The sequence below is a fragment of the Pseudomonas sp. B21-035 genome, assembly GCF_024748945.1.
Taxonomy (GTDB): domain Bacteria; phylum Pseudomonadota; class Gammaproteobacteria; order Pseudomonadales; family Pseudomonadaceae; genus Aquipseudomonas.
Genome location: NZ_CP087179.1, coordinates 4,992,501 through 5,050,171 on the forward strand (window position 1 = coordinate 4,992,501; position 57,671 = coordinate 5,050,171).

Annotated in this window: 51 protein-coding genes and 2 tRNA genes (2 of these 53 cut by a window edge); 20 read left to right on the plus strand and 33 right to left on the minus strand. The window is 62.1% G+C overall.

The features are described 5' to 3' along the window. The 8 genes from msrP to mrcB all read right to left on the minus strand — a co-directional run. Positions 1-158: the beginning of a protein-methionine-sulfoxide reductase catalytic subunit MsrP gene (msrP, locus tag LOY22_RS22790; protein ID WP_258594941.1), read on the minus strand. It extends 856 nt beyond the left edge of the window; 158 of the gene's 1,014 nt are visible here — the first part of the coding sequence; its start codon is at positions 156-158; the stop codon falls past the left edge of the window. A 63-nt stretch (positions 159-221) separates the two neighbouring features. Continuing rightward, complete coding sequence (gene pssA, locus LOY22_RS22795) at positions 222-1,079, minus strand: CDP-diacylglycerol--serine O-phosphatidyltransferase (RefSeq protein WP_010223018.1); 858 nt, start codon at positions 1,077-1,079, stop codon at positions 222-224. Positions 1,080-1,225: 146 nt separating this feature from the next. Further along, a complete protein-coding gene (gene ilvC / locus LOY22_RS22800) occupies positions 1,226-2,242 on the minus strand; it encodes a ketol-acid reductoisomerase (RefSeq protein WP_045199667.1) in 1,017 nt (338 codons plus the stop codon). Between the two features lie 50 nt (positions 2,243-2,292). Beyond that, positions 2,293-2,784: an acetolactate synthase small subunit gene (gene ilvN, locus LOY22_RS22805; RefSeq protein ID WP_010223016.1), complete on the minus strand. Its 492-nt coding sequence runs from the start codon at positions 2,782-2,784 to the stop codon at positions 2,293-2,295. A 2-nt stretch (positions 2,785-2,786) separates the two neighbouring features. After that, positions 2,787-4,511, minus strand: coding sequence for an acetolactate synthase 3 large subunit (locus LOY22_RS22810; protein WP_258594943.1), 1,725 nt, complete (start codon positions 4,509-4,511; stop codon positions 2,787-2,789). 422 nt (positions 4,512-4,933) lie between these two features. Then, positions 4,934-5,263, minus strand: a complete 330-nt coding sequence (locus LOY22_RS22815; protein ID WP_045199670.1) for a YqcC family protein — start codon at positions 5,261-5,263, stop codon at positions 4,934-4,936. Next, positions 5,263-6,024 carry a hypothetical protein gene (locus tag LOY22_RS22820; protein ID WP_123565188.1) on the minus strand — a complete coding sequence of 254 codons (762 nt, stop codon included), beginning with the start codon at positions 6,022-6,024 and terminating at the stop codon, positions 5,263-5,265. Before LOY22_RS22820 ends, LOY22_RS22815 begins: the two co-directional genes overlap by 1 nt. 24 nt (positions 6,025-6,048) lie before the next feature. After that, a complete protein-coding gene (gene mrcB / locus LOY22_RS22825) occupies positions 6,049-8,370 on the minus strand; it encodes a penicillin-binding protein 1B (protein ID WP_258594946.1) in 2,322 nt (773 codons plus the stop codon). A 115-nt stretch (positions 8,371-8,485) separates the two neighbouring features. Between mrcB and LOY22_RS22830 the strand changes: the two genes are divergently transcribed. The 3 genes from LOY22_RS22830 to LOY22_RS22840 all read left to right on the plus strand — a co-directional run bounded on the left by LOY22_RS22830 (position 8,486) and on the right by LOY22_RS22840 (position 10,948). Further along, entirely contained in the window at positions 8,486-10,048 is a 1,563-nt protein-coding gene (locus LOY22_RS22830; protein WP_045199676.1) for a bifunctional aminoglycoside phosphotransferase/ATP-binding protein, read from the plus strand. A 104-nt stretch (positions 10,049-10,152) separates the two neighbouring features. Then, positions 10,153-10,497 (plus strand): pentapeptide repeat-containing protein, encoded by a 345-nt coding sequence (locus tag LOY22_RS22835; protein WP_045199678.1) that lies wholly within the window; start codon positions 10,153-10,155, stop codon positions 10,495-10,497. Positions 10,498-10,663: 166 nt separating this feature from the next. Next, complete coding sequence (locus tag LOY22_RS22840) at positions 10,664-10,948, plus strand: TfoX/Sxy family protein (protein ID WP_045199681.1); 285 nt, start codon at positions 10,664-10,666, stop codon at positions 10,946-10,948. A 169-nt stretch (positions 10,949-11,117) separates the two neighbouring features. Here LOY22_RS22840 and LOY22_RS22845 read toward each other — a convergent pair whose 3' ends face one another. Genes LOY22_RS22845 through LOY22_RS22860 form a run of 4 tightly spaced genes read right to left on the minus strand, consistent with a single transcriptional unit; the run spans position 11,118 to position 14,693 of the window. Then, positions 11,118-12,014: a ChaN family lipoprotein gene (locus LOY22_RS22845; protein WP_093379360.1), complete on the minus strand. Its 897-nt coding sequence runs from the start codon at positions 12,012-12,014 to the stop codon at positions 11,118-11,120. A gap of 11 nt (positions 12,015-12,025) precedes the next feature. Beyond that, entirely contained in the window at positions 12,026-12,793 is a 768-nt protein-coding gene (locus tag LOY22_RS22850) for a heme ABC transporter ATP-binding protein (protein ID WP_045199685.1), read from the minus strand. Next, positions 12,793-13,776, minus strand: coding sequence for an iron ABC transporter permease (locus tag LOY22_RS22855; RefSeq protein ID WP_176794317.1), 984 nt, complete (start codon positions 13,774-13,776; stop codon positions 12,793-12,795). Before LOY22_RS22855 ends, LOY22_RS22850 begins: the two co-directional genes overlap by 1 nt. 50 nt (positions 13,777-13,826) lie before the next feature. After that, positions 13,827-14,693, minus strand: a complete 867-nt coding sequence (locus LOY22_RS22860) for a hemin ABC transporter substrate-binding protein (RefSeq protein ID WP_258594950.1) — start codon at positions 14,691-14,693, stop codon at positions 13,827-13,829. A gap of 153 nt (positions 14,694-14,846) precedes the next feature. Here LOY22_RS22860 and LOY22_RS22865 point away from each other — a divergent pair, with 153 nt between their 5' ends. Beyond that, positions 14,847-15,164 (plus strand): Rieske 2Fe-2S domain-containing protein, encoded by a 318-nt coding sequence (locus LOY22_RS22865; protein WP_045199691.1) that lies wholly within the window; start codon positions 14,847-14,849, stop codon positions 15,162-15,164. On the opposite strand, the gene sfsA is transcribed toward LOY22_RS22865, so the two are convergent. After that, entirely contained in the window at positions 15,154-15,867 is a 714-nt protein-coding gene (gene sfsA / locus LOY22_RS22870; protein WP_045199693.1) for a DNA/RNA nuclease SfsA, read from the minus strand. The genes LOY22_RS22865 and sfsA overlap by 11 nt on opposite strands. Then, complete coding sequence (locus LOY22_RS22875) at positions 15,867-17,039, minus strand: pyridoxal phosphate-dependent aminotransferase (RefSeq protein WP_258594953.1); 1,173 nt, start codon at positions 17,037-17,039, stop codon at positions 15,867-15,869. Before LOY22_RS22875 ends, sfsA begins: the two co-directional genes overlap by 1 nt. A 245-nt stretch (positions 17,040-17,284) precedes the next feature. Between LOY22_RS22875 and dksA the strand changes: the two genes are divergently transcribed. From dksA to LOY22_RS22950, 15 genes are all read left to right on the plus strand, one after another. Continuing rightward, on the plus strand, positions 17,285-17,728 hold the full coding sequence (gene dksA / locus LOY22_RS22880) for an RNA polymerase-binding protein DksA (protein ID WP_045199697.1): 444 nt from the start codon (positions 17,285-17,287) through the stop codon (positions 17,726-17,728). A 61-nt stretch (positions 17,729-17,789) separates the two neighbouring features. Next, a complete protein-coding gene (gene gluQRS / locus LOY22_RS22885; RefSeq protein WP_258594956.1) occupies positions 17,790-18,677 on the plus strand; it encodes a tRNA glutamyl-Q(34) synthetase GluQRS in 888 nt (295 codons plus the stop codon). Between the two features lie 137 nt (positions 18,678-18,814). Then, the gene (locus tag LOY22_RS22890) at positions 18,815-18,991 is read left to right on the plus strand and encodes a hypothetical protein (RefSeq protein ID WP_003250005.1); all 177 of its coding nucleotides are present in this window, start codon (positions 18,815-18,817) and stop codon (positions 18,989-18,991) included. Continuing rightward, a complete protein-coding gene (locus LOY22_RS22895; protein WP_176794212.1) occupies positions 18,975-21,929 on the plus strand; it encodes a sensor histidine kinase in 2,955 nt (984 codons plus the stop codon). The genes LOY22_RS22890 and LOY22_RS22895 overlap by 17 nt, the downstream gene beginning before the upstream one ends. Before the next feature lie 22 nt (positions 21,930-21,951). Next, entirely contained in the window at positions 21,952-23,388 is a 1,437-nt protein-coding gene (locus tag LOY22_RS22900; protein ID WP_045199702.1) for a sigma-54 dependent transcriptional regulator, read from the plus strand. Positions 23,389-24,095: 707 nt separating this feature from the next. After that, positions 24,096-25,484 carry a polynucleotide adenylyltransferase PcnB gene (locus LOY22_RS22905; RefSeq protein ID WP_045199703.1) on the plus strand — a complete coding sequence of 463 codons (1,389 nt, stop codon included), beginning with the start codon at positions 24,096-24,098 and terminating at the stop codon, positions 25,482-25,484. Between the two features lie 3 nt (positions 25,485-25,487). Beyond that, complete coding sequence (folK, locus tag LOY22_RS22910; protein WP_093379337.1) at positions 25,488-25,964, plus strand: 2-amino-4-hydroxy-6-hydroxymethyldihydropteridine diphosphokinase; 477 nt, start codon at positions 25,488-25,490, stop codon at positions 25,962-25,964. A 252-nt stretch (positions 25,965-26,216) separates the two neighbouring features. After that, the gene (panB, locus tag LOY22_RS22915; RefSeq protein WP_045199705.1) at positions 26,217-27,017 is read left to right on the plus strand and encodes a 3-methyl-2-oxobutanoate hydroxymethyltransferase; all 801 of its coding nucleotides are present in this window, start codon (positions 26,217-26,219) and stop codon (positions 27,015-27,017) included. Further along, entirely contained in the window at positions 27,014-27,871 is an 858-nt protein-coding gene (gene panC / locus LOY22_RS22920; RefSeq protein WP_045199706.1) for a pantoate--beta-alanine ligase, read from the plus strand. The genes panB and panC overlap by 4 nt, the downstream gene beginning before the upstream one ends. A gap of 126 nt (positions 27,872-27,997) precedes the next feature. Next, positions 27,998-29,662 carry a glucose-6-phosphate isomerase gene (gene pgi, locus LOY22_RS22925; protein ID WP_045199707.1) on the plus strand — a complete coding sequence of 555 codons (1,665 nt, stop codon included), beginning with the start codon at positions 27,998-28,000 and terminating at the stop codon, positions 29,660-29,662. Between the two features lie 91 nt (positions 29,663-29,753). After that, positions 29,754-31,688, plus strand: a complete 1,935-nt coding sequence (acs, locus tag LOY22_RS22930) for an acetate--CoA ligase (RefSeq protein WP_093379323.1) — start codon at positions 29,754-29,756, stop codon at positions 31,686-31,688. Between the two features lie 39 nt (positions 31,689-31,727). Further along, positions 31,728-32,597 carry an oxygenase MpaB family protein gene (locus tag LOY22_RS22935; protein WP_258594960.1) on the plus strand — a complete coding sequence of 290 codons (870 nt, stop codon included), beginning with the start codon at positions 31,728-31,730 and terminating at the stop codon, positions 32,595-32,597. A gap of 112 nt (positions 32,598-32,709) precedes the next feature. Next, complete coding sequence (locus LOY22_RS22940) at positions 32,710-33,888, plus strand: acetyl-CoA C-acetyltransferase (RefSeq protein WP_093379319.1); 1,179 nt, start codon at positions 32,710-32,712, stop codon at positions 33,886-33,888. Positions 33,889-33,967: 79 nt separating this feature from the next. After that, complete coding sequence (locus tag LOY22_RS22945) at positions 33,968-34,984, plus strand: class I SAM-dependent rRNA methyltransferase (RefSeq protein WP_045199711.1); 1,017 nt, start codon at positions 33,968-33,970, stop codon at positions 34,982-34,984. A 91-nt stretch (positions 34,985-35,075) separates the two neighbouring features. Beyond that, a complete protein-coding gene (locus LOY22_RS22950; protein ID WP_258594962.1) occupies positions 35,076-38,012 on the plus strand; it encodes a DUF748 domain-containing protein in 2,937 nt (978 codons plus the stop codon). Between the two features lie 126 nt (positions 38,013-38,138). Here the strand turns inward: LOY22_RS22950 and LOY22_RS22955 are convergent, their stop codons facing one another. The 16 genes from LOY22_RS22955 to rlmE form a co-directional block, all read right to left on the minus strand. Next, the gene (locus LOY22_RS22955) at positions 38,139-38,489 is read right to left on the minus strand and encodes a BON domain-containing protein (protein ID WP_093379313.1); all 351 of its coding nucleotides are present in this window, start codon (positions 38,487-38,489) and stop codon (positions 38,139-38,141) included. Positions 38,490-38,747: 258 nt separating this feature from the next. Next, positions 38,748-40,853 (minus strand): polyribonucleotide nucleotidyltransferase, encoded by a 2,106-nt coding sequence (gene pnp, locus LOY22_RS22960; protein ID WP_093379310.1) that lies wholly within the window; start codon positions 40,851-40,853, stop codon positions 38,748-38,750. A 250-nt stretch (positions 40,854-41,103) separates the two neighbouring features. Continuing rightward, positions 41,104-41,373: a 30S ribosomal protein S15 gene (gene rpsO / locus LOY22_RS22965; protein WP_010222985.1), complete on the minus strand. Its 270-nt coding sequence runs from the start codon at positions 41,371-41,373 to the stop codon at positions 41,104-41,106. 153 nt (positions 41,374-41,526) lie between these two features. Further along, the gene (gene truB / locus LOY22_RS22970; RefSeq protein ID WP_093379306.1) at positions 41,527-42,444 is read right to left on the minus strand and encodes a tRNA pseudouridine(55) synthase TruB; all 918 of its coding nucleotides are present in this window, start codon (positions 42,442-42,444) and stop codon (positions 41,527-41,529) included. 3 nt (positions 42,445-42,447) lie between these two features. After that, positions 42,448-42,849: a 30S ribosome-binding factor RbfA gene (gene rbfA, locus LOY22_RS22975; protein ID WP_045199718.1), complete on the minus strand. Its 402-nt coding sequence runs from the start codon at positions 42,847-42,849 to the stop codon at positions 42,448-42,450. Positions 42,850-42,970: 121 nt separating this feature from the next. After that, positions 42,971-45,475 carry a translation initiation factor IF-2 gene (infB, locus tag LOY22_RS22980; RefSeq protein ID WP_045199720.1) on the minus strand — a complete coding sequence of 835 codons (2,505 nt, stop codon included), beginning with the start codon at positions 45,473-45,475 and terminating at the stop codon, positions 42,971-42,973. Positions 45,476-45,502: 27 nt separating this feature from the next. Further along, positions 45,503-46,984: a transcription termination factor NusA gene (nusA, locus tag LOY22_RS22985; protein WP_010222981.1), complete on the minus strand. Its 1,482-nt coding sequence runs from the start codon at positions 46,982-46,984 to the stop codon at positions 45,503-45,505. 59 nt (positions 46,985-47,043) lie between these two features. Next, positions 47,044-47,502: a ribosome maturation factor RimP gene (gene rimP / locus LOY22_RS22990; protein WP_045200046.1), complete on the minus strand. Its 459-nt coding sequence runs from the start codon at positions 47,500-47,502 to the stop codon at positions 47,044-47,046. Between the two features lie 129 nt (positions 47,503-47,631). Continuing rightward, positions 47,632-47,708, minus strand: a tRNA-Met gene (locus tag LOY22_RS22995). Between the two features lie 97 nt (positions 47,709-47,805). Next, positions 47,806-47,891, minus strand: a tRNA-Leu gene (locus LOY22_RS23000). Positions 47,892-47,910: 19 nt separating this feature from the next. Next, positions 47,911-48,297, minus strand: a complete 387-nt coding sequence (secG, locus tag LOY22_RS23005; protein WP_258594966.1) for a preprotein translocase subunit SecG — start codon at positions 48,295-48,297, stop codon at positions 47,911-47,913. A gap of 3 nt (positions 48,298-48,300) precedes the next feature. Further along, positions 48,301-49,056 carry a triose-phosphate isomerase gene (gene tpiA / locus LOY22_RS23010; protein ID WP_045199723.1) on the minus strand — a complete coding sequence of 252 codons (756 nt, stop codon included), beginning with the start codon at positions 49,054-49,056 and terminating at the stop codon, positions 48,301-48,303. 66 nt (positions 49,057-49,122) lie between these two features. Continuing rightward, complete coding sequence (glmM, locus tag LOY22_RS23015; protein ID WP_045199725.1) at positions 49,123-50,463, minus strand: phosphoglucosamine mutase; 1,341 nt, start codon at positions 50,461-50,463, stop codon at positions 49,123-49,125. Between the two features lie 16 nt (positions 50,464-50,479). Next, positions 50,480-51,331 (minus strand): dihydropteroate synthase, encoded by an 852-nt coding sequence (gene folP / locus LOY22_RS23020; RefSeq protein ID WP_045199728.1) that lies wholly within the window; start codon positions 51,329-51,331, stop codon positions 50,480-50,482. Positions 51,332-51,339: 8 nt separating this feature from the next. Beyond that, complete coding sequence (gene ftsH, locus LOY22_RS23025) at positions 51,340-53,238, minus strand: ATP-dependent zinc metalloprotease FtsH (RefSeq protein ID WP_038998658.1); 1,899 nt, start codon at positions 53,236-53,238, stop codon at positions 51,340-51,342. Positions 53,239-53,451: 213 nt separating this feature from the next. Next, positions 53,452-54,075 carry a 23S rRNA (uridine(2552)-2'-O)-methyltransferase RlmE gene (gene rlmE, locus LOY22_RS23030; protein ID WP_010222974.1) on the minus strand — a complete coding sequence of 208 codons (624 nt, stop codon included), beginning with the start codon at positions 54,073-54,075 and terminating at the stop codon, positions 53,452-53,454. Positions 54,076-54,175: 100 nt separating this feature from the next. Here rlmE and yhbY point away from each other — a divergent pair, with 100 nt between their 5' ends. Continuing rightward, entirely contained in the window at positions 54,176-54,484 is a 309-nt protein-coding gene (yhbY, locus tag LOY22_RS23035) for a ribosome assembly RNA-binding protein YhbY (protein WP_038606752.1), read from the plus strand. A 12-nt stretch (positions 54,485-54,496) separates the two neighbouring features. On the opposite strand, the gene LOY22_RS23040 is transcribed toward yhbY, so the two are convergent. The 3 genes in view from LOY22_RS23040 to carB are tightly spaced (at most 28 nt apart) and all read right to left on the minus strand, a layout consistent with a single transcriptional unit that may run on beyond the window. Beyond that, on the minus strand, positions 54,497-54,892 hold the full coding sequence (locus LOY22_RS23040) for a hypothetical protein (protein ID WP_045199737.1): 396 nt from the start codon (positions 54,890-54,892) through the stop codon (positions 54,497-54,499). A gap of 28 nt (positions 54,893-54,920) precedes the next feature. After that, positions 54,921-55,403: a transcription elongation factor GreA gene (gene greA, locus LOY22_RS23045; protein ID WP_176794211.1), complete on the minus strand. Its 483-nt coding sequence runs from the start codon at positions 55,401-55,403 to the stop codon at positions 54,921-54,923. Continuing rightward, a protein-coding gene (carB, locus tag LOY22_RS23050) for a carbamoyl-phosphate synthase large subunit (RefSeq protein ID WP_045199739.1) crosses the window boundary here: on the minus strand, positions 55,400-57,671 show its 3' portion. 950 nt of this gene lie beyond the right edge of the window; the window shows 2,272 of its 3,222 coding nt (coding positions 951-3,222); its start codon lies off the right edge, out of view; it ends in the stop codon at positions 55,400-55,402. Before carB ends, greA begins: the two co-directional genes overlap by 4 nt.

Below are 57,671 nucleotides of genomic sequence, written 5' to 3' on the forward strand. Positions count from 1 at the left end.
TAGCGCGATGGATCGGCAGCACTGGCCCAGCGTGGCAGCGCGGTTGCCGCCAGGGCAGCCAGCGACCCACCAAGCATGGCGCGGCGAGAGACATAGAGAGATTCGGGGGTGACGTCCGATTCTTTGCAATCGGAGGCTTTGGGCAGCTTGATGAGCATGATGGCTCCGTAGAACTGGAGGACTGATGCACCAGTAGACTACGGAGCCCTAGCGAAATTACATCACTCGATGTTTTTCCGCCGACGCATGCGCAACAGGTATTGCACAGGACCGGAGGCCGCATAGCCGAGGAACACCAGCAGCAGGATGCGCGGCGGGTCACTGAAGACTACCGCGAACACCAGCACCACGGCGAGGATCGCTACGAACGGCACGCGACCCTTGAGGTCCAGCTCCTTGAAGCTGTTGTACTTGATGTTGCTGACCATCAGCATACCGGCCGCCGCCACCAGCAGCGCCACCAGGAACGACAGCTTCGAGCCCTGGATGCCGTAGTCGCTGAAAGCCCAGACGGTACCGGCCACCACGCCGGCTGCCGCCGGGCTGGCCAGGCCGATGAAGTAACGCTTGTCGGCCTTGCCGACCTGGGTGTTGAAGCGCGCCAGACGCAGCGCGGCGCCAGCGACATAGATGAAGGCAACCATCCAGCCGACCTTGCCCATGTCACCCAAGGCCCAGCCGAAGGCCAGCAATGCCGGGGCGACACCGAAGGCAACCATGTCCGACAGCGAGTCGTACTCGGCACCGAAGGCGCTCTGGGTGTTGGTCATGCGTGCCACGCGGCCGTCCAGGCCATCAAGGACCATGGCGACAAAAATGGCGATGGCGGCGAAGGCGAAATACTTGCTCGCCTCGCGTGGATCACCCGCACTGAGGGCCGCCTGGGCACTCATAGAGTTGATGATCGAATAGAAACCGGCGAACAGGTTCGCAGTGGTGAACAGGTTGGGCAGCAGATAGATGCCGCGATGCCGAACCTTGCGTCCTTCGGCGTCATGCCCTTCTTCAACATGCTCATCGATCGGTAGCAGGCTTTCGGCGTCAGAGGCCTTGTTCGGCTCTTCGGGACGTTCGCTCATGGACATTACCTTGCAACGGTGTGGAAAGTTTCGACAGACGTCTGCGACGAGGGTTCGCCGACAAACGATGAAGCTTTATACCAGAAGCTGACCGCCTAAACGAAAAAACGCGGCCGAAGCCGCGTTTTCATCGCATCAGGACAAGATCAGTTCTTGGCCTTGTCGACGATTTTGTTCGCTGCGATCCAAGGCATCATCGAGCGCAGTTGCTCGCCGATGACTTCGATGCCGTGGGCAGCGTTGTTACGACGCTTGGCGGTCATCGAAGGGTAGCCGGTGGCGCCTTCGCTGATGAACATCTTGGCGTATTCGCCGTCCTGAATGCGCTTCAGAGCGTTGCGCATGGCCTGGCGGGATTCGGCGTTGATGACTTCTGGGCCGGTCACGTACTCGCCATACTCGGCGTTGTTGGAGATCGAGTAGTTCATGTTGGCGATACCGCCTTCGTACATGAGGTCAACGATCAGCTTCAGTTCGTGCAGGCACTCGAAGTAGGCCATTTCTGGCGCGTAGCCCGCTTCAACCAGGGTTTCGAAACCGGCTTTGACCAGCTCGACGGTACCGCCGCAGAGAACGGCTTGTTCACCGAACAGGTCGGTTTCAGTCTCGTCCTTGAAGGTGGTTTCGATGATGCCGGTACGGCCGCCACCGACGCCCGCGGCGTACGACAGGGCAACGTTTTTGGCATTGCCGGAAGCGTCCTGGTAGATCGCGATCAGGTCAGGGATGCCGCCGCCTTTGACGAACTCGGAACGTACGGTGTGACCTGGCGCTTTTGGCGCGATCATGATCACGTCCAGGTCGGCGCGTGGAACGACCTGGTTGTAGTGGATGGCGAAACCGTGGGAGAAGGCCAGGGTGGCGCCTTTCTTGATGTTCGGCTCGACTTCGTTCTTGTACAGCTGGGACTGGAACTCGTCCGGGGTCAGGATCATGACCAGGTCGGCACCGGCAACAGCGGTCGCTACATCGGCAACTTTCAGGCCGTGAGCTTCGGCTTTGGCAACGGTGTTCGAACCTTTACGCAGACCGACAGTGACGTCCACACCGGAGTCCTTCAGGTTGCACGCCTGAGCGTGGCCCTGGGAGCCGTAACCGATGATGGCAACTTTCTTGCCCTGGATGATGGAAAGGTCACAGTCTTTGTCGTAATAAACTTTCATGAAAATACCCCTGTTATCTCGGCCCATAGGGCCATCGCTAATTTTTTGAGTTAGATGCTGAGCACTTTGTCGCCACGGGCAATGCCGGTAACGCCGCTGCGCACTGTTTCGAGAATGGACGCGGTACCGATGGCCTGAATGAAGCTGTCAAGCTTGTCGCTGGCGCCAGTCAGCTGAACGGTATAGACGCTGCTGCTGACGTCGACGATCTGCCCACGATAGATATCGGTGGTGCGTTTGATCTCCGCGCGCTGGGCGCCCGTGGCCTTGATCTTGACCAGCATCAGTTCACGTTCGATGTGCGCGCTTTCCGAGAGGTCGACCAGCTTGACGACTTCAACCAGCTTGTTCAGGTTTTTGGTGATCTGCTCGATCACCTCATCATGACCGACCGTGGTCAACGTCAGACGCGACAGGGTCGGGTCTTCGGTTGGCGCCACCGTCAGGCTTTCGATGTTGTAGTTACGCTGCGAGAACAGACCGACCACGCGAGACAAGGCACCGGGTTCGTTTTCCAACAGCAGGGAAATAATGTGCCGCATGATTAGGTACGCTCCGTCTTGCTCAGCCACATGTCGCGCATGGAGCCGTCTTTGATCTGCATCGGGTAGACGTGCTCGCTGTTGTCGACCTGGATATCGATGAACACCAGGCGGTCTTTCATGGCGAACGCTTCCTCGAGCTTGGGCTTGAGGTCTTTCAGGCTGGTGATGCGGATACCCACGTGACCATAGGCCTCGGCCAGCTTGACGAAGTCAGGCAGCGATTCCATGTAGGAGTGCGAGTGACGGCTGTTGTAGGCCATGTCCTGCCATTGGCGGACCATGCCCAAGACGCCGTTGTTCAGGTTGACGATCTTCACCGGCAGGTCGTACTGCAGGCAGGTCGACAGCTCCTGGATGTTCATCTGGATGCTGCCCTCGCCGGTAACGCAGGCAACGTCCTGGTCCGGGAAGTTCAACTTCACGCCCATGGCCGCCGGGAAACCGAAGCCCATGGTGCCCAGGCCGCCGGAGTTGATCCAGCGATTGGGTTTGTTGAAGCGGTAGTACTGCGCCGCGAACATCTGGTGCTGACCCACGTCGGAGGTAACAAAGGCATCGCCCTTGGTCACTTCGCAGAGGGTCTCGATCACGGTCTGCGGCTTGATCACGCTGCCGTCGCCCTTGTCGTAAGGGAACATGTCGCGATCGCCACGCCATTCTTCGATCTGCTTCCACCAGGCTTCCATGGCGGCTTTGTCTGGCTGCTCGCCGATTTCGCGCAATGTCGCGACCATTTCGCTCAGCACGCTCTCGACCGGGCCAACAATCGGCACGTCGGCCTTGATGGTCTTGGAGATCGACGCCGGGTCGATGTCGATGTGGATAACCTTGGCGTTCGGGCAGAACTTGGCCGGGCCGTTGACCACGCGGTCGTCAAAGCGCGCACCGACAGCGAAAATCACGTCAGCGTGGTGCATGGCCAGGTTGGCGGTGTAGCTGCCGTGCATGCCGAGCATGCCGAGGAACTGGCGATCGGTACCCGGATAGCCGCCCAGGCCCATCAAGGTATTGGTGACCGGCAGGTTGAGCATCTGCGCAACTTCGGTCAGGGCTGCAGAGCCGCCGCCGAGGATCACGCCGCCACCGGCATAGACCACTGGACGCTTGGCAGCCAGCAACATCTCGGCAGCCTTGCGGATCTGCCCCGAGTGGCCACGAACAGCCGGGCTGTAGGAACGCATCTTGACCTTTTTGGGGTAGACGTATTCGAACTTTTCCGCAGGGTTGGTCATGTCTTTGGGGATATCGACCACGACCGGGCCCGGGCGACCGGATTGCGCCAGATAGAAAGCTTTTTTCAGGACTTCAGGGATTTCCGAGGCGTGTTTGATCATGAAGCTGTGCTTCACGATCGGCCGGGAAATACCGATCATGTCGGTTTCCTGGAAGGCATCGGTACCGACCATGGTGCTGGGCACCTGACCGGAGAGGATGACCATCGGAATGGAGTCCATGTACGCGGTGGCAATACCGGTGATGGCATTGGTCGCGCCAGGGCCCGAGGTCACCAGTACCACGCCGGCCTTGCCGGTGGCACGGGCGTAACCGTCCGCCATATGGGTTGCGGCCTGCTCGTGACGAACCAGGATGTGGCTTACTTCCGGTTCTTTGAACAGGGCATCGTAAACATGAAGGAGAGCACCACCAGGGTACCCGTAGATGTGCTTAACGCCTTCGTCACGCAAAAAGCGGACGACCATCTCAGCGCCAGATAAAAGCTCCACGTTGTTCACCTCTAAAACGCCAGAATACCGTCCACGGTGGACGGGTCTTAATAGGTTTACTGCCAAGCAGAGCATGAGCGACGAAATCGCCGACTACGTCAGCACTGACTGAGCAAGTATTGGGAGCGCCCCAAAGTGTTGCGGGGTTTTCCCACCCAGCGCGAGGTAACGCGTTGCGGGGTGTAACAGGTCGGCGCGGGTGTGCGCCTCATGATCTGCTTAGCGGGTCTGCTTCTGGCAGTCCCTCTACAGCGGAATCTGGATTCTTCTTTTTCGGCGCGCGCAAGTCAAGAAAAATTATTGCCAATTTCGCCCAAGGACTATCTACAGCCACCACTAATACCAGTGACAGCAGCAGAAATACTAACAATACAAACAAAAAGAGCCACAATCTGTGGCTCCAAGGGTGAAAAGAGGGAAATTCAGGCAGAAGGACTGATCAATTGGTCAAACTCTGCTAGCAGCCTGCGTAGCTCGCGGCTTTGCTCCGGGCGGTCGACGTATACCGTTTCAGCCATGACCAGGATCCCGGAGGCATTTGGCAGCGCCAGTCCGTTCTCGAGAATCACTTTCATTCTTGGCAGGAAAATCCACTGCAGCCACTGATCGAAGTTCATGCTGTCGACCGCAAAGGGCACTGTGCTTGCCAGCGCCTCGGGGCTTGGCGGCTGCTCGCTCCACCAGCCCTGGACGTGCAGCTCGCGCTCGATCAACAGCAGGTGATCGGCGATATCGAGGATGCGTTGATCCATTACAGGTTGACCTGGGCTTTCTGCCGGGCCAGCGCTGCACCGGCCGAGTCACCCTGCTTCTCGCGCGACTGGGCAATGATGTTCCACAGCCCGGCCTGCAGGTCGGGGCGACCGTTGGCGTAGGTCAGCGCGCGGCGCGCCAGTTGCTCGGACTGCGCAGCATCGCCCTGGGCCAGGCGTACCTGGGCCAGACGGTAAAGCACCTGCGGCTCACGTGGGGCAATGCGCTGGGCACGCTCCAGGCTCGACGAAGCGCCGTTGTAGTCGCCGCCGCTCTGCTGTTGCTGGGCGGTGGTCAGCAGCGCCAGCACCGGGCCGTCGAGCTGTTCGTCAGCCGACAGGCCACCGCTGGCAGCGCTGGAGCGCGGAATGCCGCTCGGCGCACTCGGCGCGCTGGTGCTCGGCATGGTGTAGCTGCCGGCGTTGGTCGAGCTGCTGTCGAACGGCGTCGTACTGCTCGGGCCCGGAGTAATGGGGCCGGTGCTGATCGGCGCGGCGCCGGTGGCCGCCGGGAAGGTCTGGATCGGCGCGGCGCCGGAACCCTGCGGGACCATGACCATCACCCCGGAGTCCTGCGGCACGGCTTGCGCCTGGCGCGTACCGTTATTGACCTGCGCCGGCGCGCCACGGTTGGCCGTAACCCGCTCGCTGTTGGAGACCCGGGTACTGGAGTCGACCACGGGAATGGAGCCGCGCGGATTGCTGGCGCAGCCATTGAGCAAAGCCAGCGCCGTCAAGGCTGGAAACCACCACTTGTTCACTGCACACCCTCTCTAGGCTAATGCTTAATTCATCCAACCCTTGACCCAGTCCATGACGGACTCGGCAGGATCCGGCTCACCACCACAGGCGGCTCCGGCCGGCGGTTCACTTCCGCGAATATACGGCATCTGCACGGCGCCCGGGCAACTGGCGTCCGAGCCCTGGCCGCTATGCGGATCGATCCAGGCCTGCACCACGTTGTCGGGCAGCGGCATGTCCAGTGGCAGCGGGTCGGCCTTGCGCATGAAACTGGTCCAGACCTGCAGCGCACCGGTGGCTCCGGTAAATGGCGTTTTACCGTTGTCGTCACGCCCCAGCCACACCACTGCCAGCAAATCCTGGCTGAAGCCTGCGAACCAGCTGTCACGGGAATCGTTACTGGTACCGGTCTTGCCCGCCAGGTTCAACGAGCTTGGCAGCACACTGTAGACCGAACGCCCGGTACCTTCGCGCATGACCCGCTGCATGGCGTTCTGCACCAGATAAATGGCGCCCGGATCGAAGGTTTGCTGGATCTGGAACGGATAGCGCTTGAGCGGCTCGCCTTCGGCAGTCAGCACGCTGCGAATACCGCGCATCGGCGTGTTGAAGCCACCATTGGCCAGGGTCTGGTACATGGTTGCGACTTGCATCGGCGACATGCCGCCGGCGCCGAGCATCATCGACGGGAACGCCGGCCAGTCGACGTTGACGCCCAGCCGGCCGATGGTTTTCAGTACGTTCGGTACGCCCAGTTCCAGGCCGAGCTTGGCGGTCGACAGGTTGTAGGAGTTGGCCAGGCCCTGATACAGATAAATGGTGCCGTGGGAACGACGGTCGTAGTTCTGCGGCTTCCACACCTGGCCATCGGCGCCTTTGACCGAGAACGGCTCGTCCTGTACCCACGTGGTCAGGGTGTATTTGCTCGGTTTTTCCAGGGCGGTCAAGTACACCGCCGGCTTGACCAGCGAGCCGATCGGCCGTACCGCGTCGATCGCGCGGTTGAAGCCAGCAAAACCTGCCTGGCGGCTACCGATCAGGGCCTGGACTTCGCCGGTCTCCGGGTTGGTTACAACCATCGCCGCTTCGACTTCATCGGCGCCCTTGCGCCCGGCCAGACGCTTGAAGGTCTCGGCCATGGCCGCTTCGGATTTCATCTGCAGGATCGGATCGAAGCTGGTGAAGATGCGCAGGCCTTCTTCGGTCAAGTCTTCGTCGCGATAGTCCTGGCGCAGCTGGCGTTTGACCAGGTCAAGGAAGCCCGGGTAGGAGCTGTCGGCCAGGCTGCCGCGCTTGGTCACACCCAGTGGCATTTTCTTCGCTGCTTCCACCGCTTCCGGGGTGGCCACGCCCTGTTCGGCCAGCAGGTCGAGCACCAGGTTACGCCGCACCGTCGCCCGCTCCGGGTAGCGCCGCGGGTTGTAATAGGAAGGGCCCTTGACCATGCCGACCAGCAAGGCGATCTGGTGCAGCTTGAGCTCCGACAGCGGCTGGCTGAAGAAGAACTGGCTGGCCAGGCCGAAGCCGTGCACCGCACGCTGGCCGTCCTGACCAACGAACACTTCGTTGAGGTAGGCCTCGAGGATTTCGCGCTTGTCGTAATGCAGCTCAAGCAGCAGGGCCATCATCGCCTCATTGAGCTTGCGGCTGAGGCTGCGTTCGTTGGTCAGGTAGAAGTTCTTCACCAACTGCTGGGTCAGGGTACTGCCGCCCTGGCGCATGGCGCCGGACGAGGTGTTGACCCACACTGCCCGGGCAATGGACTTGGGCGACACGCCGAAGTGGTGATAGAAGTCGCGATCTTCCACGGCCACCAGGGTTTCCAGCAGGTACGGCGGCACCTGGTCGATCTTGATCAGGATCCGGTCTTCGAGGTTTTTCGGGTACAGGCCGCCGATCAGCAGCGGCTCAAGGCGCACCACGTCGAGTTTCGAGCCGTTGGCGCCACTGAGCCCGGCAACATAGTCGCCAGAGAAGCGCACGCGCACCGCTTGTGCGCTTTCCATGCCTTCATAGAACTGAAAGCCACGGGTATTGAGATCGACGGTATTGCCGTTGACTGCCACCGCACCCGGGCCATTGGCGACGCTTTCGCGGCGATAGCCGAGGGCATCGAGCTCGATGAGGAAGTCGGCCTTGCTCAGCTTCTGGCCGACGAACAGCTCCAGCGGCCGGGCATACACCTTGGCCGGGATGGTCCAGCGCTTGCCGGAGAATTTCTCCTGGACCACAGCATCGAGGTAAATGGCATAGCCCGCCACCAGCACAAGGCCGACCAGGCTGAGCTTCAAGGCCCAGCCCAGCCAGGCACGCGAGCGGCCAGACGGGCGTTTTTTAGCGGTACGGGAGGATCGGGATCGAGTCATGGCGGCGGATTATACGCACTTTATCAATCATCGACAGGCGCCCTCCGGCGGTTTGCACCAGCCCCGCTTGCGGCCATAATGGCCGATTCGAATCTCCGACCCAGAAGGATCGCCCGTGAGCCAAGCCTTGATCACAGCCCTGCAGAATCCCGCCCTGTTCCCTCACCCGGTGAAGGCATTTCAGGTCATCGAGACGCATATCTCCTGGGTGCTGCTCACCGGTGACTATGCCTACAAGATCAAGAAGCCGATGAACTTCGGTTTCCTCGATTTTACCGAGCTGTCCCAGCGTGCCCACTTCTGCGCCGAAGAGCTGCGCCTGAACCAGCGCCTGACCGACGACCTGTACCTGGAAGTACTGCCGATCACCGGCAGCGCCGAAGCGCCCCAACTGGGCGGCGAAGGCGAGCCGATCGAATACGCGCTGAAAATGCGCCAGTTCCCCCAGAGCCAGATGCTCAGCACCCTGCAGGCCAACAGCGAACTGACCGCCGCGCACATCGACCAGATGGCCGAGCAGATCGCCCGCTTCCACCTGGCCGCGCCAAAAGTTGCCGTCGAGCATCCGCTGGGCACGCCGGACAGCGTCATGGCCCCGGTCGAGCAGAACTTCGAGCAGATTCGCCCGTTCCTTTCCGACAAGGCCGACCTGCAGCAGCTCGATGCCCTGCAAGCCTGGGCCCAGGACAGCTTCAAGCGCCTGCATGGCCTGCTCGAGCAGCGCAAGGCCGAAGGTTTCATTCGCGAATGCCACGGTGACATCCATCTGGGCAACGCCACCCTGATCGATGGCAAGGTGGTGATTTTCGACTGCATCGAGTTCAACGAACCGTTCCGCCTGACCGACGTCTACGCCGATGCCGCGTTCCTGGCCATGGACCTCGAAGACCGCGGGCTGAAATCGCTGTCGCGCCGCTTCGTCAGCCAGTACCTGGAACTCACCGGTGACTACGCCGGCCTGGAACTGCTGAACTTCTACAAGGCCTACCGCGCCCTGGTGCGGGCCAAGGTCGCCCTGTTCAGCATGCCGGCCAACGCCGATGCGGTGCAGCGCGCCACTACCCTGCGCACCTACCGTAACTATGCCAACCTGGCGGAAAGCTACAGCGCCATCCCTTCACGCTTTTTGGCCATCACCCATGGTGTGTCTGCAGTCGGCAAGAGCCACGTGGCCATGCGCCTGGTCGACGCCCTGGGCGCCATTCGCCTGCGTTCGGACGTCGAGCGCAAGCGCATGTTCGGTGAGCAAGCCAGCGCCAATGCTGGTCAGTTGCAAGCCGGCATCTATAGCGAAGACGCCAGCCAGGCCACCTACCAACGCCTGCATCAGCTGGCCGAAACCATCCTGCGCGCCGGCTTCCCGGTAGTTATCGACGCCACCTACCTCAAACACGAGCAGCGCCAGGCCGCCGCCGGCGTTGCCAGCGAAACCGGCGTGCCGTTCCTGATCCTCGACTGCAACGCCCCGGATGCGGTGATCGCTAGCTGGCTGGCCCAGCGTCAGGCCGATCAGAACGATCCGTCGGATGCCACCCTGGACGTGGTCAAGGCGCAACAGGCCAGCCGTGATCCGCTCAGCGCCGAAGAGCTGCTGCAAAGCAAGCGCGTGGAAACCAACGAAAGTGGCAGCCTCGACCTGTTGGTCAAGCAGATCCGCCAGCGCCTGCCCGGGCTCTGATACCACCCAGGACGTGAAGCAGTCGACAGTTCACGCCTGATTCCGGGCGCCCCCGTGGTGATGGCACTATAGTGTCACCACAAGTGCAAACAAGGAGGCGCCTCATGAATCAGCCACGGCAACTGGACAGCGCGCTGTATGCGCTGGTGCATGACGAACAGATCGCCAGTTTCAATCGCGAGAAACCCAAGGATGGCACCGTCGACTTTCGTGGCGGCGATTTTCGCGGGCTCGACCTGCGCGAGCTGGACACCACCGGCATCGACTTCACCGATGCTTACTTTCGCGCCTCCGACCTGCGCGGCCTGGACCTGCGTCACAACGGCCTGGAAGGCGCAAGCCTGGCCCATGCACAGATTTCCGGCACCTACTTTCCCAGCGAACTGAGCGCCGACGAGATTCTCATGTCGGTCAACTTCGGCACCCGCCTGCGCTACCGCACACGCTGACAGCAACCTTCGAAACCCCCGCCGGCCGTGGCCTGGCGGGGGCTTTCGGCTACCCGTCGGCACATGGATGGCAAAACGCCGCGTATTTCCCAAGTGCCGCTACACTGCTCATTGACCTGCCGCGATTACTAAATCAAGACCCGTTCAGCCGTCGCAAGGAGGCTTGATGAACGATGAACTCCAGCATCTGAAAAACCTTGGCAAGACTTCTGCGCAGTGGCTGCATGCGGTCGGCATCCACAGTGCTTCGGATCTACGCCGGCTGGGTGCGGTCAACGCCTACAAGGCCGTCCGTACTCGGGGTTTCCGGGCCTCGAAGGTGCTGCTGTACGCGATTGAAGGCGCCTTGCTTGATGTGCACTGGAACGATATTCCGGCTGAACGCAAGGAAGCCCTGAACCAGCAACTCGACGGCAAAATTGCCGTACAGAAAAATAATCGGGAATTTTGAATCACGACGCTTGACTACGAAATGAGAATCGTTATGATTATCACAACTGGTCGCGAGACTGGTTGGGTAACCTGAAAGCCCCTGGTTCGGACTCTCAGATTATCTCCTCATCAGGCTAATCACGGTTATTGACCCGGCACTTTGCCGGGTCTTTTTTTGCCTGGGCTTTTTACTCGCCCTTACGCATCTGCGCGCAGTAGTCCTGCTCCGGTAAGGCCGGGGTGTACCAGACATAATCAGCCATCTGCGCATCAACCCCCTGCCCCACTTCGGCGAGCATCAACACCTGCGTGCCGGCTTCGGCGCCCAGGTCGGCCAAATGCAAGGGCACGCCGATGTCCTTGCGCACGTGATAGCCACCGGCTAACAGCAACGCTGGCTGTGGCGCGGCCAGCAGGCGCTCGGCCATACGCCGGTCGCGCTGTTGCTGAACCGCCAGCATCGCCGGCAACTGGCTTTCGGGCAGCAGGCCGCAATGGGACTCCCGGACTTGCTCCAGCAGCACGGCCCGGACCTTGGCGGCGGTCGAGCGCTCACCTTTCAATGGTGGCGGCTGGCGATAGAGGCTGCGCACCTCCTCGGTGTCGAGGTTGGCGGCCAGCAACGGGTAAGGCTGGCCCAGGGCCTCGCGGACGATCGGTCCGTACAGGGCCCAATCCCAGCCTTGCTGCCAGCCAAGCGCCAGCGGCAGATCGGCCGGCAAGGCCTGCTGCTTCAGCGCATCGACCTTGGCTTGCTGCACCGGCTGCAGCATCTCCAGCAGCAGGCTGCCCTGCGGCCGTTGCCCCTGCAGGGCGCGCAGCAGCCACAACTGCAGGGCATGGTGGTCGGGGTTGTCGTGTTTCTCGCCTACCAGCAGCCGCGGCGCCTGCGCCAGCCGCTCCAGCAGTTGCGCGGGCGTCAACAGGCGCCCGCTGCTCAGCTCACGAATCTGCCCAAGCTCGGCATGCTCGCGGCCTTCGGGGCTTTGCCAGGCGGGCAATGGCGGTACTTCGGCCCGGGACTGGCAGCCGGCGAGCCCCCAGACCAGCAACAGCAACAATGCGGGCAAGCGGGGACAACGCATGGGCGGTACTCCTAACGGGCGATGATCAGCGGGTGCCCCCGCTCGGGGTGAGGCTGGACCAGCACATCGATGCCGAACACCGCCTTGAGCGAATCGGGGCGCAATACCTGCTGCGGGGTATCCAGGGCATGGCTGCGACCCTGTTCGAGCAAGAGGATACGATCACAGTAGCGTGCCGCCAGGTTCAGGTCATGAAGGATGACCATCACCGCGGCGCCGCGATCGGCGAATTCGCGCACCGCTTGCAAGGTGGTGTGCTGGTGCAGCGGGTCGAGCATCGAGGTCGGCTCGTCGAGCAGCAGGATGCGCCCGTCTTCGCCTGGCCACAGCTGCGCCAGTACCCGCGCCAGGTGCACGCGCTGACGCTCGCCACCAGAGAGCGCCAGATAGCTGCGCCCGAGCAGGTGGCCGGCATCGGCCGCCTGTAGGGCCGCGTCGATGATCTGCTGGTCGCGCTCAAGACCGGTTTTATGCGGCAAGCGACCCATGCCGACCACTTCTTCGACCTTGAAGGCAAAGCCCAGACTGGACACCTGCGGCAGCACCGCCAGGCGCTGGGCCCGCTGCTGCCCGGGCCAGTCGCACAGCCCGCGGTCATCCAGGCTCACCCGTCCGTGGCTGGGATTCAACTCACCGCACATCACCCCGAGCAGGCTGCTTTTACCGGCACCGTTGGGGCCCAGCACGCCCAGTACCTGGCCGGGCTGCAGGGCCAGGCTGATATCGCTGAGGACCTGGTTTTCGCCACGGCGCAGCGACAGGTTTTCGACACACAGCATCAGGCACGCCCCCGCAACAGCAGATAGAGGAAGAACGGCGCACCGATGAACGCGGTAACGATACCGATCGGCAGCTCCGCAGGTGCCAGCGCCAAGCGCGCGATCAGGTCGGCGAACAGCAACAGCGAGGCCCCGGCCAACAAAGATGCCGGCAGCAATACGCGGTGGTCCGGCCCGGCCAGCAAACGCACCAGGTGCGGCACCACCAGGCCGATAAAGCCGATCAGCCCCGCCGCCGCCACTGCCGCGCCCACCCCCAGCGCCGTGCAGAACACCAGTTCGCGCTTGAGCTTCTCGACCTCGATGCCCAGGTGACGGGCTTCGGACTCGCCCAGCAACAAGGCATTCAAGGCCTGGGCCCGGCGTGGCAGCCACAGCGAGACCCCCACGGTCACCAGCACCAGCGGCCACAGGCGCTGGTAACTGGCGCCATTGAGGCTGCCCAGGTTCCAGAACGTCAGGGTGCGCAAGGTGGCGTCATCGGCCAGGTAAGTGAACAGCCCTACCGCCGCGCCGGCCAGGGCGGTCAAGGCGATGCCGGCAAGGAGCATGGTCGCCACGTTGGTCTGGCCATCGCGCCGGCCCAGGCGATACACCAGCGCAGTCACCCCCAGGCCACCAAGAAATGCACACAGCGATAACAGATAAGGGCCGAAGGCCTCGGGAATACCGCCCATCCACGAGCCGCCGACAATCGCCACTGCCGCACCGAGCGCGGCCCCCGCAGACACCCCGACCAGGCCGGGGTCGGCCAGCGGGTTGCGAAACAGCCCCTGCATCGCCACCCCGGACAGCGCCAGCACGGCACCCACGGCCAACCCCAGCAGGGTCCGTGGCAAGCGGATCTGGCCGAGGATCAGCTCGGCCTGCTCCAGCCCGTCGCCGGCCACCGGCAGCCCGATCAACCGGGCTCCGGCGCGCAGGGTATCGAACAACGGCAGGCTGACCGGCCCCAGCGCCAGCGACAACCAGATCGCCAACAGGCACAGCAGCGTCAGGGTGACGAACAGCGTGCGCGGCTTGACCAGCCGGTTCATTGCGCGGTCGGGTAAAAGGCGTGGGAAAGGTTCTGCAAGGTAACCGGCAGACGCGGGCCGAGCCCCCCCACCAGCAAAGTCGGGTCCAGTTCGATCAGGCGTTTGTTACGGGCGGCGCGCGAAGCATTCAGGGCCGGGTTTTCCTTGAGCAGCGCCTGCAAGGCCTGCTCACCGCTGAGGCTGCGGTCGGCGAACACCAGCACATCCGGGTCAAGGGCTGCCAAGGCCTCGACAGAGAAGTTCTTGTAGCCTTCGTTATCCGCCAGGTTGCGCGCACCGGCCTGTTTGAGCAACCAGTCGCCAGCGGTGCCTTTGCCGGCGATCATCGGTTTGGAGCCGGCATGACCGACCAGCAGAATCACTCCGGGAGCGGCCTGGGTGGTTTGCAGTTGCTTGATGTTGCCCTGCAGCTCATCGAGTTGCCGGCGGTAGTCGGCGAACAGTTGCCGGGCTTGTTGCTCATTGCCGAGCAAGCGCCCCAGTTGCTGCAGGTTGCTTTCCACCGCACCCAGGTCGGCCTTGCTCGACAGCAGTTCGACCTTGACCCCGGCGCCGCGGATTTGCGCGAGCACCGGCGGCGGGCCCATTTCTTCGGTGCCCACCAGCACATCCGGACGCAGGCTCAGCACCCCTTCGGCGGACAGCTGGCGCTGATAACCGATACTCGGCAAGGCCTTGAGCGATTGCGGATGCTGACTGGTGGTATCGACCCCGACCAGCTTCTGCTCACCGCCCAGCGCCGCCACCCACTCGCTCAGTGCCCCACCGGCGCTGACCCAGCGCTGCGGCAAGGTGTCGGCCTGGACCAGGGTGTTGAACACAAGACCGGCACACAGGGCGATCAGGCGGGCACGTGGGCGCATAACAGGCTTCCTTGAATGAGGAGGAGCGGCAATCCGGGTGGATAATGCCGGGGACGCACGGTATAAAGCGTCCGATACGGCTGACGCAGGCAATTTGATAATTATTTGCATTTGCACGTCAAGCCGTCACTGTGACTACGAGTAACCCTCACCATGCATTTTCTTTGTCATTCCGAGCACCTGGGCGAAGGCCAGAGCCGAGGCTTCAGTGTCAATGACCTGGGGATTTTCGCGGTCCGGCGTGCGGGCACAGTCTACCTGTACCGCAATCACTGCCCTCATCGTGGCATCCCCCTGAATTGGGAACCTGACGCCTTTCTCGACAGCAGCGCCAGCCTGATTGCCTGCGGGCGCCACGGCGCGCTGTTTCTGATCGAGTCCGGCGAATGCGTGGCCGGCCCTTGCGAGGGCGAGCAATTGACGGCCCTGAACTGTCGCGAAGACAGCCAGGGCATCTGGCTTATCGACTGAGCAACACCGGCAAAGGCCGATCGATATAAACCTGTTCGCCATCGATCCGCGTGCCGTAGGCAAGCACTTCGACGCCATCGGCCACCGCTGCGCGCAGGGCATCGGCATAGGCGCTGTCGATCTCGTCGGCAGGGCGTACGGCTTCGACCCCGCTGAGGTTCACACAATATAGCTGCACCGCGCGCACACCCTGGCGGGCCAGGGTCGCCAGCTCGCGCAGGTGCTTGGCACCGCGCTGGGTGACGGCGTCAGGGAAGGCGGCGACTGCCGAGTCGTCAAAGCCCAGGGTGACGCTCTTGACCTCGACATAGGCCGGCCCTTCGGCAAACTCCAGGCGAAAATCCACCCGGCTGCTCTCCTCGCCGTAAGCCACTTCGCGCTTGAGCCCGGTAAACCCGGCCAGTTCGCTGATGACGCCAGCACGCAAGGCTTCTTCCACCAGCGCGTTGGCGCGCCCGGTGTTGACACAGGCCAGGCGCCCCTGCGGGGTTTCACTGATTTCCCAGGTGCCGGGCAGCTTGCGCTTAGGGTCGTTGGAGCGGCTGAACCAGACCTGGCCGCCCTCGACCATGCAATTGAACATCGAGCCGGTGTTGGGGCAATGGATGGTCATTTGCTCGCCGCTGGCCAGCTCGATGTCAGCCAGGAAGCGCTTGTAGCGGCGCAGCAAACGTGCGGTTTCAAGGGGTGGAGAAAAGCGCATCAGCCTTGCCAGCTCCGTAGTCCGCGGGCAATCCGCTCGACCGCCTCCTGCAGGCGCGGCAAGCTCTGGGTGTAGGCAAAGCGCACATGGTGCCCGGCCTGGTGGCGACCGAAGTCCAGGCCCGGGGTGAAGGCCACGTGCTCGGTTTCGAGGAAGTGCCGGCAGAAGGCAAAGGCATCGCCGCCAAAGGCGCTGATGTCGGCGTACAGATAAAAGGCACCCTGTGGCTCTACGGCTATCTTGAAGCCCAGCTCACGCAAGGCCGGCAAGAGGAAATCGCGGCGGCGGGCGAACTCGGCCCGACGTTCTTCGAGAATCGCCAGGGTGCCAGGCTGGAAACACGCCAGGGCGGCATGCTGGGCCATGCTCGGGGCACTGATGTAGAGGTTCTGCGCCAGCTTTTCGAGGTCAGCCACCGCAGCCGGTGGCGCCACCAGCCAGCCCAGGCGCCAGCCGGTCATGCCGAAATACTTGGAAAAACTATTTAGGACGAAGGCTTCGTCGTCGACTTCCAGCACGCTCGGTGCATCCATGCCGTAGGTCAGGCCGTGGTAGATCTCGTCCACCACCAGGTGACCATTGCGCGCGCGGGTAGCGGTCGACAGGCCGGCAAGTTGGTCGCGATCGAGCACCGTCCCCGTCGGGTTGGCAGGTGACGCCACCAGGGCGCCGACGGTGTCCTGGTCCCAGTAGCGCTCGACCAGATCGGCGGTCAATTGATAATTCACCTCTGGCCCCACCGGCACCAGTTGCGCGGCGCCTTCGACCAGGCGCAAAAAATGCCGGTTGCACGGGTAGCCGGGGTCGGCCAGCAGCCAGTGCTTGCCCGGGTCGACCAACAGGCTGGCGGCCAGCAGCAAGGCGCCGGAACCGCCCGGGGTGATGAGGATGCGCTGCGGGTCGATGCTCAGCCCGTAGCGCTGCTGGTAGAACCCGGCAATCGCTTCGCGCAGCGCCGGCAGCCCGCGGGCAGCGGTATAACGGGTATGCCCCTGGGCCAGTGCGGCCTGGCCGGCCTCGATGATCGGCGCGGCGGTGGTGAAATCCGGTTCGCCGATTTCCAGGTGGATCACGTCGCAGCCGCTCGCTTGCAGCTCGTTGGCGCGGGCCAGCAGGGCCATCACGTGGAAAGGTTCGATGGCGCGGCTGCGCGCACTGTAGGGCTGGGCCATTAGCCTTCTCTCAAAAGGGTCTAGAATAATGATTCTACCCACGCGCGGGGTCGAACGTGTGGCAAAAGCTGCGGTCCACTGCAAAGATCATCAAGGCCAGGTAGCGTTGCCCTGGCCTTGACAACCGGGAGTAGCGCACCCCGATTCGATCTGGTAAGTTCGGCGGCTCGCAGTCGCAGGGCCGGCGGGCGCCGGAGATGGAGCAGCCTGCGCAATGGATTAGAAAAGTGAGAGGCGGTCTATTCATGTCCACCCTAGAAAAGCAAAAAACTCAGACCATGTACGGTGTCGAGCCCTATCAGGTAACCAAGGGTGAAGAGTACATGGGCGATCCCATGCGCAAGCACTTCGTCAAACTCCTGGGTGCCTGGAAGCAGGAGCTGATGACCAGTGTGGACCGGACTGTGGACCACATGAAGGACGAGGCGGCCAATTTCCCGGACCCCGCCGACCGCGCCAGCCAGGAAGAAGAATTTGCCCTTGAACTGCGCAACCGCGATCGCGAGCGCAAGCTGATCAAGAAAATCGACAAAACCCTGCAGAAGATCCAAGACGAAGAATACGGCTGGTGCGACGCCTGCGGCGTTGAAATCGGTCTTCGCCGACTGGAAGCCCGCCCTACCGCGGACCTGTGCTTTGACTGCAAGGAAATCGCGGAGAAGAAAGAAAAAACGGTCGGCAAAGGCTGATCCTTCTCCCATCCGAACGGGGCGCATCAGGCGCCCCGTTTCATTTTCATACCTGCTCGCCATGAACGACTCCCGCTACATCGGACGCTTCGCCCCCACGCCCAGTGGATTTCTGCACTTTGGTTCGCTGGTCGCGGCCCTGGCCTCGTGGCTGGATGCCCGGGCAGTCGGCGGCACATGGCTGGTGCGCATGGAAGACATCGACCCGCCCCGCGAAGCTCCCGGCGCCCAGGCCGCCATTCTGCAAACCCTGGAAAGCTACGGCCTGGAATGGGACGGCGAGGTGGTCTACCAAAGCCAGCGCCACGCGGCCTATGCCGAAGTGCTCGAACGCCTGTTCCGCCAGGGCCTGGCCTACGCCTGCACCTGCTCGCGCAAGCAACTCGAAGGCTACAACGGCGTTTACCCGGGCCTGTGCCGCAATGCCGGGCATGCCTGCGAAGGCGCCGCCATCCGCGTGCGGGTGCCGGAGCTGGCCTACCATTTCGATGACCGCGTGCAGGGCCGTTTCGAACAGCACCTGGGCCGTGAGGTGGGTGACTTTGTCATTCGCCGTCGCGATGGCCTGTACGCTTATCAACTGGCGGTGGTGCTTGATGATGCCTGGCAGGGTGTGACCGATATCGTGCGCGGCGCCGACCTGCTGGATAACACCCCGCGCCAGCTGTACCTGCAGGAACTGCTGGGGCTGTCGCAGCCGCGTTACCTGCACGTGCCGCTGATCGTGCAGCCTGACGGGCACAAGCTGGGCAAGTCCTACCGCTCGCCACCACTGGCCGCCGACCAGGCCACGCCCCTGCTGCTGCGCGCCCTGCGCGCACTGGGGCAAAAGACCGAAGCAGGCATGGAGTACGGTACCCCGGGCGAAGTGCTGGCGCATGCCGCATTGCACTGGAACCCCGACGCCCTGCCCCGGTGCCTGAGCGTGCCCGAGGCCGATCTGCACTGATCCCTGGGGGGCCCGGCCCCACAGAAAGCCCAGTAAATTCAATTCTTTGGCAAAAACCCACAAGCCCGTTACCATCGCCGCAGCCATTTGCGCCAATAATAAGTCCAAGCCGCAGCGCCCTAACCTTTGAGGCCAGCATGTATATCTATCGTTTGGTCCTGCTTCTGGTCGTGGGGATCTACCTGTTCTCCCCGGCCATCATGGACTGGTGGATCGAGCCAACCGGAGCCTGGTATCGCCCTTACCTGCTCTGGCTGATCCTGATCGTCGTGACCTTTATCCTGCAGAGCCAACGTGATGCCGATGAGCTTTAGCCTGACCCAGATGATCCTGATCAGCGCCGCCTACCTGCTGGTGCTGTTCGGCGTGGCCTGGGTCAGCGAACGCGGGATGATCCCGCGCTCGATCATCCGCCACCCGCTGACCTACACCCTGTCGCTGGGCGTCTATGCCAGTGCCTGGGCCTTTTATGGCTCGGTGGGCCTGGCCTACCAATACGGCTACGGCTTTCTCGCCTGTTACCTGGGGGTGTCCGGGGCCTTTCTGCTGGCACCGGTGCTGCTGTACCCGATCCTGAAGATCACCCGCACTTACCAATTGTCGTCGCTGGCCGACCTGATCGCCTTCCGCTTTCGCAGTACCTGGGCCGGGGCGCTGACCACCATCTTCATGTTGATCGGCGTGCTGCCGCTGCTGGCCCTGCAGATCCAGGCGGTGGCCGACTCGATCAGCATTCTGACCGGCGAACCGGTCAAGGCGCGGGTCGCCTTTGCCTTTTGCGCATTGATCACCCTGTTCACCATTTTCTTCGGTTCGCGGCACATCGCTACCCGGGAGAAACACGAGGGCCTGGTGTTCGCCATTGCCTTCGAATCGGTGATCAAGCTGCTGGCCCTCGGCGGCATTGGCCTGTATGCGCTGTACGGCGTGTTTGGCGGCCCGCATGAGCTGGAAGTCTGGCTGCTGCAGAACCAGACCGCCCTCGCCGCCCTGCACACCCCCTTGCAGGAAGGCCCATGGCGCACGCTGCTGCTGGTGTTCTTCGCCTCGGCCATCGTCATGCCGCACATGTACCACATGGCCTTTACCGAAAACCTCAACCCGCGCTCGCTGGTCAGCGCCAGTTGGGGCCTGCCGCTGTTCCTGCTGCTGATGAGCCTGGCGGTGCCATTGATTCTCTGGGCCGGCCTGAAAATGGGCGCCAGCACCAGCCCGGAATACTTCACCCTGGGCCTGGGCATCGCCGCCAACAACCAGGCACTGGCGCTATTGGCCTATATCGGTGGGCTCTCGGCCTCCAGCGGGCTGATCATCGTCACCACCCTGGCGCTTTCGGGCATGGCCCTCAACCACCTGGTGCTGCCGCTGTACCAGCCACCGGCCGAGGGCAACATCTACCGCTGGCTGAAATGGACCCGGCGGGCGCTGATCGTCGCCATCATCGCCGCCGGTTTCGGCTTCTACCTGACCCTGGGCAGCCAGCAGGACCTGGCCAACCTCGGCATCGTCGCCTTCGTCGCCACCTTGCAGTTCCTGCCGGGCGTGCTCTCGGTGCTGTACTGGCCGACCGCCAACCGCCGCGGCTTCATTGCCGGCCTGCTGGCGGGGATCCTGGTGTGGATGGTGACCATGCTGTTGCCGCTGGTGGGCAACCTGCAAGGCTTCTACATCCCGCTGCTGAACATGATCTATGTGCTCGACGACACCAGTTGGCACATGGCTGCGATCGCCTCGCTGGCCGCCAACGTGCTGCTGTTTACCCTGATCTCGCTGTTCACCAACGCCAGCAGTGAAGAAGTCAGCGCCGCCGAGGCCTGCGCGGTGGATAACGTGCGCCGCCCGCAGCGCCGTGAGCTGCACGCGGCCTCGCCGCAGGAATTCGCCACGCAACTGGCCAAGCCGCTAGGTGCCAAGGCTGCGCAGAAGGAAGTGGAACAGGCCCTGCGCGACCTCTACCTGCCGTTCGACGAGCGCCGCCCGTATGCCCTGCGCCGCCTGCGCGACCGCATCGAGGCCAACCTGTCGGGGCTGATGGGCCCGAGTGTGGCCCAGGACATGGTCGAGACCTTCCTGCCCTACAAGTCCGGTAACGAAAACTACGTGACCGAAGACATCCACTTCATCGAAAGCCGTCTGGAAGACTACCACTCGCGCCTGACCGGCCTTGCCGCCGAGCTCGATGCCCTGCGCCGTTACCACCGCCAGACCCTGCAGGAGTTGCCGATGGGCGTCTGCTCGCTGGCCAAGGACCAGGAGATCCTGATGTGGAACAAGGCCATGGAAGAGCTCACCGGCATCCCCGCCAAGCGCGTGGTCGGCTCGCGCCTGACCACCATTGCCGACCCCTGGCGCGGCCTGCTTTTGGGCTTCATCAACGTGCCCGACGAACACTTGCACAAACAACGCCTGGGCCTCGATGGCCAGACCCGCTGGCTGAACCTGCACAAGGCGGCCATCGACGAGCCACTGGCACCGGGTAACAGCGGCCTGGTGCTGCTGGTTGAAGACCTCACCGAAACCCAGGCCCTGGAAGACAAGCTGGTGCACTCCGAGCGCCTGGCCAGCATCGGCCGCCTGGCTGCCGGGGTGGCCCACGAGATCGGCAACCCGGTCACCGGTATCGCCTGCCTTGCGCAGAACCTGCGCGAAGAGCGCGAAGAGGACGGCGAGATCACCGAGCTGAGCAGCCAGATCCTGGAGCAGACCAAACGCATCTCGCGCATCGTCCAGTCGCTGATGAGCTTTGCCCATGCCGGCAGCCACCAGCACAGCGACGAGCCGGTGTGCCTGGCCGAAGTGGCCCAGGACGCCATCGGTCTGCTGGCCTTGAACCGGCGCAATTTCGAAGTACAGTTCTTCAACCTGTGCGACCCGGACCACTGGGTCGAGGGCGACCCGCAACGCCTGGCCCAGGTGCTGATCAACCTGCTGTCCAACGCCCGCGACGCCTCCCCGCCCGGCAGTGCCGTGCGGGTCAAGAGCGAAGCCAGCGAGCATACCGTCGACCTGATCGTCGAGGACGAAGGCAGCGGCATCCCGAAAAACATCATGGATCGTCTGTTCGAACCCTTCTTCACCACCAAGGACCCGGGCGAAGGCACCGGACTGGGGCTTGCTCTGGTCTATTCCATCGTGGAAGAGCATTATGGACAAATCACCATCGACAGCCCGGCCGATAGCCAGAGCCAACGCGGCACCCGGATCCGAGTGACCCTGCCGCGCCATGTCGTAGCGACGTCCGCTGTGAACTGAGACCGTCGAGAGAATTGAATCAATGCCGCATATTCTGATCGTCGAAGACGAAACCATCATCCGCTCGGCGTTGCGCCGACTGCTCGAGCGCAACCAGTACCAGGTCAGCGAGGCCGGCTCGGTGCAGGAAGCCCAGGAACGCTTCAGCATTGCGACCTTCGACCTGATTGTCAGCGACCTGCGCCTGCCCGGCGCACCGGGCACCGAACTGATCAAGCTCGGCCAGGGCACGCCGGTGCTGATCATGACCAGCTACGCCAGCCTGCGCTCTGCCGTCGACTCGATGAAAATGGGCGCGGTGGACTACATCGCCAAGCCGTTCGATCACGACGAAATGCTCCAGGCCGTGGCGCGCATCCTGCGTGACCGGCAGAACGCGCCGGCCGCCCCGGCCGAGCGCGGCAACGGCAAGGCGGTGCCCGGCGACAAGGCGGCCAGCACTGCAGCCAACGGCGAGATCGGCATCATCGGTTCCTGCCCGCCGATGCAGGACCTGTACGGCAAGATCCGCAAGGTTGCGCCAACCGATTCCAATGTATTGATCCAGGGCGAGTCGGGTACCGGTAAAGAGCTGGTGGCCCGCGCCCTGCACAACCTCTCGCGGCGCGCCAAGGCGCCGATGATCTCGGTGAACTGCGCGGCGATTCCCGAGACCCTGATCGAATCGGAACTGTTCGGCCACGAGAAAGGCGCCTTTACCGGTGCCAGCGCCGGTCGTGCCGGCCTGGTCGAAGCCGCCGATGGCGGTACGCTGTTCCTCGACGAAATCGGCGAACTACCGCTCGAAGCCCAGGCCCGCCTGTTGCGCGTGCTGCAGGAAGGCGAGATTCGCCGGGTCGGCTCGGTGCAATCGCAAAAGGTCGATGTGCGCCTGATTGCCGCGACCCACCGCGACCTTAAGAACCTGGCCAAGGTCGGCCAGTTCCGCGAAGACCTTTACTACCGCCTGCACGTCATCGCCCTCAAGTTGCCCGCCCTGCGCGAGCGGGGCGCCGACGTCAACGAGATCGCCAATGCCTTCCTCGCTCGCCAGAGTGCGCGCGTGGGGCGTAACGACCTGCGCTTTGGCCACGACGCCGAGCAGGCGATCCGGCATTACTCCTGGCCAGGTAACGTGCGCGAGCTGGAAAACGCCGTGGAGCGTGCGGTAATCCTCTGCGAGAGCCCGGAAATTTCCGCCGACCTGCTGGGCATCGACATCGAACTGAGCGATCTGGAAGACGACGATCCGTTTGCCAGCCTGCCGGGTACCGGCAGCAATGCCAGCAACACCAGCCACGAGCCGACTGAAGACCTGTCGCTGGAGGACTACTTCCAGCATTTCGTCCTCGAGCACCAGGACCACATGACCGAGACCGAGCTTGCACGCAAACTCGGAGTCAGTCGCAAGTGCCTGTGGGAACGTCGTCAGCGCCTGGGTATCCCGCGGCGCAAGAGCGGGGCCACCAGCGAAGGCTGAGGCGTTTCAGCAGTTTTCGACGGTGGGCGGCGGTAACACTGTCACCTTGCGACAAACTGTTACCGCAGCACGAAGTCGTAACAAAAACCGGGGCTTACGGTAACGAAGCCCCGGTTTTTTTTCGCCCCGCGAACCCCGCAAAACCGCTCCAAGCCCTTGTTTTACTGGGCTTTGCAAAAGTTGGCACGGCACCTGCTATATGTTTGGTACAAGAACAATAACAAGCACTGCAAAAGACAATAAAAATAAGACGAATCGGCTCACGCACAATAAGAACAAGACGGCGGAGGCGCAGCTAACTGATTCTTTTGGAGAGGAGTTGTATTTGGGGCTTGCCCCACAACCAGGCAGAGAACAATAAAAACTGCACTCAAGCAGGGCCTGAACTGGTTGGATCGCATGATCATTGCAACCTCAGCGACCAAAGCAATCCGTTTGCTCTTGATCCCGGTTAGGGAGACCGCCCACAAGCTTTTTTTGTGGGCAGGGCACTCAACAAAAACAAGAAGCCCGGCAAAAAAACAATAAGAGCACGCAACTACTTCTTGGGGAGCTTCGGCTCCCCTTGTAGTTTCTGCCGCCCCAGCCTGCCCGCGCGTCGTCCGACGCGACCGCCTACACCATCCACCGAGTAAATGCTAGAATCCCCGCCCATCATGCGGCCATTCTTCGTTTTTGGCCGAACATTCCTTCAAACAGTGCATCCCATGCTGAAGAAGCTGTTCCAGTCATTCCGTCCTACCGTGCGTGGCCAGCACCATATCCGCACCACGCCCGAAGTGATCAATAGTGGTCAACATTCGCTGCAACGTGGCCAGTTCAGCCGCCACGCGGTGAACATCGTCGAGCGCCTGCAAAACGCTGGCTACCAGGCCTACCTGGTCGGTGGCTGCGTACGCGACCAGCTCCTGGGCATCACCCCCAAGGACTTCGACGTCGCCACCAGCGCCACCCCTGAACAGGTCCGCGGCGAATTTCGTAACGCCCGTATCATCGGTCGCCGTTTCAAGCTGGTTCACATCCATTTCGGCCGTGAAATCATCGAAGTCGCCACCTTCCGCGCCAACCACCCGGAAAGCGAAGAAGAGAACAGCCACACCTCGTCGCGTAACGAGAGTGGGCGAATTTTGCGCGACAACGTCTACGGCACCCTGGAAGAAGACGCCCAACGCCGCGACTTCACCATCAACGCCCTGTATTACGATCCGGTCAGCGAGCGCATCCTCGACTACGCCAACGGCGTACACGACATCCGCAACCGCCTGATCCGCCTGATCGGCGACCCGACCCAGCGCTACCAGGAAGACCCGGTGCGCATGCTGCGTGCTGTGCGTTTCGCCGCCAAGCTCAACTTCGGTATCGAGAAGCACACCGTGCAGCCGATTCGCCAACTGGCGCCGATGCTGCGCGAGATCCCGGCGGCGCGCCTGTTCGAAGAATCGCTCAAGCTGTTCCTCTCCGGGCAGGCTGCCGACACCTTTGAAATGCTCGTCGACCTGGAGTTGTTCAACCCGCTGTTCCCGGCCAGTGCCGAAGCGCTCGAAGAACACCCGACCTACACCCATACCCTGATCAGCCAGGCTTTGATCAACACCGACCTGCGCGTCAAGCAGGGCAAGCCGGTGACTCCGGCCTTCCTGTTCGCCGCGATGCTCTGGCCAGCCCTGCCGGGTCGCGCCCTGCGCCTGCAGAGCCGTGGCATGCCACCGATCCCGGCGATGAACGAAGCCGCCCACGAGCTGATCGCCGAACAATGCCAGCGCATTGCGATCCCCAAGCGCTTCACCATGCCGATCCGCGAGATCTGGGACATGCAGGAGCGCCTGCCACGGCGCAGCGGCAAGCGTGCCGACCTGTTGCTCGACAACCCGCGTTTCCGCGCCGGTTACGACTTCCTGCTGCTGCGTGAAAGCGCGGGCGAAGAAACCGATGGCCTCGGCCAATGGTGGACCGACTACCAGGACTGCAACGACAGCGAGCGCCGCGACATGATTCGTGAGCTCGGCAGCCGTGACGAAGGCGCCGGTGCCGGCCCGCGCAAACGCAAGCGCAGCCCGAGCAAACGCAAGCGCGCCGACGGCGCTGCAGGCGAGTAACCGATGGTCCGCGCCTTCATTGGCCTGGGCAGCAACCTGGCCGATCCCGAGCAGCAATTGCGCAGCGCCGTCGAGGCGCTGGGGCAGTTGCATGAAAGCGCCCTGGCCGGGGTTTCGGCTTTCTACAGCAGCGAATCGCTATCGCCCGGGCAGCCGCGCTACACCAACGCCGTGGCAGCGCTGGATACCGCCCTCGCGCCGCTTGAGCTGCTCGATGCGCTGCAGGCCATTGAGGCCGATCAGGGCCGCGAGCGCAAAGAGCGCTGGGGCCCGCGCACCCTCGACCTGGATATCCTGCTGTACGGCGACCAGGTCATCGATGTGCCACGCCTGAAAGTGCCGCATTACCACATGCAGGCGCGACCGTTCGTCCTCTACCCGCTGGCCGAGCTGGTACCCGAAGACTTCTGCCTGGCCGATCAAAGGCCCCTGTCCCAATTACTGGCAGATTGCCCGTTCGTCGGCCTCGAGCGCCTGTAGCCGGGCGCTCCCCCAGCCGGTAACGCCCGTAACAGCGCATTAGTAACAATGCGGTAACAGGGTAATTGACTTCAGCCCCCTCGCTCACGACTATAGGCGTCCCGTGGCGCCCCGAGCGTCGCAAAAAGGCGTATATAGGCCTGGAACAGGTCGTAATTCAAACACCACGATCGATGATGTGCTGTTCCAGAAGATGAATACACGCGTTGTACGCAGTCGTTTTTCACAGCGCCTGAACGAGGATTCCTTTTCATGCCAGAAGTAACCCTGACCACCCTGCAGAGCCTCAAGGCCAAGGGTGAGAAAATAACCATGCTGACCTGCTACGACGCGACCTTTGCCCAGGCCGCCAGCCGTGCCGGCGTGGAAGTATTGCTGGTGGGTGACTCCCTGGGCATGGTCCTCCAGGGCCATGACAGCACCTTGCCAGTAACCAATGCCGAGATGGCCTATCACACTGCCTGCGTCAAACGCGGCAACGAAGGTGCGCTGATTCTTGCCGACCTGCCGTTCATGGCCTGCGCCACCACCGAGCAGGCGTTCGCCAACAGCGGCGCGCTGATGCAAGCCGGCGCGCACATGGTCAAGGTCGAAGGCGCCGCCTGGCTGGCGGAGACCATCCGCCTGCTGGCCGAACGTGGCGTGCCGGTGTGCGCGCACATGGGCCTGACCCCGCAAACCGTGAACATCCTCGGTGGCTACAAGGTCCAGGGCCGCCAGGAAAACCAGGCCCGGCAGATGCGTGCCGACGCCATCGCCCTGGAGCAAGCCGGCGCGGCCATGTTGCTGCTCGAGTGCGTGCCGACCGAACTTGCCGCCGAAATCACCCAGGCGGTGAGCATTCCGGTCATCGGTATTGGTGCCGGTAGCGCCACCGACGGCCAGGTCCTGGTGCTGCACGACATGCTCGGCCTGTCGCTGACCGGCCGGGTACCGAAGTTCGTGAAGAACTTCATGGCCGGCCAGAGCGACATTCAAGGTGCGCTCAAGGCTTATGTAACCGCCGTCAAGGAAGTCAGCTTCCCCGCCAGCGAACACGGGTTCAGTGCATGAATACAGTCAAGACCGTCCTCGAACTGCGCGCCGCCGTGGCGCGGGCGCGCAGTGAGGGCAAACGCATCGGCTTCGTGCCGACCATGGGCAACCTGCACAGCGGCCATGCCGCGCTGGTGACCAAGGCCGCGCAACGGGTCGACTTCGTCGTCGCCAGCATCTTCGTCAACCCGCTGCAGTTCGGCCCCAGCGAAGACCTCGACAAGTACCCGCGGACCCTCGCCGCCGACCAGGAGAAACTGCTCCAGGCCGGCTGCCACCTGCTGTTCGCCCCCACGGTCGAAGAAATGTACCCCGACGGCATGGCCGGGCAGACCCGGGTCAGCGTCCCGCAGCTGTCAGACGGGCTCTGTGGTGCCAGCCGTCCAGGCCACTTTGAAGGCGTGGCGACGGTGGTCAGCAAGCTGTTCAACATGGTCCAGCCGGACCTGGCGGTATTTGGCCAGAAAGACTTCCAGCAACTGGCGGTAATCCGCGCGCTGGTGCGCGACCTGAACATGCCGATCCAGATCATCGGCGAGCCGACCGTGCGCGCCGAAGACGGCCTGGCGCTGTCGTCGCGCAACGGTTACCTGAGCAACGAGCAGCGCGCCACGGCGCCAGCGCTGTATCGCCTGCTGAGCCAGATGGCCGCCGCCATCGAGCAAGGCGAACGCGACTACCCGGCGCTTATCGCCAACGGCCAGCAGCAACTGGCTGCAGCAGGCTTTCGCCCGGACTACCTGGAAGTCCGCCAGGCCCTGAGCCTGCGCCCGGCGACGCCTGAAGACCGCGATCTGGTGATCCTGGTAGCCGCCTTCCTCGGCGCTACCCGCCTGATCGACAACCTGCACCTGAACCTTGACGACAAGTAACCCGGTCGCCCGCTGAGCTGCCTCTCCCTGTAACGCAGGCTGCATGCCTATAATTGGCATCAGCCTGCAAACGGGGCGCTGTTTTCAGTGTCCAAGGCAGTTCACGCAATAAGGAAACCTGCAGCGATGGCGTATTACCGCACCCCTCATGATGTTACCGCCCTGCCCGCCTGGCAGGCGCTCCAGCAACACCGCGAAGCCATGCAGGACTTCAGCATGCGCGACGCATTCACTGCCGAGCCAAAGCGCTTCGAAGAATTCTCCCTGAGCACCTGCGGGCTGTTCCTCGACTACTCGAAAAACCTGATCAACGCCCAGACCCGCGAGCTGCTGGTGGGCCTGGCCAACGAGGTCGGTCTGCAAGAGGCCATCAAGGGCCTGTTCGCCGGCGAAATCCTTAACGCCTCCGAAGGCCGCCCGGCCCTGCATACCGCCCTCCGCCGCCCGGTGGGCGACAAGCTGAGCGTCAACGGCGTCAACGTGATGCCCGAGGTGCACAAGGTCCTCAACCAGGTGACCGAGCTGGTTGGCCGCATCCATGATGGCCTGTGGCGCGGCTACAGCGAGAAGCCGATCACCGACGTGGTCAACATCGGCATCGGTGGCTCGTTCCTCGGCCCCGAGCTGGTCTCCGAAGCCCTGCTGCCTTACGCCCAGCGCGGCGTGCGCTGCCATTACCTGGCGAACATCGACGGCAGCGAGTTCCACGAGCTGTCGGCCAAGCTGCGCGCCGAAACCACGTTGTTCATCGTCTCGTCGAAATCGTTCAACACCCTTGAAACCCTGAAGAACGCCCAGGCCGCCCGCGCCTGGTACCTGGCCCAGGGTGGCTCGGAAGCCGAGCTGTACAAGCACTTCATCGCTGTTTCCAGCAACAAGGCCGCCGCCGTGGCCTTCGGCATCCGTGAAGAAAACATTTTCCCGATGTGGGACTGGGTCGGCGGGCGTTACTCGCTGTGGTCAGCCATCGGCTTGCCGATTGCGCTGGCCATCGGTACCGCCAACTTCAAGGAACTGCTGTCCGGTGCCTACACCATGGACCAGCACTTCCAGAACGCGCCGTTCGAACAGAACATGCCGGTGCTGCTGGCCTTGCTCGGCGTGTGGTACGGCAACTTCTGGGGCGCGCAAAGCCACGCGATCCTGCCGTACGACCACTACCTGCGTAACATCACCAAGCACCTGCAGCAGCTGGACATGGAATCCAACGGCAAGAGCGTCCGCCAGGACGGCACGCCGGTCAACCACGACACCGGCCCGGTCATCTGGGGCGGCGTGGGTTGCAACGGCCAGCATGCCTACCACCAGTTGCTGCATCAGGGCACCCAGCTGATTCCGGCCGACTTCATCGTCCCGGTGGTCAGCTTCAACCCGGTCGCCGACCATCACCAGTGGCTGTACGCCAACTGCCTGTCGCAGAGCCAGGCGCTGATGCTGGGCAAGACCCGCAGCGAAGCCGAAGCCGAGCTGCGTGACAAAGGCATGGCCGAAGCCGAGATCCAGAAGCTGGCACCGCACAAGGTGATTCCGGGCAACCGCCCGAGCAATACCCTGGTGGTCGAGCGCATCAGCCCACGGCGTCTTGGCGCACTGGTGGCGATGTACGAGCACAAGGTATTCGTGCAAAGCGTCATCTGGGGTATCAACGCCTTCGACCAGTGGGGCGTGGAGCTGGGCAAGGAGCTCGGCAAGGGCGTCTACCAGCGCCTGACCGGCGGCATTGAAGAGCCTGCCGAAGACGCCTCGACCCAGGGCCTGATCAACTTCTTCCGCAGCCGTCACCGCGGTTGACCGCCCGCGCTGCCCCTGGCCGAACGAACACGGCCGGGGGCAGCGGCTACACTGTCCTGACAAAAACAATCCGTCAGAACAGGACCCCGCCATGTTCGATATCAGCGACTTTCCCCAAGCCGATGCCGTCAGCAGAGCGGCGCAACTGAGCCAGGCCGACTACCAGCGCCTGTACCGCCAGTCCATCGACGACCCGGATACCTTCTGGTGCGAACAGGCCAAGGCCCTGGACTGGATCAAGCCCTGGAGCCAGGTCCAGCAGAGCGACATGAAGACCGGCCAGGCCGCCTGGTTCAAGGGCGCGCAACTCAATGTCAGCTACAACTGCATCGATCGTCACCTGGCCACCCGGGGCGATCGACCGGCGATCATTCGCGAAGGCGACAACCCTGCCGACTCCAGCGTCATCACCTACCGCGAACTGCACCAGCAGGTCTGCCGCCTGGCCAACGTACTCAAGCAGCGCGGGGTGAAAAAAGGCGACCGGGTGTGCATCTACATGCCCATGGTCCCGGAGGCGGCCTACGCCATGCTCGCCTGCAGCCGTATTGGCGCCATTCACTCGGTGGTGTTCGGTGGCTTTTCGCCGGATGCCCTGCGTGACCGGATTCTCGACGCCGACTGTCGCACGCTGATCACCGCCGATGAAGGCGTGCGCGGCGGCAAGAGCGTGGCGCTGAAGCACAACGTCGACAAGGCCCTGCTCAGTTGCCCGGATGTCAGTACGGTGGTGGTGATCAAGCGTACTGGCGGCAAGATCGACTGGAGCGAAGGCCGCGATCTCTGGTACCACGAAGCGATCAAGCAGGTCAGCGATAACTGCCCACCCGAGCCGATGGACGCCGAAGACCCGCTGTTCATCCTCTATACCTCCGGCAGCACCGGCAAACCCAAGGGCGTACTGCACACCACCGCCGGCTACCTGCTGCAGGCAGCGCTGACCTTCAAGACCGTGTTCGATTACCGCGAGGGCGAGGTGTTCTGGTGCACCGCCGATGTCGGCTGGGTGACCGGCCACAGCTATATCGTCTACGGGCCGCTGGCCAACGGTGCAATTACCCTGATGTTCGAAGGCGTGCCCAACTACCCCGATGCCTCGCGCTTCTGGCAGGTGGTCGACAAGCACCAGGTCAATATCTTCTACACCGCGCCCACCGCCCTGCGCGCGCTGATGCGCGAAGGCCAGGGCCCGTTGGCGGGCACCTCGCGCAAGAGCCTGCGCCTGCTCGGCAGCGTCGGAGAGCCAATCAACCCGGAAGCCTGGGAATGGTACTTCGAGGCCGTAGGCGAAAAGCGCTGCCCGATCGTCGACACCTGGTGGCAGACCGAAACCGGCGGCATCATGATCAGCCCGCTGGTGGGCACCCGGCGAATCAAGCCCGGGTGCGCCACCCAGCCGCTGTTCGGCGTGCAACCGGTGTTGCTGGACGAAAAAGGCAAGCTGATCGAAGGCCCCGGCAGCGGCATGCTGGCGATCAAGGCCAGCTGGCCTGGGCAGATCCGCGGCGTGTACGGCGATCCCCAGCGGATGATCGATACCTACTTCAAGCCGCTGCCGGGCTATTACTTCACCGGCGACGGTGCGCGCCGCGACGCAGACGGCGACCTGTGGATAACCGGGCGCATCGATGACGTGATCAACGTCTCCGGGCACCGGATCGGCACCGCCGAGGTGGAAAGCGCTCTGGTACTGCACGACAGCATCGCCGAAGCGGCCGTTGTCGGGTACCCTCACGATCTCAAGGGCCAAGGCATCTATGCCTTTGTCACGCCCATGAACGGTGTGACCCCGGACGACAGCCTCAAGCAGCAGCTGCTGGCCCTGGTCAGCAAAGAGATTGGCAGCTTCGCCAAACCCGAGCTGATCCAGTGGGCGCCGGCACTGCCCAAGACCCGTTCGGGCAAGATCATGCGGCGTATCCTGCGCAAGATCGCCTGCAACGAGCTCGACAGCCTCGGCGATACCTCGACCCTGGCCGACCCGAGCGTGGTCCAGGGCCTGATCGACAAACGCCTGAACACTTAAGCGGCAGCGCTGATCGGCTGCCTTGAACACAAGGTAACCATGGAAGCGATTCGCCGCCGTATCGAAACCCAGGTAATGAGCCTGACCGGCTTGTCCCTGGGTCAGCTCGACCTGGAAAACCCCAAGGGCGACCCCGGCCTGTTCGGCCCGGACAGCCTCAGCTGGCGTGTGCACGGCGACTTCCCGAGCATGCTGATCGGCGGCATCAGTGCCCTGCTCCTGCAGTTGCTGCACCCGCTGGCGCTGGCTGGCGTATGGGATCATTCCAACTTTCGCCAGGACCTGCTCGGCCGCTTGCGCCGCACCAGCCAGTTCATCTCCGGCACCACCTTTGGTTCGAGCCGGGATGCCAACTGGCTGATCGAAAAAGTGCGCACCATTCACCTGCAGGTGGTCGGCAGCGCTGCCGATGGCCGGCCCTATGCCGCCAGCGACCCGGACCTGCTGACCTGGGTGCATGTGGCCGAGGTCAGCAGCTTTCTTGCCGCCCACATGCGCTACCGCAACCCGCAGATGCCGGTCACCGAACAGGACGCCTACTACGCCGAGATCGCCCTGATCGCCGAGCGCCTGGGCGCACGCAACGTGCCGCGCTCACGCCAGCAAATTGCCGACTACCTGCAGGCCATGCGCCCGCAACTGCTGTGCGACGCGCGCAGCCATGAAGTGGTGCAGGTGCTGCTCGACGCGCCGGCGCCCAGCCGCTTGGCGCAACCGGTCGGCGCCTTGATGCTGCGCGCCGGTATCGACCTGCTGCCGGAATGGGCCAGCGCGATGCTCGAGCTGGGCCAGAACCCGCTGCAACGCCGATTGATTCGCCTGGGCATCCACAGCACTGCTCCGGTGCTGCACTGGGCCATGCGCGACGGCTCGGCCCATCGCGCCCGGCGACGTATGGGAATCGCCTGAGCGGTACGCCAATAGCCCTCGCCCGCTCATCTATGCCACCATGCCGGTCTATCCAGGCCCTGGGGCCTGAACCGTTCTGACGCCAAATCCAATAAGAGTGAGGACCCGCGCCATGCAAGATGTCGTAATCGTTGCCGCCACCCGTACTGCTGTCGGGAGCTACCAGGGGGCGCTGGCCAACATTCCTGCCGTCGACCTCGGCGCTGCGGTGATCCGCCAGTTGCTGACCCAGACCGGCATCGATGCCGAACTGGTCGATGAAGTCATCCTCGGCCAGGTACTGACCGCCGGTGCCGGGCAGAACCCGGCGCGTCAGGCCGCGATCAAGGCCGGCCTGCCCCACGCGGTACCGGCCATGACCCTGAACAAGGTCTGCGGCTCGGGCCTCAAGGCCCTGCACCTGGCGACCCAGGCAATTCGCTGCGGCGATGCCGAGGTGATCATCGCCGGCGGCCAGGAAAACATGAGCCTGGCCAACTACGTCATGCCGGGTGCCCGTACCGGCCTACGCATGGGCCACAGCACACTGATCGACAGCATGATCAGCGACGGCCTGTGGGATGCGTTCAACGACTACCACATGGGCATCACCGCCGAGAACCTGGTGGAAAAATACGGCATCAGCCGGGAAGAACAGGACGCCTTCGCCGCCGCCTCGCAGCAGAAAGCCGCCGCAGCCATCGAAGCCCGGCGCTTCGTCGACGAAATCACCCCGATCCTGATTCCGCAGCGCAAGGGCGAGCCGGTAGCCTTCGCCACCGACGAGCAACCCCGCGCCGGCACTACCGCCGAGTCGCTGGGCAAGCTCAAGCCGGCGTTCAAGAAAGACGGCACGGTAACAGCCGGTAACGCCTCGTCGCTCAACGACGGTGCGGCAGCGGTACTGCTGATGAGTGCGGCCAAGGCGCAACAGCTGGGCCTGCCGATCCTGGCGCGGATCAAGGCCTACGCCAACGCCGGGGTTGATCCGGCGATCATGGGCATCGGCCCGGTCAGCGCCACCCGCCGCTGCCTGGACAAGGCCGGCTGGCAGTTGAGCGACCTCGATCTGATCGAGGCCAACGAAGCCTTTGCCGCCCAGGCCCTGTCGGTGGGCAAGGAGCTGGGCTGGGACGCCAGCAAGGTCAACGTCAATGGCGGCGCGATTGCCCTGGGGCACCCGATTGGCGCCTCGGGTTGCCGGGTGCTGGTAACTTTGCTGCACGAAATGATCAAGCGTGACGTCAGCAAAGGCCTGGCGACCCTGTGCATCGGCGGTGGTCAGGGCGTGGCCCTGGCGATCGAGCGCTGATCACTGCGGGAGGGGCTGCAACGGCCCCTCCCCTGGCCTGAACTGATAAACTGCACGTCCGCAAACCAAGGCCACGTGCATGTCCCTCTTGAATCAGGCGCTGCGCGCCGCCCTCGACGCCCGCCAGGGCCTTCTCGCCGAACTGCATGCCCAGGGCACCGACTGCTATCGCCTGTTCCATGGCAGCCAGGAAGGCGCCAGCGGCCTGACCATCGACCGCTATGGCCCGCAGTTGCTGGTGCAAAGCTTCCACCAAAGCCTTGAGACCGGCGCCTTGCTGGAGCTGCACGCGGCGGTGCAAGCGCACCTGGGCCTGGAACTGCTGTTGGTCTACAACGACCGCTCCCAGGGCAACAGCCGCATCGATCGTCGCGACCCGGTGTATCAGGCGAGCGAGGCCGCGCTGGCCGATCATGTCGGTCACGAATGGGGCCTGAACTACCGGGTACGTGGCCGCCATGCCGGGCAGGATCCGCTACTGTTCCTCGACCTGCGCAATGCCCGTGGCTGGGTCAAGCAGCACAGTGCCGGCAAAAGCGTGCTCAACCTCTTTGCCTATACCTGCGGCGTCGGCCTCAGCGCCGCAGCGGGCGGCGCGCGCGAGGTGTGCAACCTGGACTTCGCCGAAGGCAACCTGGCGGTCGGCAAGGAGAACGGCGCACTCAACCCGCAACTGTTGCCGATGAGCTTTATCCAGTCCGATTACTTTCCGGCGATCCGCCAGTTCGCCGGCTTGCCGGTCAGCCAGCGTCGCGGCCACAAGCTGCCGCCGTATCCGCGCCTGGAGCAGCGCCAGTTCGACCTGGTGTTCCTCGACCCGCCGGCCTGGGCCAAGAGCGCCTTCGGCACCGTCGACCTGCTGCGCGACTACCAGAGCCTGCTCAAGCCGGCCCTGTTGAGCACCGCCGACGACGGTGTACTGATTTGCTGTAACAACCTGGCCAAGGTCAGTCTCGACGACTGGCGCGAGCAAGTGCTGCGCTGCGCCGAGAAAGCCGGGCGCCCGGTACGCGACTGGCAAGTGCTCAAACCTGCCGGCGACTTTCCGTCGCAGGATGGCCAGCCGCCACTGAAGACCTTGATTCTTCAGCTCTGAAACAAAATTTCGTTAATTTTCGGAGTAGCTTCGGAACCGTTTTTACGTGCCATACTCCAAGCACTCCCGTTCGAGACAGACGACGCCACACATGCCCAAAGGATTGAAACGCGCCCTCGGCGCCATGCTGGCCGCAGTGGCCTTGTACAGCCTGCTAGGCTTTCTGATTCTCCCAGGGGTTGCCCTGCGTATCGCCAACCAGCAACTGGCCAGTTACGCCACGGTGCCGGCGCACCTGCAGCGGATCGAGCTCAACCCGTTCAGCCTCGAACTGACCCTCTGGGGCCTGCAGATCGGCGAGCCGGGCAAAGAGCAGGTCGGCTTCGAACGCCTGTACGCCAACCTGCAAATCAACAGCCTGTGGAGCGGTGCCCTGCACCTGGACAGTGTCGAGCTGGACAAGGCGCGTACCGAGCTGCTGTTCGCCAAGGACGGCAGCCTCAACCTGACGCAACTGTTCAAGCTGCCGCCGAGCGAGCCCAAGCCGCAAGAACCCGCCGGCGATCCGTTCCCGCTGCGCATCGGCAGTATCAAGCTCAGCGAAGGCTACCTGCATTTCCAGGACCTGCGCCCGAGCGAGCCGATCGAGTTTCTCTACGACTCGATGAACCTGGAACTGAAGAACCTCAGCACCCTGCCCGAAGACAGTACCGAAATGACCCTGGTGGCCAATGGTCCGGCGGGCGGGCGCATCGACTGGGCCGGCAACTTCAGCCTGGTACCGATCGCCTCCGAAGGCACCCTGAAGGTCACCGACGGCAAAATGAAAGCTTTCTGGCCTTATGTGCGCGATGCCGTGCCGCTGGTGCTGGAAGAAGGCGTGGTCAGCCTCGATACCCACTACAAGCTGAACCTGTCCAAGGAAACCGAGCTGCTGCTGGACAACACCTCGGTGAGCATCGCACCCTTTGCCATCAAGGCACCGGATGGCCGCCCGCTGGCACGCCTGGCGCGCCTGGATGTCAGCGAAACCTCGATTGACCTGGCCAAGCAGCGGGTCACCGTTGGCAAGATCCGCAGCGAAAAGCTCGAAACCTGGGCGGCAGTAGAGTCCGATGGCCAGCTCGACTGGCAGAAGCTGTTCGCCAGCCAGCCGGCCAAAGCCACGGCCAAAGAGAAAGCCGAACCTGCCGCCGCCGAGCCGGATGCCAAGGAAAAGGCCGCCGCCGAGGCACCGAGCAAGCCATGGCAAGTGCTGCTCAAGGACGTGCAACTGCGCAATTACCAGGTACACCTGGCCGACCGCTCGCAGAAACAACCGGTCGCCCTCGAGGTTGGCCCGCTGAACCTCGACCTGCAGAATTTCGACAGCCTCAACCAGTCGCCCTTCACCCTCAAGCTCGACACCGGTGTCGGCAAGCAAGGCAAGCTGCAGGCGGCCGGTGAGGTCAACCTGGCGCCGGTGAGCGCCAAGCTCAAGGTCAACACCCAGGACATCGACCTGCGTGTCGCCCAGGCCTACATCAGCCCGTACATCCGCCTGGAACTGCGCAGCGGCATGCTCGGCAGCGACCTCAACGTCGACCTCAAGAGCACCGAGCCGCTGGCCTTCAGCATTGACGGCAAGGCCCAGGTCAACCAGCTGCACACCCTGGACACCATCAAGGATCGCGACTTCGTCAAATGGCAGCAACTGAACCTCGACGGTCTGTCGTACCGCCACGGTGACGCCCTGAGCATCGGCAAAGTGACCCTCAAGCAGCCCTACGCGCGCTTCATGATCAACGAAGACCGCACCACCAACGTCGATGACCTGCTGATCCCGCAACCGGCTACCGCGCAGTCCAAGGCGCCGGCCAAAGCCAAGGCGCCTGCGGAAAAACCACTGGGCATCCGTATCGGTGAAATCGATATCAATGACGGTTCGGCCAACTTTGCCGACTTCAGCCTGACCCCGAACTTCGCCACCGCCATCCAGCAGCTCAACGGCCAGATCGGCACCATCGACAACCGTCAGCCGAAACCTGCCAAGGTCGATATCAAGGGCAAGGTCGATCGCTATGCACCGGTGACCATCAAAGGCTCGCTGAACCCCTTCGACCCGATGGCCGCCCTGGACATCGCCACCAGCTTCAAACGCGTCGAGCTGACCACCCTGACGCCTTACTCGGGCAAGTTCGCCGGCTTTCGCATTCGTAAGGGCCGGCTGAACATCGACCTGCACTACGTGATCACCCAAGGCAAGCTCAAGGCCGAGAACAAGGTAGTGGTCGAGCAACTGCAGCTGGGTGAGAAGGTCGACAGCCCGGATGCGGTGGACCTGCCGATTCGCCTGGCAGTGGCCTTGCTCAAGGACACCGACGGCAAGATCTCCATCGAGCTACCGGTGACTGGCGACCTCAATGACCCGCAGTTCAGCGTAATGCCGATTGTCTGGCAGACCCTGCGCAACCTGGTGCTGCGCGCGGCCCAGGCGCCCTTCAAGTTCATCGGCGGGCTGGTCAGCGGCGGCGATTCCCAGGACCTGGGCAACGTCGCCTTTGCCGCTGGCTCCAGCGACCTGGGCCCGGATGCGCAAAGCGCCCTGGACAAGCTGGCGACGGCGCTCAAAGAGCGCCCTGCCTTGCGCCTGGAGATCGAAGGCACCAGCGCCCAGAGCAGCGACGGACCGTTGATTGCCCAGCAGCGCCTGGAGCGTGAGTACCAGAGTACCTACTACAAGATCCTCCAGCGCCGCGGCGACAAGGTGCCAGCCCAGGCCTCCGAGCTGAAGGTGCCGGATGGCGACAAGCCGGCGATGCTTGAAGGCATCTACCGTACCCGCATGAAGAAACAGCCTCCAGCGGAGTGGGAACAACTCGATCGCGAACAGCGCACCACCCAGTTGCGCGATGCCGTGCTCAAGTCCTGGGGCGAAAGCGCCCTGCTGCTGCGTCAGTTGGGTCAGGCCCGGGCCAGCAGTATCAAGGACTACCTGGTAGATAAAGGCCAGCTGGCGGATGACCGGGTGTACTTCGTCGATGCCAGCCTGGGCCAGGCCGAGGCGGATGGCCGAGTGATCTCGCCGCTGCATCTGGACGCGGAATAACCACCTCTTCTTCCCCTCCTTTCCCCAAAAAAGAAGCCCCGGCAACCAGTGCCGGGGCTTTGAGTGACCAAGTCCTTTTGGTCTTTCGCATGAACCTGTAAGGGTCAGCGAGTCGGGACAAACGCCTTAGTTGCTTTTCAGGCCATCAGCCGAGACGGCTTGAACGCCTTTGATTTTTTTGGCGATAGCGACCGCCATGTCTTTCTGCGAATCGGTCACGGCAACCTCGGAAGACAGGGAGACCACGCCTTTGTTGGTTTCGACCTTGATGTCGCTACCCGGAATGCCTTTCTCGGTCATCAGGTCAGCTTTGACCTTGGTGGTGATCCAGGTGTCGGAGGTCGCTTCTTTTGCTTTGGTAACTTCACCAGCAGCAACGGTCAGCGGAGCCTGGGAAGGCTGTTGGGCAAACGCCGCGTTAGCCAGGGTCAGGGTCAGGGCGGTGGCAGTAGCGGCAGCAATAGCGAACTTCTTCATACGAGACACTCCTGTTTTTCGAAAAGTCTGCGCCGTAAGTCCTGGCAGCAGGGGTATGAATACTATTGCAGGGCCTGTGCCAGCTTTTGTGAATAATTTTCTCCTTATAAAATAGTAGCTTATCTAATCAAGCAAAAACCTGGATCGTGCATTTTGCAAGCAGTGGCAAAATCCTGCATGCAAGATGCAAGTCCGCAAGACAATTTCTGCAGGCATAAAAAAAGGACCCCGAGGGGTCCTTTTTCTTAAGCGGCGGTCTTAGACGCCCGATGCCTTGGCAGCGGCAACGTCCTTGATCGACAGCTTGATACGGCCGCGGTTGTCCACGTCCAGTACCAGTACTTCAACTTCCTGGCCTTCTTTGAGGATGTCGGTCACTTTCTCGACGCGAGCATCGCTCAGCATCGAGATGTGAACCAGACCGTCCTTGCCAGGCAGGATGTTGACGAAGGCACCGAAGTCGACGATGCGCTCAACCTTACCGACGTAGATCTTGCCGATCTCGGCCTCGGCAGTGATGCTCAGAACGCGCTGGCGAGCAGCTTCAGCGGCGTCTTTGGTCTCACCGAAGATCTTGATCGAACCGTCGTCTTCGATGTCGATCGAAGCCTTGGTTTCTTCGCAGATGGCACGGATGGTCGCGCCGCCTTTACCGATGACGTCACGGATCTTGTCGGTGTCGATCTTCATGGCGATCATGGTCGGAGCGTTTTCCGACAGTTCGCTACGGGACTGACCAATGATCTGGTTCATCTGGCCGAGGATGTTCAGGCGCGCTTCCAGGGCCTGGCCCAGGGCGATTTCCATGATCTCTTCGGTGATGCCGTTGATCTTGATGTCCATCTGCAGCGCGGTAACACCTTTGGCGGTACCGGCTACCTTGAAGTCCATGTCGCCCAGGTGGTCTTCGTCACCGAGGATGTCGGTCAGAATGGCGAATTTCTCGCCTTCTTTAACCAGGCCCATGGCGATACCGGCAACCGGCGCCTTCATCGGCACACCAGCGTCCATCAGTGCCAGGGATGCACCACAGACCGAAGCCATCGAGCTGGAACCGTTGGATTCGGTGATTTCCGAAACAACGCGGATGGTGTACGGGAACACGTCGGCAGCAGGCAGCATGGCCTGGACCGAACGGCGGGCCAGACGGCCGTGACCGATTTCGCGACGGCCAGCACCGCCCATGCGACCACACTCGCCGACCGAGAACGGCGGGAAGTTGTAGTGCAGCATGAAGGGGTCTTTCTTCTCGCCTTCGAGGGTATCCAGCAGCTGGGCGTCACGGGCAGTACCCAGGGTCGCAACGACCAGGGCCTGGGTTTCGCCACGGGTGAACAGCGCCGAACCGTGGGTCTTTGGCAGTACGCCGACTTCGATGTTCAGCGGACGTACGGTCTTGGTGTCGCGGCCGTCGATACGTGGCTTGCCGTTGACGATGTTTTCGCGAACGGTGCGGTATTCGATTTCGCCGAAGATTTCTTTGACTTCGGAAGCCGAAGGTTGGCCTTCTTCACCGGAGAACTGGGCGATCACTTGCTCGCGCAGTTCGCCCAGGCGAGCGTAACGGTCAGCCTTGACGGTGATGGTGTAGGCGTCGGAAACCGCAGCACCGAATTCGCCACGGATGGCGCTCAGCAGAGGGGTGTTCTCGGCCTTGGCAGTCCAGTCCCAGGTCGGCTTGGCAGCTTCGGCGGCCAGCTCTTTGACAGCCTGGATCACAGCCTGGAATTCGTCGTGGGCGAACAGTACGGCGCCCAGCATCTGGTCTTCGGTCAGCTCTTTGGCTTCCGATTCAACCATCAGTACGGCGTCGGAGGTACCGGCAACGACCATGTCCAGGCTCGAGGCAGCCAGTTGCTCGTAGGTCGGGTTCAGCAGGTAGCCGGTGCTTTCGTGGAAAGCAACGCGAGCGGCGCCGATCGGGCCTTCGAACGGAATGCCGGAGATGGCCAGGGCAGCCGAGGTACCGATCATCGCAGCGATGTCCGGATCGGTCTTCTTGCTGGTGGAAACGACGGTGCAGACAACCTGCACTTCGTTCATGAAGCCTTCCGGGAACAGCGGACGGATCGGACGGTCGATCAGACGCGAGGTCAGGGTCTCTTTCTCGGAAGGACGGCCTTCACGCTTGAAGAAACCACCAGGGATCTTGCCGGCGGCGTAGGTCTTTTCCTGATAGTGAACGGACAGGGGGAAGAAGCCTTTGCCTGGATCGGCCTGTTTGGCACCGACCACGGTCACCAGTACGGTGACATCGTTGTCGACGGTGACCAATACGGCGCCGGACGCTTGACGAGCAATACGGCCCGTCTCGAGGGTAACGGTCGATTGACCGAACTGGAATTTCTTGATTACCGGGTTCACGGTTTCCTACCTTTTTCAGTGGCTCTGGGGGAACGGGTTCTTGCGAATTCTTGGGCAGAACAGGGAATCGGCCCTGTTGGCAGTCCAGATAAAACTAGAGGTTGGGAGCCTGCCCTGCCCTCGCGGTAAACCGCTCAGGCGAGACAGACAGCCAACCTCATAGATAGGCAAGGCGTGCTCACCGACACGGGGGCCAAAGGCTCCGTGCGGTGACTGCAGCACGCCGTGCACACCACTGGCCAGGCCGCTATTAGCGACGCAGACCCAGACGACCGATCAGGGCGCTGTAACGGGTGGTGTCCTTGCCTTTCAGGTAGTCCAGCAGCTTGCGACGCTGGTTAACCATGCGGATCAGACCACGACGGGAGTGGTGGTCTTTGCCGTTGGCCTTGAAGTGGCCTTGCAGCTTGTTGATGTTGGCGGTCAGCAGAGCAACCTGTACTTCCGGGCTACCGGTGTCACCGGCGGCTTGCTGGTATTCGCCAACGATCTTTGCTTTTTCTTCAACGCTGAGTGCCATCTGGCTTCTCCAAATCAAGGGAAACCGAACAAACGGCTTCCAATAGGCCAGGGACTGCTCCCTGTATTCATAAAGTGAGGCGTGACCGTGCCTATTAACAGCCATCCTCTTTACCACCAGTGCCAGGCCTGGGCCTGACACTGAAGGTTTCGATCATTCTGACCGAATCAAGCGACGCGGCGCGATGCGCCCGTCTTCGCTCACTTCACCGATGCCGATGAAGCGACCGTTGTGATCCTGTACCCGGACCATGCCGAACTTCGGCGCGTCGGGGGCTCTGACCGGCTGACCATTGAGCCAGTAGAACGCACTGTGCTCGGAGAACTGCAACAGTGGCCAGTCCAGCAGACCGCTGTCCGATGGCATCAGGAAACGATCGACCGCTTCGTTGCCACCTTCGGCGTGGACCGCTTCGAGTTCTTCGAGGGTCACGGTCTGGGCCAGCTCGAAAGGACCGGCGTGCGTACGACGCAGTTCAGCGACATAGGCTCCGCAACCGAGCACCTCGCCGATGTCCTCGACCAGGGTGCGGATGTAGGTGCCTTTGCTGCAGCCGACCGACAACCGGACACGGGTGCCTTCGCACTCGAGCAATTCCAAGCGGTTAATAGTAACAGAACGCGCCTCGCGCTCCACTACTTCACCTGCACGGGCAAGCTTGTACAGCGGCTGGCCGTCACGCTTGAGGGCCGAGTACATCGGCGGTATCTGACTGATTTGACCACGAAATTGTGGCAAAACCGCTTCGATATCGGCGCGACCAACGGTCACCTCACGGGTTTTCAGCACTTCACCTTCGGCGTCGCCCGTGGTGGTGGTCTGACCCAGTTGCATGACCGTCTCGTAGCCCTTGTCGGAATCGAGCAGGTATTGCGAGAACTTGGTCGCCTCACCGAAGCACAGCGGCAGCACGCCGCTGGCCAGTGGATCGAGGCTGCCGGTGTGCCCGGCCTTTTCGGCATTGAGCAGCCAGCGGACCTTCTGCAGGGCAGCGTTGGAGGTGAACCCCAACGGCTTGTCGAGCAGGATGATGCCGCTGACGTTACGACGGATACGCTTGACCTGAGCCACCGCTTACTCCTTGGTGTCCAGGGGCGTGTCGGCAGCCTGGTGCAGCTTGTCTTCGGCGACGGCGCGCTCGATCAGGGCCGACAGGTGGGCACCGCGACTGATGCTTTCGTCATAGTGGAAATGCAGTTGCGGCACACTGCGCAGTTGCATTTCCTTGCCCAGGTGCACGCGCAGGAAACTGGCCGCGCCGTTGAGCACCTTGAGGGTCTGCTTGATGTCTTCCGCGCCTTCCTGGCCCATCGAGGTGATGAACACCTTGGCATGGCCGACATCGCGGCTGACATCCACAGCGGTAATGGTGACCACGCCGACGCGCGGGTCCTTGACTTCACGACGGATCAACTGGGCCAGCTCGCGCTGGATCTGATCGCCGATGCGTTGGGTACGGCTATATTCTTTTGCCATTTTTGCTACCTGTAACTAAAGCGGCAAACGCCCGGCCAGGCTAGAGCCGGACCGGGCGTTGCGTTCAGAGCCGCCAAGCGGCGCCCTGGGGCGGGCGATTGGCGGTTCCCATGCTCGCGGCTTAGAGCGTACGAGCCACTTGGACTTTCTCGAAGACTTCGATCTTGTCGCCGACCTTGACGTCGTTGTAGCTCTTGACGCCGATACCGCATTCCATGCCGGCACGTACTTCGGACGCATCGTCCTTGAAGCGACGCAGCGATTCCAGCTCGCCTTCGAAGATCACCACGTCCTCGCGCAATACGCGGATCGGACGGTTGCGGTAGACCACACCCTCGACGACCATGCAGCCGGCGATGGCGCCGAACTTCGGCGAACGGAACACGTCACGCACTTCGGCGATACCCAGGATGTTCTCGCGAACATCGCTGCCGAGCATGCCGGTCAGGGCTTTCTTGACGTCTTCAATGATGTCGTAGATCACGTTGTAGTAACGCATATCCAGACCTTCCTGCTCGACGATCTTGCGCGCGCCGGCATCGGCACGCACGTTGAAGCCGAACAGTACTGCATTGGACGCCAGGGCCAGGTTGGCATCGCTCTCGGTGATACCACCGACACCGCCGCCAATCACGCGAACCTGTACTTCGTCGTTGCCCAGGCCGCTCAGGGAGCCCTGCAGGGCCTCGAGAGAACCACGAACATCGGACTTGAGCACGATGTTGAGGGTCTTCTTCTCTTCCTGGCCCATGTTCTCGAAGATGTTCTCGAGTTTGCCAGCGTGAGCGCGAGCCAGTTTGACCTCGCGGAACTTGCCTTGACGGAACAGGGCAACTTCACGGGCTTTCTTCTCGTCAGCCACTACCGACAGCTCGTCACCGGCGTCCGGAGTGCCATCCAGGCCGAGGATCTCGACCGGGATCGACGGGCCGGCTTCCTTAACAGGCTTGCCGTTCTCGTCGAGCATGGCCCGTACGCGACCGTAGTTCGAACCGCACAGGACCATGTCGCCCTGACGCAGGGTACCGTCCTGAACCAGTACGGTAGCCACCGGGCCACGGCCCTTGTCCAGACGCGATTCAACTACCACACCACGACCCGGGGCCGATGGAGTGGCCTTGAGTTCGAGGATCTCGGCTTGCAGCAGGACCGCTTCGAGCAGTTCGTCGACACCGGTACCCATCTTCGCCGACACCTTGACGAACGGGGTATCTCCACCCCAGTCCTCGGAAGTGACGCCTTCGACGGCCAGTTCGTTACGGATGCGATCGAGGTCGGCACCTGGCTTGTCGATCTTGTTCACCGCAACCACCAGCGGAACACCGGCAGCCTTGGCGTGCTGGACCGCTTCGCGGGTTTGCGGCATCACGCCGTCGTCCGCCGCAACCACCAGGATCACGATGTCGGTCGCCTTGGCACCACGGGCACGCATGGCGGTAAACGCGGCGTGGCCAGGGGTGTCGAGGAAGGTGACCATGCCGCGGTCGGTTTCCACGTGGTACGCACCGATGTGCTGGGTAATACCACCGGCTTCGCCAGCAGCAACCTTGGCACGACGGATGTAGTCGAGCAGCGAGGTCTTACCGTGGTCAACGTGGCCCATTACGGTCACGACTGGTGCACGGGAGAAGGTCTCGCCTTCGAACTTCAACGACTCGGCCAGGGAATCTTCCAGGGCGGTGTCGCTGACCAGGGTGACCTTGTGGCCCAGCTCTTCGGCGATCAGCTGAGCTGTCTCCTGGTCGAGCACCTGGTTGATGGTCACCGGAGTGCCCAGTTTGAACATGAACTTGACCACTTCAGCGCCCTTGACGGACATCTGGTTGGCCAGGTCGGAAACCGTGATGGTCTCGCCGATCTGCACGTCGCGGATAACCGGACCGGTCGGGTTCTGGAAACCGTGGGCGTTGCGCTTCTTCGGCTTGCCCTTGCCACGGCCACCACGACGGAAGCCATCGCTTTCTTCGTCGGTGGTACGCGGAGCGGCACGCGGGGTAGGCGCCTTTTCCTTTTCCTTGACCTTGACCGAAACACGCGGCGCTTCGTTACGGCGCTCGCCGCCACGACGCTCGTCGTCACGCGACTTGTCGCTGCGACGCACGTCGTCTTTCTTGCGCTCGGCAACCGGTGCCGGAGCATCGGCGGCTGCGGCTTCGATTACAGGCGCTGGAGCCGGCGCAGCGGCAGCAGCCGGTGCGGCGTTGGCAGCGGCTGGCTGGCGACGGGACTCTTCCTCGGCACGCTGACGTGCTTCGGCATCAGCCTTTTCGCGGGCAGCGTTTTCCGCTGCACGGCGCTCTTCCAGCTCGCGCTTCTGCTCGGCCTGGATTTCTTCCGGGCTGCGCTGAACGAATACTTTCTTCTTGCGTACTTCTACGCTGATGCTCTTGCTACCGGCGACACGCAGGGTGCTGGTGGTTTTGCGCTGCAAGGTGATCTTGCGCGGCTCTTCCACTTTTGCCTTGTGGCTGCTCTTCAAATGAGCCAGCAATGCCTGCTTCTCATTGTCGGTCACTACCTGACCGGCGTCGGTGTGCGGCAGACCTGCCTCACGCATCTGCTGCAGCAGGCGCTCTACCGGTGCAGCGACCTCTTGGGCCAATTCTTTCACCGTGACTTGCGTCATGCACTTCTCTCCTCAGGCCGCGCCTAATTACTCGAACCAGTGGGCTCGGGCGGCCATGATCAACTTGCCGGCACGCTCTTGGTCGATGCCGTCGATGTCGAGCAGGTCATCAATCGACTGCTCGGCCAGGTCTTCGCGGGTAACTACGCCGCGCACCGCCAGTTCCATCGCCAAATCCTTGTCCATACCCTCAAGCGAGAGCAGGTCTTCGGCCGGATGGGCGTCTGCCAGCTTTTCCTCAGTAGCGATGGCTTTGGTCAACAGGCGATCCTTGGCGCGAGCACGAAGCTCGTTGACGATGTCTTCGTCAAAGCCGTCGATGTTGAGCATTTCTTCCAGCGGTACGTAGGCAATCTCTTCCAGGCTGGTGAAGCCTTCATCGACCAGCACCTGTGCCAGCTCTTCGTCGACTTCCAGCTCGTCGATGAAGTTGCGCAGGATGTCACCGGTTTCAGCTTGCTGCTTGGCCTGGATGTCCGATTCGGTCATCACGTTCAGGGTCCAGCCGGTCAACTGACTGGCCAGGCGCACGTTCTGGCCACCACGGCCAATCGCCTGGGCCAGGTTGTCGGCACCCACGGCGATGTCCATGGCGTGGGCGTCTTCATCGACGATGATCGCCGCGACTTCAGCCGGCGACATGGCGTTGATGACGAACTGTGCAGGGTTGTCGTCCCAGAGGACGATGTCCACACGCTCGCCACCCAGTTCACCGGACACCGCCTGGACACGCGAACCGCGCATGCCGATACAGGCACCTTGCGGGTCGATGCGTTTGTCCTTGGAGCGCACGGCGATCTTGGCGCGCGAACCCGGATCACGGGACGCGGCCATGACTTCGATCAGGCCCTCGGCGATTTCCGGCACTTCGATGCGGAACAGTTCGATCAGCATCTGTGGCGCGGTACGCGACAGGATCAACTGCGGGCCGCGGTTCTCGGTGCGGATTTCCTTGAGCAGTGCACGCAGGCGCACACCGACACGGAAAGTCTCGCGGGAGATGATGTCTTCACGGGCCAGCAACGCTTCGGCGTTGTTGCCCAGGTCAACGATGACGTTGTCACGGGTGACCTTCTTGACGGTGCCGGAGATGATCTCGCCCAGACGCTCGCGGTAGGCATCTACCACTTGAGCGCGCTCGGCTTCACGGACCTTCTGGACGATGACTTGCTTGGCGGTCTGGGCGGCAATGCGGCCGAACTCGATCGACTCGATCTTCTCTTCGATCACGTCACCGACCTTGGCTTCAGGATGGGTGTCCTGAATCTTCGCTGGCCACACTTCGATCGCCGGATCGTCCAGATCCTTTTCTTCGACGACAGTCCAGCGACGGAAGGTTTCGTAGCTACCGGTGTGGCGGTTGATTTCCACACGCAGGTCGACTTCGTCGTCAAAACGTTTTTTGGTTGCAGTGGCCAGGGCCACTTCCAGCGCTTCAAAAATTACGCCGGCCGGTACGCCCTTTTCGTTGGATACCGACTCAACAACCAGCAGTACTTCTTTGCTCATCGTACGCCTCGCCTTTCGCAAGCCATTGGATCCGCGCGGTCCGCGGGATCCGGCACGTCTCAGTCAAAACTGGGAATAATGTTGGCCTTGTCGATCGAGTCGATCGGCAACAGGAATTCGTTGTTATCCACCTGGACCACAACATCCTGCTCCTCCACGCCACGGAGAAGGCCCTGAAAGTTACGACGACCTTCAAAGGGCGTACGCAGCTTGATCTTCACTTGTTCACCGGCATGCGAAGCGAACTGTTCCAAGGTGAACAGTGGGCGTTCCATGCCAGGAGAGGACACTTCAAGGGTGTACTCGGAACTGATCGGATCTTCGACATCGAGAACACCGCTGATTTGACGACTGACAATCGCGCAGTCATCAACCAGGATTCCATCCTCTTTATCGATATAGATACGCAGTACCGAATGTTTGCCTTGAGAGATGAATTCGATCCCCCAGCATTGATAGCCAAGAGCCTCGACCACCGGGGCCAACAAGGCCTGCAACTGTTCTAGCTTGCTCGACACCTGAACCCCCTCGTGCATGCTATGCAAATAAAAAATGGGCAAAGCGCCCATCCCTGATACGCCGTTGAATACCGGCGTTATGACTGTTCAGCCAAGAAAAAGCCCCTGCAAAAGGGGCTCCGCTGAAACTGGTTGCGGGGGCTGGATTTGAACCAACGACCTTCGGGTTATGAGCCCGACGAGCTACCAGACTGCTCCACCCCGCGACAAAGCTGGGGCGAAAGTATACGACCGAACCCCGACAGGGTCAATCTAACCTCCACCTACAAGAAAGCCCGCTGTAGCGGGCTGTCTTGTTTCAATTGGTACCGAGAAGGGGACTCGAACCCCTACACCCTATGGGCACAACCACCTCAAGGTTGCGTGTCTACCAATTCCACCACCTCGGCAATACTACTTTGAAACCCGTTACTTCTGCTCTTGAGCGGGAGGAACATCGCCAGTGTTAGTGGCTTCGTTCTTCTGCTCCTGGAGCACCGGTACATCATCTGTTGCCGGCTTTTGCTGCTTCACTTCCAAGACCGCTGGATCTGGCAACCCTACTTGAGTCAGCTCGTGAGCTTTCTCCTTAGCAAAGTATCCTAACCCAAGAGCAGTTAAGAAGAAAGAGGCAGCTAGTATAGCAGTAAACTTACTCAGAAAGGTAGCAGAACCTTGGCTTCCGAACACAGTATTTGAAGCACCTGCGCCGAAAGATGCACCCGCTTCCGCACCTTTACCCTGTTGCAGCAACACCAGCACTACCAAACCCAGCGCGCCCAACAGATGCAAAACAACGATCACTGTTTCCAGCATTTTTCAGTTTCCTGCGGCGCGACAAATTGCACCGAATTCGTCTGCGTTCAGGGAAGCCCCACCAATCAGGCCCCCATCGATATCCGGCATGCCGAACAGTTCAGCCGCATTGGCCGCCTTCACGCTGCCGCCGTATAGAAGCCGCACATTCGCTGCGACTTCCGGGTTCTTTGCCGCCAGCTGCTCGCGAATGGCTTTATGCACATCCTGAGCCTGCTGTGGCGAGGCCGTCAGCCCTGTACCGATGGCCCATACAGGCTCATAGGCAATCACCGCACTGGCGAAGACTTCGACACCGAACGCTTCGATGACGCTGTCCAGCTGACGCCCGACAATCTCAAGCGTTTTACCCGCTTCGCGCTCTTCGAGGGTTTCCCCTACACAGAGCACCGGCTTCAAACCGCAAGCCTGTGCCGCAGCGAACTTGCGATTGAGGACTTCGTCGTTCTCGCCAATGATCTGGCGGCGTTCGGAGTGCCCAATCAGTACCAGCTCGCAACCTGCCTCGGCCAGTTGACTCGGTGCAATCTCACCGGTCAGTGCGCCTTGCTCAGGCTGTACCGCAGAATTCTGAGCGCCGACGGCGATCGCCTTGCCTTGTACGCCATCAATTACCTGATTGATGTACAGGGCGGGGGGAAACACCGCGACCTCGACACCGCTCGGCAGGGCGAGATTACTCAAGCCCTTGATCAGCTCAGCGACGCTGGCGCGGGTACCGTGCATCTTCCAGTTACCAGCTACCATAGGGCGACGCATGCTGTACCTCGTCGGTCAAAGAGGGCGCAGATGTTACCCAACCCGATCACCTCTGGCAAGCCTATTTCAAACGCAAACTTCACTTACCAGTTTTGCCAGGGCTTCGGCGTGGCCGCGCACCTGACTTTCGTCCTCGCCTTCGACCATTACCCGCACCAGAGGCTCTGTCCCGGACTTGCGCAGCAGCACACGGCCACGACCGGCCAGGGCCTCGGTAACCTTGGCACTGGCTTCCTGAACGGCCGGATGCTCAAGCGGGTCGACCTTGCTCGCGCCGAAGCGCACATTGATCAGCACCTGCGGGCATTTGCGCAGGGCCTGGCGAGCCTGGGCGAGGGTTTCCTCACGGCGTTTGAGGGCCATCAGCACCTGCAGCGCGGCGATGATCGCATCACCGGTGGTGGTGTGGTTGCAGCACACCACGTGCCCGGAGTTCTCGCCACCGATCACCCAATCGCGCTCCAGCAGCTCGGCCATCACGTAGCGGTCACCGACCTTGGCGCGCACGAACGGAATGTCCAGGTCCTTCAGGGCCAGCTCCAGGCCCAGATTACTCATCAGGGTACCCACCACCCCGCCCTGCAGCTTGCCGCGCTCGTGCAGGTCACGGGCGATGATGAACAGCAGTTCGTCACCATCGACGATGGTGCCCGTGTGGTCCACCATCAGCACCCGATCGCCGTCGCCATCGAAGGCAATACCCAGATCGGCATGACCAACCAGCACCGCCGCCTGCAGCGACTCGATATGGGTCGAGCCGCAGTTCTCGTTGATGTTCAGGCCGTCAGGCTGCGCCGATAGCACGGTGACATCGGCACCCAGCTCGCGGAACACGCTGGGCGCAACCTTGTAGGTAGCGCCATGGGCGCAGTCGACCACCAGCTTGAGGCCGGCGAAATCGGTGCTGCTCGGCACGCTGCTCTTGCAGAACTCGATGTAGCGACCGGCCGCATCGTTGATGCGCGAGACCTTGCCCAGCTTGCTCGATTCGACCACGGTCATCGGCTGGTCGAGCAACTCCTCGATCATCAGCTCGACTTCATCCGGCAGCTTGGTGCCTTGGCCGGAGAAGAACTTGATGCCGTTGTCGTCATGGGGGTTGTGCGAGGCACTGATGACGATGCCCGCTTCGGCATGAAAGGTACGGGTCAGGTAGGCGATGGCCGGGGTCGGCATCGGCCCCAGCAGCATCACATCGGCGCCGGCGGCGGAAAGGCCTGCTTCCAGAGCCGACTCGAACATGTAGCCGGAAATGCGCGTGTCTTTACCCACCAACACCCGGCAGGCACCCTGCTTGCGAAAGGCCATGCCAGCCGCCCAGCCGAGCTTGAGCATGAAGTCAGGGGTGATGGGGTATTCGCCGACACGGCCACGAATACCGTCGGTACCAAAATATTTTCTGCTCATAGATGCTCCATCACTCTTATTCGGCGGCTTGCACCGCAGCAATCATCCGCACTACATCGGCGGTTTCGGCGACATCGTGAACGCGCAGTATGCTCGCGCCCTTGGTCATCGCCAGCGCAGCCAGGGCCAGGCTGCCATAGAGCCGCTCACCGACCGGACGGCCCAAGGCCAGGCCGATCATGCTCTTGCGTGAAACGCCCACCAGCAACGGACGCCCCAAGCGGTAGAGCGCGTCCATGTGCTTGAACAGGCTGAGGTTGTGCCCGAGGGTCTTGGCAAAGCCGAAACCCGGATCAAGGATGATCCGTTCGGCCTCGATGCCCACGGCCGCACACGCCGCCATTCGCTCTTCAAGATAGCTCGCCACCTCGGCGGTGACATCCTGGTATTGAGGATCGTCCTGCATGTCGCCGGGCTCACCGCGCATGTGCATCAGGCACACCGGCAAACCAGTGGCTGCCGCAGCATCCAGGGCGCCATCACGACTGAGCGAGCGCACATCGTTGATCAACCCGGCACCAAGCCTGGCCGACTCGCGGATTACGGCTGGCGTCGAGGTATCGACCGAGATGATCACATCGAGTTCGCGATTGATCGCTTCGACGATAGGCGCGACACGCTCCAGCTCTTCCAGTGCCGACACCGCGCGAGCGCCTGGGCGAGTGGACTCGCCACCGACATCGACCAGGGTTGCGCCGGCAGCCACCATCGCCTCGGCGTGGCGCAAGGCCGCATCACGCTGGGTGAAGCGACCGCCATCGGAGAAGGAATCGGGGGTGATATTGAGGATACCCATGACATGGGTACGGGACAAATCAAGAACCCGGTTGCCGCAAGGCAACCGGGTCGGGTACTGCTGTGAGGTCATATATGCCCTTAGACTTGCGCCGCTGGACCGCCGATCGGCGACTCTGGGCGTGGAGCCGAGGCATCTGGAGTGCCTGATCCACCCTCCCAGTCACGCGGCTCGCGTGGCTCGCGACCGGCCATGATGTCGTCGATCTGATCGGCATCGATGGTCTCGTACTTCATCAGCGCGTCGGCCATGGCGTCGAGCTTGTCGCGGTTCTCGGTGAGGATCTGCTTGGCCGTGGCATAGCACTGGTCAATGATGCTGCGCACTTCGGAGTCGATCAGCTTGGCGGTTTCACCGGAGACGCTGGCGTGCTGGGAACCGGCACTGCGACCGAGGAACACCTCGCCCTCTTCTTCGGCATACATCAAAGGACCCAGTTTTTCCGACAGGCCCCACTTAGTGACCATGTTGCGGGCAATCTGGCTGGCCCGCATGATGTCGTTGGAGGCACCGGTGGTGACGCCATCGAAGCCCAGGGTCATCTCTTCGGCGATACGGCCGCCGTACAGCGAGCAGATCTGGCTGATCAGCGCGCGCTTGGACAGGCTGTAACGGTCTTCCTCAGGCAGGAACATGGTTACACCCAGTGCCCGGCCGCGAGGGATGATCGACACTTTGTAGACCGGATCGTGCTCGGGCACGACGCGACCGACAATGGCATGGCCAGCTTCGTGATACGCGGTGTTCTGCTTCTCTTTCTCGGACATGACCATGGTCTTGCGCTCGGCGCCCATCATGATCTTGTCTTTGGCCAGCTCGAACTCTTTCATCTCGACCACGCGCTTGCCGCCACGGGCAGCGAACAACGAGGCTTCGTTGACCAGGTTGGCAAGGTCGGCACCGGAGAAGCCCGGGGTACCACGGGCAATAACGGCTGGATTGACGTTGTCGCCAATCGGCACCTTGCGCATGTGCACCTTGAGGATCTGCTCACGACCGCGGATATCCGGCAGGCCAACGACAACCTGGCGGTCGAAACGGCCTGGACGCAGCAGCGCCGGGTCGAGTACGTCCGGACGGTTGGTCGCGGCGATGACGATGATGCCGTCGTTCATTTCGAAGCCGTCCATCTCTACCAGCAACTGGTTGAGGGTCTGCTCGCGCTCGTCGTGACCGCCACCCATGCCGGCGCCACGATGGCGACCGACGGCGTCGATTTCGTCGATGAAGATGATGCACGGTGCGTGTTTCTTGGCCTGCTCGAACATGTCGCGAACACGGCTGGCACCGACACCGACGAACATCTCGACGAAGTCGGAACCGGAAATGGTGAAGAACGGCACCTTGGCTTCGCCGGCAATGGCCTTGGCCAGCAGGGTTTTACCGGTACCTGGCGGGCCGACCATCAGCACGCCGCGCGGAATACGACCGCCCAGGCGCTGGAATTTGCCCGGATCGCGCAGGAACTCAACCAGCTCGCCGACTTCTTCTTTAGCTTCGTCGCAACCGGCAACGTCGGCCAGGGTAGTTTTTACCTGGTCTTCGGAGAGCAGGCGCGCCTTGCTCTTGCCGAAGCTCATCGGCCCGCCCTTGCCACCGGCGCCGCCCTGCATCTGGCGCATGAAGAACATGAATACGGCAATGATGACCAGGATCGGGAAGCTGGCGACCAGCAGTTGGGTCCAGATGCTCTGTTGCTCTGGCTGCTTGCCTTCAACCACGACGTGATTGTCGACCAGATCACCGATCAGGCCGTTGTCCTGAATGGCCGGACGGATGGTCTTGAAGCTGTCGCCATCGGTGCGTTTACCGGTAATGACGTAGCCGTCGACCGCAACGCGCTCGACCTTGCCATCCTTGACCTGCTGAATGAAGTCGGAATAGTTGAGGGTCTGCGGCTCATTCGGGCTGGAGAAGTTGTTCATCACCGTCACCAGGACAGCCGCGATGATCAACCACAGGATCAAGTTCTTTGCCATATCGTTCAATTAGCTACCCTCTGAAGCCGGCTGACGGCGCAGCCGTGCCTCGCATGATATTCACCGGCTTAACTTACTACATAACCTACACATCTGCAGGCGCCGTCTGTAACCCTTTGTGAAACCTAGACTACACGAAGTACATCCAGGTCAGGCAGGAGAGCCGATTGGAAAAAACTATCGGATACCCTGGAAGCCGCCGGCCTGACGCCCCTACTCGCCGCGATACCCCCGCGCCAGCAAGTACTGCTCGCGGGAGCGGTCCCGCGAAGAATCAGGCTTGAGCATCTGGACCTTGTCGAATTTCTGACGAGCGTCCTTGAGGTATACGTCAAACCCTTCGCCCTGGAAAATCTTGATCAAAAAATCGCCACCCGGCTTGAGTACCCGGGTCGCCAGATCAAGGGCCAGCTCACAGAGAAACATGGCCTTGGGAATATCCACGGCAGGCGTACCACTCATATTGGGGGCCATATCGGAAATCACAAGGTCTACGTGTGAATTACCCACTGCTTCGAGAATCTGCGCCAGCACTTCATCCTGGGTAAAGTCGCCCTGGATGAAGGTCACGTCGGGAATGCTGTCCATTTCGAGGATATCGGAGGCGATCAAACGGCCCTGACCGCCGATCAGACGACTGGTCACCTGCGACCAGCCACCCGGTGCCGCGCCGAGGTCGACGACACTCATGCCGGGGCGGATAATCCGGTACTTTTCCTGGATTTCCAGCAATTTATAGCTCGCACGCGAGCGATAACCATCCTTTTGCGCTTTTTTAACGTAAGGATCGTTGAAGTGTTCTTTCAGCCAGCCAAGGCTTGTCTTGGAACGCGCCATTGGGCACCTCGATGATAAGGGTCGTGATTAACTGGGCGGATCCACGGGCCCTCGGGTAAAATGGCCGCCATTTTTACAGAATCAGACAAAGGGTCAGATTATGCCGCTCAATAACGAGCAGAAGAAACAGTACAAATCCATTGGCCACGATCTGAAACCAGTTCTGATTGTGGCAGGCAATGGGCTGACTGAAGGGGTTATCGCCGAACTCGAACGCGCCCTGGCCGATCACGAGCTGATCAAGGTCGAAATTCGCTCCGAAGACCGCGAAGAACGTGCCGCCGCAATCGCCGCGCTGTGCAAGGCCGGCCGCGCCGAACTGGTACAGACCATCGGCAAGAAGGCGCTGATCTATCGCCGCAATCCACAACCGAACAAACAGCTGTCGAACATCCACCGTTACAAGTGATGTTTGCCGCGGTCAGTGGCGCGCCTTGCGCGCCCTGCCCGGCACGGGTTGCATGACCAGCAGCAGGCCGGTCAGGCCCAGCACCAGGTAGCAGAACAGCTGCCAGCGCAACTCCTCCGGCATGCCCACGCGCAAGGCGAAATACACCACGCACGCCAGCATCGCCATCGACAGCAATTGCCCCCGCATATCCCGCCACAGACTGGCCAGGCCCTGAGCCTGCATCAGCACCAATGCCTGCACGCCTGCGCAAAACGCCGCAAACGCGACCAGCAACGATGCCATCAGGCTGCCGATATCCTCGATCAGCAGCGGCGCCAGGCCAATCTTGCCCAAAGCCGGCAGCAAACCGAAATGCAACATCCACAGGCCGCCAACCCAGAACACCTGGGTCAGTTGCCAGATCACCGCGGCCGCGGCAAAGCCGCGGCGTCGGTCAGATGTGTTTGACTTCGACAATCTCGTACTCGACCGTACCGCTTGGCGTCTTGATCACCACGGTATCGCCCTCTTCCTTGCCGATGATGGCGCGGGCGATCGGCGCACCGACCGAGAGCTTGCCGTTCTTGACGTCCGCCTCGTCCTCGCCAACGATCTGGTAGGTCACCTCTTCGTCGGTTTCGGTGTTGGCCAACACTACGGTGGTGCCGAAAATCACTTTGCCGGTATGGGCAATGGTGGTGACGTCGATCACCACCGAGTTCTGCAGACGGCCTTCGATATCGCGGATACGCGCCTCGACCATACCCTGCTCTTCACGGGCAGCGTGGTACTCGGCGTTTTCCTTGAGGTCGCCCAGCTCACGGGCCTCACCAATGGCCTGGCTCAGGCGCGGACGCTCGGTCTTGCTCAGGAACAGGTGCTCTTCCTCCAGGGCGCGAGCGCCCTGGACGGTCATCGGGTACTTGGTAATGCTCATGCTTTGAGTCCTGCATGCAGATCCTGCAAGCGGCGAACGGTCTTTTCCGGACCAAATTTCAGCGCTTCGCAGATGGCTTCACCGGCCGCAATGGTGGTGGTGCAGTAGATCTTGTGCTGCAACGCATTGCGACGAATCGAGTAGGAGTCGGCGATCGACTGACGACCTTCGGTGGTGTTGATGATCAGCGACACTTCGTCGTTCTTGATCATGTCGACCACGTGCGGACGACCTTCGGTCACCTTGTTCACGCGACGCACTTTCAGGCCAGCCGCTTCGATGACCTTGGCGGTACCGACGGTGGCAACCACTTCGAAGCCCAGGGCGATCAGGTCGCGGGCAACGCCGGCCACTTGTGGCTTGTCGTCGTCACGCACGCTGATGAACGCGGTACCGCCAGTCGGCAGCACTTCGCTGGCACCCATCTGGGCCTTGGCGAAGGCTTCACCGAAGCTGTCGCCGACACCCATGACTTCACCGGTGGATTTCATCTCAGGGCCAAGGATCGGGTCAACACCCGGGAACTTGGCAAACGGGAACACCGCTTCCTTGACGCTGTAGAAGTTAGGAATGATTTCCTTGGTGAAGCCGATTTCCTTCAGCGATTTACCAGCCATGACGCGCGCGGCAATCATCGCCAGCGAGGTGCCGATGCACTTGGAGACGAACGGTACGGTACGCGAGGCGCGCGGGTTGACTTCGATCACGTAGATCTTGTCGCCCTGCAGGGCCAGCTGCACGTTCATCAGGCCGACAACGCCCAGCTCCAGGGCCATTTTCTTGACCTGTTCGCGGACTTCGTCCTGCACATGGGCCGGCAGCGAGTACGGTGGCAGCGAGCACGCCGAGTCACCAGAGTGAACACCGGCTTGTTCGATGTGCTGCATGATCGCGCCGATCACCACATCGGTGCCGTCGCAGACCGCATCCACGTCCATCTCGATAGCGCAGTTGAGGAAGTGGTCGAGCAGCACCGGGCTGTCGTTGGACACTTGCACCGCTTCACGCAGGTAGCGCTTGAGCTCGTCCAGCTCGTAGACGATCTCCATGGCGCGGCCGCCCAGTACGTAGGACGGGCGAACCACCAGCGGGTAACCGATCACGCCGGCAGCGCGAATCGCTTCGTCTTCGCTGCGCACGGTGGCGTTTGGCGGCTGCAGCAGGTTCAGGCGCTGAACCATCTGTTGGAAACGCTCGCGGTCTTCGGCGCGGTCGATGGCGTCCGGGCTGGTACCGATGATCGGCACGCCGGCTTCTTCCAGGGCGCGAGCCAGTTTCAGCGGGGTCTGGCCGCCGTAGTGGACGATCACGCCTTTGGGCTTCTCGACGCGAACCACTTCCAGCACGTCTTCCAGGGTCAGCGGCTCGAAGTACAGGCGGTCGGAAGTGTCGTAGTCGGTGGAGACGGTTTCCGGGTTGCAGTTGACCATGATGGTCTCGTAACCGTCTTCACGCAGGGCCAGTGCTGCGTGCACGCAGCAGTAGTCGAACTCGATACCCTGGCCGATACGGTTAGGACCGCCACCGAGGATCATGATCTTGTCACGGGTCGACGGCTTGGCCTCGCACTCTTCCTCATAGGTCGAGTACAGGTAGGCGGTGTCGGTGGCGAACTCGGCGGCGCAGGTGTCGACGCGCTTGTAGACCGGGAACACTTCCAGCTTGTGGCGGTGACGACGCAGGTTCTTGTCGGTGATACCCAGCAGCTTGGCCAGACGCTGGTCAGAGAAGCCCTTGCGCTTCAGACGCAGCATCAGGTCCTTGTCGATCGCCGACAGGGCCAGGGTCTTGACCTTCTCTTCTTCCTTGATCAGGTCTTCCATCTGCACCAGGAACCAGTGATCGATACCGGTCAGGGCGAAGATTTCGTCGCAGGTCATGCCCGAACGCATGGCGTCGGCGACGTACCAGATGCGCTCGGCGCCCGGCACGGTCAGCTCGCGCTTGAGGATGCTGGCAGCGTCAGGGCTGGCCAGGTCGACTTTCGGGTCCAGGCCGCAAACGCCAACTTCCAGGCCGCGCAGGGCTTTCTGCAGCGATTCCTGGAAGGTCCGGCCGATGGCCATGACTTCACCCACGGATTTCATCTGGGTGGTCAGGCGGGCGTCGGCTTTCGGGAATTTCTCGAAGGCGAAACGCGGCAGCTTGGTGACGACGTAGTCGATCGACGGCTCGAAGGACGCCGGGGTACGGCCGCCGGTGATGTCGTTCTGCAGCTCGTCGAGGGTGTAACCGACGGCCAGCTTGGCGGCGATCTTGGCGATCGGG

Excerpts from the sequence above, each read along its gene's own strand:
- tpiA (WP_045199723.1), bottom strand. The coding sequence starts at position 49,056 with ATGCGTCGCCCTATGGTAGCTGGTAACTGGAAGATGCACGGTACCCGC.
- panB (WP_045199705.1), top strand. The coding sequence starts at position 26,217 with ATGCCAGAAGTAACCCTGACCACCCTGCAGAGCCTCAAGGCCAAGGGT.
- greA (WP_176794211.1), bottom strand. The coding sequence starts at position 55,403 with ATGAGCATTACCAAGTACCCGATGACCGTCCAGGGCGCTCGCGCCCTG.
- ilvC (WP_045199667.1), bottom strand. The coding sequence starts at position 2,242 with ATGAAAGTTTATTACGACAAAGACTGTGACCTTTCCATCATCCAGGGC.
- LOY22_RS22815 (WP_045199670.1), bottom strand. The coding sequence starts at position 5,263 with ATGGATCAACGCATCCTCGATATCGCCGATCACCTGCTGTTGATCGAG.
- dksA (WP_045199697.1), top strand. The coding sequence starts at position 17,285 with ATGTCCACCCTAGAAAAGCAAAAAACTCAGACCATGTACGGTGTCGAG.
- LOY22_RS22900 (WP_045199702.1), top strand. The coding sequence starts at position 21,952 with ATGCCGCATATTCTGATCGTCGAAGACGAAACCATCATCCGCTCGGCG.
- rpsO (WP_010222985.1), bottom strand. The coding sequence starts at position 41,373 with ATGGCACTCAGCGTTGAAGAAAAAGCAAAGATCGTTGGCGAATACCAG.
- LOY22_RS22905 (WP_045199703.1), top strand. The coding sequence starts at position 24,096 with ATGCTGAAGAAGCTGTTCCAGTCATTCCGTCCTACCGTGCGTGGCCAG.
- glmM (WP_045199725.1), bottom strand. The coding sequence starts at position 50,463 with ATGAGCAGAAAATATTTTGGTACCGACGGTATTCGTGGCCGTGTCGGC.
- ilvN (WP_010223016.1), bottom strand. The coding sequence starts at position 2,784 with ATGCGGCACATTATTTCCCTGCTGTTGGAAAACGAACCCGGTGCCTTG.
- LOY22_RS22835 (WP_045199678.1), top strand. The coding sequence starts at position 10,153 with ATGAATCAGCCACGGCAACTGGACAGCGCGCTGTATGCGCTGGTGCAT.
- folP (WP_045199728.1), bottom strand. The coding sequence starts at position 51,331 with ATGACCTCACAGCAGTACCCGACCCGGTTGCCTTGCGGCAACCGGGTT.
- LOY22_RS22890 (WP_003250005.1), top strand. The coding sequence starts at position 18,815 with ATGTATATCTATCGTTTGGTCCTGCTTCTGGTCGTGGGGATCTACCTG.
- LOY22_RS22850 (WP_045199685.1), bottom strand. The coding sequence starts at position 12,793 with ATGCTGTGTGTCGAAAACCTGTCGCTGCGCCGTGGCGAAAACCAGGTC.
- acs (WP_093379323.1), top strand. The coding sequence starts at position 29,754 with ATGTTCGATATCAGCGACTTTCCCCAAGCCGATGCCGTCAGCAGAGCG.
- LOY22_RS22950 (WP_258594962.1), top strand. The coding sequence starts at position 35,076 with ATGCCCAAAGGATTGAAACGCGCCCTCGGCGCCATGCTGGCCGCAGTG.
- LOY22_RS22860 (WP_258594950.1), bottom strand. The coding sequence starts at position 14,693 with ATGCGCCCACGTGCCCGCCTGATCGCCCTGTGTGCCGGTCTTGTGTTC.
- yhbY (WP_038606752.1), top strand. The coding sequence starts at position 54,176 with ATGCCGCTCAATAACGAGCAGAAGAAACAGTACAAATCCATTGGCCAC.
- gluQRS (WP_258594956.1), top strand. The coding sequence starts at position 17,790 with ATGAACGACTCCCGCTACATCGGACGCTTCGCCCCCACGCCCAGTGGA.
- secG (WP_258594966.1), bottom strand. The coding sequence starts at position 48,297 with ATGCTGGAAACAGTGATCGTTGTTTTGCATCTGTTGGGCGCGCTGGGT.
- LOY22_RS22845 (WP_093379360.1), bottom strand. The coding sequence starts at position 12,014 with ATGCGTTGTCCCCGCTTGCCCGCATTGTTGCTGTTGCTGGTCTGGGGG.
- LOY22_RS22875 (WP_258594953.1), bottom strand. The coding sequence starts at position 17,039 with ATGGCCCAGCCCTACAGTGCGCGCAGCCGCGCCATCGAACCTTTCCAC.
- pgi (WP_045199707.1), top strand. The coding sequence starts at position 27,998 with ATGGCGTATTACCGCACCCCTCATGATGTTACCGCCCTGCCCGCCTGG.
- infB (WP_045199720.1), bottom strand. The coding sequence starts at position 45,475 with ATGACGCAAGTCACGGTGAAAGAATTGGCCCAAGAGGTCGCTGCACCG.
- LOY22_RS22865 (WP_045199691.1), top strand. The coding sequence starts at position 14,847 with ATGCATTTTCTTTGTCATTCCGAGCACCTGGGCGAAGGCCAGAGCCGA.
- LOY22_RS22935 (WP_258594960.1), top strand. The coding sequence starts at position 31,728 with ATGGAAGCGATTCGCCGCCGTATCGAAACCCAGGTAATGAGCCTGACC.
- rlmE (WP_010222974.1), bottom strand. The coding sequence starts at position 54,075 with ATGGCGCGTTCCAAGACAAGCCTTGGCTGGCTGAAAGAACACTTCAAC.
- mrcB (WP_258594946.1), bottom strand. The coding sequence starts at position 8,370 with ATGACTCGATCCCGATCCTCCCGTACCGCTAAAAAACGCCCGTCTGGC.
- pssA (WP_010223018.1), bottom strand. The coding sequence starts at position 1,079 with ATGAGCGAACGTCCCGAAGAGCCGAACAAGGCCTCTGACGCCGAAAGC.
- LOY22_RS22940 (WP_093379319.1), top strand. The coding sequence starts at position 32,710 with ATGCAAGATGTCGTAATCGTTGCCGCCACCCGTACTGCTGTCGGGAGC.
- LOY22_RS22840 (WP_045199681.1), top strand. The coding sequence starts at position 10,664 with ATGAACGATGAACTCCAGCATCTGAAAAACCTTGGCAAGACTTCTGCG.
- rbfA (WP_045199718.1), bottom strand. The coding sequence starts at position 42,849 with ATGGCAAAAGAATATAGCCGTACCCAACGCATCGGCGATCAGATCCAG.
- ftsH (WP_038998658.1), bottom strand. The coding sequence starts at position 53,238 with ATGGCAAAGAACTTGATCCTGTGGTTGATCATCGCGGCTGTCCTGGTG.
- LOY22_RS22895 (WP_176794212.1), top strand. The coding sequence starts at position 18,975 with ATGCCGATGAGCTTTAGCCTGACCCAGATGATCCTGATCAGCGCCGCC.
- LOY22_RS22955 (WP_093379313.1), bottom strand. The coding sequence starts at position 38,489 with ATGAAGAAGTTCGCTATTGCTGCCGCTACTGCCACCGCCCTGACCCTG.
- sfsA (WP_045199693.1), bottom strand. The coding sequence starts at position 15,867 with ATGCGCTTTTCTCCACCCCTTGAAACCGCACGTTTGCTGCGCCGCTAC.
- folK (WP_093379337.1), top strand. The coding sequence starts at position 25,488 with ATGGTCCGCGCCTTCATTGGCCTGGGCAGCAACCTGGCCGATCCCGAG.
- nusA (WP_010222981.1), bottom strand. The coding sequence starts at position 46,984 with ATGAGCAAAGAAGTACTGCTGGTTGTTGAGTCGGTATCCAACGAAAAG.
- panC (WP_045199706.1), top strand. The coding sequence starts at position 27,014 with ATGAATACAGTCAAGACCGTCCTCGAACTGCGCGCCGCCGTGGCGCGG.
- LOY22_RS22945 (WP_045199711.1), top strand. The coding sequence starts at position 33,968 with ATGTCCCTCTTGAATCAGGCGCTGCGCGCCGCCCTCGACGCCCGCCAG.